The organism is Pseudomonas sp. P2S-1 (assembly GCF_057197725.1).
The window spans coordinates 5,360,172-5,417,298 of record NZ_CM170068.1 but is presented as its reverse complement, the minus strand read 5'-3'; the positions used below and the strand labels follow the sequence as shown (position 1 = coordinate 5,417,298).

Genomic DNA, 57,127 nt, shown 5'->3' with positions numbered 1-57,127 from the left:
CGGTGTAGGTGATCATCAGGTGGAACGGCAGCACCAGCACCGCCGTGGCGTTGTGCGCATCCAGCCAGGAGCGCTGGCCCTTGGCCGGGCGGAAGGTGAAGAACTCCTTGAAGAATTTCTTGTGGATGACGATGCCGCTGACCAGCGCCGCGAGCATCGCCATGGCGGCCAGGCCCACCACCCAGATGCCGAAGTTGCGCGGCAGGTTAAGGGTGAAGTGGAAGCGGAAGAAGAAGCTGCCGCCGGCGGTTTCGCGGACGTCCAGCTTCTCGCCGGTGGTCGGGTCGAGGGACACGCCGCCACCGCGACGCTGCTCGCCGGCGGAGACGCTCAGGCCCGGCGAGCGTTCGCTTGGCAGGCCGATATTCCAGGCACTGGCGCCGGGGTGGTTGGCCTGCAGATAATCCAGGGCGCGCTGCAGCGCTTCGGGCTGGCTCAGGTCGTGACGGGGGATTTCCGGGCGCATCCAGCCGTCGATTTCCTTGTCGAACACTGCCAGGGTGCCGGTGAGGAAAATCGCGAAAAGGATCCAGCCGAAGACCAGCCCAGACCAGGTGTGCATCCAGGACAGGGATTGGGTGATGGTTTTCTGTTTCATCCTGACAGGCCTGTGAGTTGCGGCCAGAAACCGATCGCCGCCAGCGGCACGCCCAGCGCCAGCCCGGCCCAGGCGCGGGTGGCGCTGCGGCAGGCGAAGGCCCAGAGGATCGCGCCGGTGTAAAGGGCGAAGGACAGCAGGGTCGCGCTGATCAGGGCGTCGACCTTGTCCAGCGGCAACAGCCGTGCGAGGGCGGCAGTGGCGGCGTAGGTGAAGGCGTAGCCGCCGAGGATGGCGGCGGTGATGCGGGAGAGCATTGTGAACACCTCATCTCTTGAGAACTCCACGCCCCCTGTGGGAGCTGGCTTGCCAGCGATAGCGGCGGTGAATTCACTGCAGCAATCGCTGGCAAGCCAGCTCCCACAGGGTCACCAGCGTTCTCAAGATCTCGGATCAGAAGGTCGTCGTCACCGACGCATAGAACGCCCGGCCCGGCTCGTTGTAGGTGCTGGCCCCCGCCGAGGTCCCCGCCCCTTCACGGTACACGCGCTTGTCGAACAGGTTGCTGATCCCCGCGCCGAACGAGACGTTCCTGTTCAGCTCGTAGGTCCCGCCGACACCCCAGACATGGTACGGATCAAGGGTCTGCAACTCGTTCTGCCCGGTCACCGCCACATCCCGCGTCGGGTTGAATACCCGCGGCTCCTGCTTGCCGTAGTAGGTGCCGGTGAGGCTCAGCGCCAGGGCCTGGGTCACCTGCCAGTCGAGCATGGTGTTGACCGTGTATTCCGGCACCACCGACAGCGGGTTGCCGTCGCTGTCCTCGTTGGAGTCCATGTAGGTGAGGTTGGTGTTCCAGCTGAGGATCTCCCCCGCCTCGCCCAGCAGCGGCACGCCGATATTGCCTTCCCAGCCCTTGACCACCGCGTCCTTGGCGTTGTCCCAGCGCAGGATCGCTTCGTTGGCCGAGGTGCGCCCGGCAAGGTCGTTGGAGGAGACGATCTTGTTCTCGTAGTCGTTGCGGAAGTAGGTCAGGCCGGCGCTCCAGCCATCGCGGGCGAAGCTGATGCCGACTTCCTTGTTGATGCTGATTTCCGGATCGAGGTCGGCGTTGCCCAGCACGTAGCAGCCCGTGGAAGCGAGGCTCGGCGCACAGCCGTTGCCATTGCTGCGGTACAGGTAGTTGGGGTTGGACTGGTACAGGTTCGGTGCCTTGAACGCCCGGGCGATACCGCCCTTGAGGGTGATGTCCTCGGTGAGCTTGTACGAGGTGTTCAGGCTCGGGCTCCAGTTGGCGCCGAACTGATCGTGATGGTCCAGGCGCAGGCCCGGGGTGAGGAACCAGTCGCGGGTCAACTCGATGTTGTCTTCGACATAGACGGCCATGATGGTCGCGTCCATGTCGGTGTCCCGGGCACCTGCCGCGGAGTTTGGCAGGGTGGTGCCGATGGCGCGGTTCATGGTGCTCGGGTCGTCCAGTTCCTGGTAGTTCCACTCGGCGCCGAGGGTCAGGGTCTGCGGCCGCAGGATCTCCAGCGGAATGTCCAGCTGGCCCTGGACCAGGTAGCTGTCATAGGTGCTGGTGGACTTGTCGTTGCCGCTGATATCGCCGTCCACCGAGCCGGTCTGGCCTTCCAGCAGGCGGTTGTTGCGGGTGTTCTCGTACTGCGCCATCAGGCGCGAGGTACCGAACTCCCAGTCGCCGCGATGGGTGACGGAGAAGTTCTGCCGGTACATCGTGTTGGTCTCGCGACCCAGCCATTGGTTGACCGTGCTGTTCGGGGTCAGCGAGTCGGTGGCGCCCGTGCCGACATCGCCGGCGTAGATGTTGCCCTGGCGGCTGAAGCCACCTTCGAAGTCGAGGGTCTGCTGGTTGTCCAGGGCCCAGCTGAGCAGCGCATTGACGTCCTTGTTGCGCACGCCCTCGCGGCCAGCGGCCAGGGAGCCACCTGCCGCGGTATGGTCGGCGTTGATGTCGGCGTCGTCGGCATCGGTCTTGTTCAGGTTGCCGTAGACACGGAAGGTCAGCGCGTCGGTCAACGGCCCGGAGAGGCTGAAAGTGGTGCGCTTGGTCATGCCTTCGGCATCGTCCTCGGGCAGGTTGGTGAAGGCACTGATGCTGCCGCTGACTTCCTGGGTCGGGCGCTTGGTGATGATGTTCACCACCCCGCCCATGGAGCCGGAGCCATAGCGCGCCGCCGCCGGACCGCGCAGGACTTCGATGCTCTCGACTTCATTGGCCGGCACCCAGTTGCTGTCGCCACGGGTATCGCGCTCGCCGGAGCGGGTGTAGCGCACCGAGTTGCGCGAAGTGACCGGCTTGCCGTCGATCAGGATCAGGGTGTTTTCCGGCCCCATGCCGCGCAGGTCGATCTGCCGGTTGTTGCCACGGGTGCCACTGGCGCTGTTGCCGGTCAGGTTGACCCCGGGCATCTTGCGGATGATTTCGGAAAGGTCGTTCACCGGCGGACGCTTCTTGATGTCCTCCTCGGTGATCAGGGACACGCCGGGCGCCTGCTTCAGTTCTTCGGCAGCGGTGGCCACCACGTGGGTCTCGGCCAGTTCCAGGTCCTCGCGCACCTCGGTGGCAGCCAGCAAGGACGACGGGGAAATGGCCAGCAGGGCCAGGCAAAGAGGGCTGAGCTTGAAACGGGGCTGCATCGACGACGCTCCTTTCGCAATGACGGGCGTCAGGCAGGGAGCGTGGGACATCATCATCCGGCTCGCCCCAGACCTGACCGGGACGAGCGCGAATGCTACTTCCTCTCAAATGAGAGTAAATCTTTTTTACATTTCATACACTTCTCACCCGCAGGTTGACCCGCAGCCCGGGCGAGCGGTTCTGCGCCCACACCTCGCCGCCCTGCAACTGCACCACGCTGCGGGCGATCGACAGGCCGAGGCCGAAGCCATCACCGCCGGGGCGTGCGGCATTGAGACGGGTAAAGGGCAGGAAGATGCTTTCCAGCTTGAGTGGATCGACGCCGGGGCCCTGGTCTTCGATCCACAGGTGCCAGTCCTCGCCGTCCCGTCGCCCGCCCAATCGTACGAGCCCGTCCGGGGGTGAATGACGCACCGCATTACGCAGGATGTTCTCCATGGCCTGGGCGAGGCTGTTGAGATTGCCCACTACCAGGCAGGCGCCCGGCAGGTCGTTGTGCAACTGCTCGACGGACCACTCGCTTTCGTAGCAGACGTCCTCGCACAGCACATCCCACAGGCGTCCGATATCCACGGTTTCCACGGGCAGTTGCGGGCGCTCGGTGTCGAGCCAGACCAGCTCCAGGGTGTCGTTGATCAGGCGCTCCATGCCCTGCACTTCGCGCTCCAGGCGCTGGCGCAGGGCAGTGGTGTCCTGCTCGCGTTCACCGGTGACGCGCAGTCGGCTCAGGGGCGTGCGCAGTTCGTGGGAGAGGTCGCGCAGCAACTGGCGCTGGAACTCCACGGTGTTCTCCAGGCGCCCGGCCATATGGTCGAAGGCCCGGCCCAAATCGCCCAGTTCGTCGCGACGGCGGGTCAGTTGCGGACCGACCCGGGCGGACAGGTTGCCGGTACTCAGGGCATTGGCCTGGCGGCGCAGGATCACCATCGGCGCGATCAGCGTGCGGTACAGCAGCACGCCAAGTCCCAAGGCCAGGCAGGCCGGCACGATGCGCTCCAGCAGCAAGCGCCAGAGATGGTTGTACTTGCGCGGGTCGAGACGGGCCGGCAAATCCATCACCAGCCGCGCCTCGCTGTCGCTGAATGGCACGTAGAAAGTCGGCGTGCCGCCGGGACGCCCCACGGACCAGTCCAGGGTGCGCATGAAATGCAGCTTCTTGCGCTCGCGCCCGTGCAACGGTTGAGACGACAACGACTGGTCATACTGCCCTACCACTGCAGCCCACACACCTTCGCGCTCGCGCAGGCTGCGCAGGAAATCGTCCACGCCCGGGGTGCCGCGGGCATTCCAGGCGCTTTCGGCCTCGGCGGCGTAGTCGGCGAGGATCTTCTGCGTCGGCGCGGGCAGCTTGGCCGTGGCGGTCTCCAGGCGCTGGCTGATATCCACGTGCAGGCTGATGATCAGCAGGCTCAGCAGGGCGATGCCGCCCACCAGTTTCCACAGCAGCGAATGGCGGTCGGGCAGGTTCATGGGCTGACGCGCTTGAGCACATAACCGGCCCCGCGCACCGTCTCCACCCGACCGGCGCTATAGCCGATGCCCTGGAGTTTGCGGCGGATATGGCTGACGTGCATGTCGAGGCTGCGGTCGTGGATCGAATAGGCGCGGTGCAGGGCCTGCTGGTAAAGGAAGGTCTTGCTCAGCACCTCGTTGGGCGAATGCAGCAAGGTTTCGAGGATGCGGTACTCGGTGCTGGTCAGGTCGGCCCAGGTGCCGTTGCTGCACACGTCGCTGCGCAGCGGATCGAAGGTCAGGCCCAGGGCCTGACCCAATTCGTCATGGCCCTGGCGTTCTTCGCGCTCGTAGGCCACGCGACGCAGGATCGCATCGATGCGCACATCCATCTCGACCATGCTGAAAGGCTTGGGCAGGTAATCGTCGGCGCCCTGGCTGAAACCGACGATGCGGTCCTGCTCGGCACCCAGGGCCGACATCAGGATCACCGGCACGCGCTGGCGGCGGCGCAGTTCGGCGAGGGTCTCCAGTCCGTTGCTGTCGGGCAGGAGGATATCCAGCAGGACCAGGTCGAAGTCGCCTTCGCGCAACAGGTCCACCACGTCCTTCGCGTCGTTCCGCAGGGTCACGGCAAAGCCGCGCTGGCCCAGGTGGCTGTCGATATGGGCGGCCAGGAGCGGGTCGTCCTCGATGGCCAGGATGCGCACCGGGGCACGGGGGGATAAGGCGGGCTGCATGGGGCACCTTGCGAATGAGAATGGTTCTTTGTCGTGCATTCTGACGAAAGATCGCGAAGATGCCCATCGTTGTTTGCAGGGCTTGCGGGCCTCATCGCTGGCAACGCCAGCTCCCACAGGGTCCGCATGTACCGCGAAACCTGTGGGAGCCGGCGTTGCCGGCGATGAGGCCATCAGCAACACCACACTTCAAAAATTCCCTACACATCCCTCGGAAACGTCTGATGTTTTTCCCAGCATCAAGACCTCAGGGTTACAGGCTTCCACCCCACGAGCACCGCCGCTTTTTCATTCCGGAAAAACAGGCGGTGCCGATGAGCAAGGAGCCGTGCCATGCAATCCACTACCCGGCGTTTCAACAATCAACACCTCTGCCTGGCGATCCGCGAATGCCGCTCGATCGATGTGCACCACGATTGGCATCGGCGCAGGTGCGTGGGGAGGCACTGAACTCGGTGGCTGGGGCGGCGAGAAGACTGGAACTCTAATCTACGAAGGTGACTTCATATGAACATCACCCACATTGATTCGTGGCCTTACCCTATCGCCCTCACCTTTGTATGCGGCGGATTCCTTCTTACCTTCACTTACATAGGGGCATCAATCTACATAAGCAAAAAATATCTGCCCAACCTGTTAGAAGCTTTACCGAATAGCTCATACGCCCAATCACTATCTCGAAACATCAGTCAAAAAAGCCTCACATCACGAGCGCTGACTTTCAGCTTGATTGCGGGACTGATTCTATTCAAAAAATCATTCGTACGCATCGGAGATCTTTGCCAGAGCGATATCGGAAAATTCCCCAGGAAGCTTGAGAGAATCATAAAAATCGAATTCTCTCTCGCTATAACGGCACTGACCTGGATGATTTTGATCGGTTTGCTTTTCAAAATCCAGGAAGGAAATTCCGCGTAAAACCACTACAACAAGCGTCTAGTCTTGATGAATAGGCGCTTTAAAAAGGCCAGAAAACATATGCTAGAAATGGAAACATGGTCAGAAGGCATGTGGCTCTGCATCATCGGCTTTGGCTTTCTGATGCTTATTGCTGCCTCGAGACTCACGAACAAACTCGAAGCGCTACATCATCGAAAACTTTTCAAGACCATGCAGAACAGCAGCTACATGTTGTTGGCCGATCAATTACTTGAAGGAGCAAGCAAGCGTGAAAGAAAGCGCCTTCGGAAGGCCTTGAACCATGTACTGACGTTCCCCGATCCATTCTTCGAGGATGGGCGCATCTGCGAAGAAGACATGAAAAACGCACAACCGCTTATAGAAGAATGGACGAAAACAAACCGACTAATCCTCGCATTCCCCATCGCCTGGATCATCGCATTCACCATCGCCAGGGAAATATACGTGGACTGAGACTTCAGCCCCCTCGCTTCACGAGGGGGCCACCGCCCTCAAAACTCCCACTTACTCGTCACCATGAAATTCCGCGGTTCCCCATAACTCCCGCTATAGAAATTCTCATCCAGCGAACTCACATACTTCTCATCGAACAGGTTGTTAACCGTCGCCGTCGCCGACCACTGCGGCGTCAGCTGATACCGCGCCATCAACCCCACCGTCGCATAGTCATCCTGCTTGTAGGTCGAGGCCGATGGCAGCATCCAGCTTTCCGAGGTGAAGTGGATGCTGCTCTGCCAGTTGACCCCGCCACCAATGGTCAGGCGCTCCAGCGCACCCGGCATGCGGTAAGTGGTCCAGAGTTTGAAGATGTCCAGCGGGACAATGCTCTTGATTCGCTCGCCATCGCTGTCCTCGACCCGGGAATGGCTGTAGCTGGCGTCGATATTCCAGCCCGGCAGCACCTCGCCACTGATCTCCAGGTCGATCCCCCGGGTCGTGGTTTTCTTCGCCACGTAGGCGGTGTCGTAGTCGGTGCCGATGATGATGCCGTCAGCGACGTTGTCGTTCTCCAGCTTGACCTCGAACAGGGCGATGGCGGTGTTCAAGCGGCCATCGAAGTATTCGCCCTTGAGCCCGATCTCGTAGTTGTCGCCTTCACGGGGATCCAGCAGCTTGCCGTTGCGGTCCTTGTAGGTCTGCGGCTTGAAGATGCTGGTGTAGCTGGCGTAGACCGAGTGGTTGTCGTCGAGATCGTAGACCACGCCGGCATAGGGCGTGACTTCTCCGCTGACCCGCACCGCGTCGTCGGTATCGAGATAGACCATGGCCGGGACGTTGTAGTGGTAGCTGGCGCGGTACTTGTAGTTGCTGACCCGCGCACCGAGGATCACCGAGAGATCATCGGTGGGCTTGAGCCGGCTGGCGAGGTACGCGCCGTTCTGGCTTTGCTCGAGGTTGTCGTCTTCTCGGTTGAGGGTGTAGGTCGGCCGCGGGCCGTAGTTGTCCCAGGTCCAGATATTCACCGGCTTGCCGCTGACCAGGTTGTCGCTGCCACCCGAGGCGGTGAGGTTGCCGAACCCGTTGCGACGGTTCTCGTATTCCTGGTAGTTGAAGCCCATCACCAGCTCATGCTCGCGACCGAAGGCCTGGAACGGGCCGGAGAGCATCAGGTCGAGGCCCTTCTGGCGCTGCCAGTTCTCGCCCTTGGTGGCGGTGTATTTCAGGCCGCTTCCGGTGGCCGGGTCGACGAAGCCGGTGGAGGTGCCGGCGATCACCGAGTCGTAGTCGCGGGTGCCGTAGAGGTAGCTGGTGGACAGCTTCAGGCTCCAGTCATTGGCGAACTTCTGTTCGAGGGAGGCGAAGCTGTTGGCGATCTGCTGGCGGTTGGTACTGTCACGGCTGGCCGGGTTGTCCGAGCGCGAGGTGTGCAGCTTGTTGCCGTAGCGGTCGAGCACTGGCAAGCCAGTGGTGGAGAAGCCGCGCGGGTCGTTGTTCAGGTAGTCGAAGCCGACGGTGAGCAGCGTGCTGTCGCTCAGGTCGAATTCGCTGATGCCGTAGACCACGGTCTTTTCCTGCTGCAGGTGGTCGGTGAAGCTGTTGCCCTGCTGGTACACCGCCACCGCCCTGCCCCGCACATTACCGGTCTCGGTCAGCGGACCGGAGACATCCACCTCGCCACGATACAGGTCCCACGAACCCAGGCCGCCACTGACGTAGCCCTTGAAGGTATCGGTGGGACGCTTGCGCACCAGGTTGACGGTGCCGGACGGATCTCCCGCGCCGCTGAGCAGACCGGTAGCACCGCGCACCACTTCGACCCGGTCGTAGATCGCCATGTCCGCCAGGGCGTGGGGCAATGCCTGGCTGAAGGCGAAGGACGTGGTGGGCATGCCGTCGAACTGGTAGTTGTCGATGGCCAGGCCACGGGAGAACACATAGAGGCGGTCGCTGCCGGGGCTTTGCACGTTGATGCCCGGCGCCTGTTCCAGGACCTGGCCGATGCTGCGCAGGTTTTGGTCGTCGATGCGCTGGCGGGTGAGGACGCTGACCGATTGCGGGGTTTCCCGCAGGCTCAGGTTCAGTTTGGTCGCGGTGTTGGTCGCTCCAGTGGTGTAGGAACCCGTGCCCTCGGTGGTGCTCCCCAGCCCCGTTCCGGTGATGCTCGTGGCGCCCAGTTCCAGGGTGTCGCCGGACTGCGGCACGGCGATCAGCACGTAGCCATCCGGGCTGGACTGCGCTTGCAGCCCCTGGCCGTGGAGCAACGCGGCGAAGCCTTCCAGCACGCCGAAACTGCCCTGCAAACCGGCGCTGCGCTTGTGCGCGACCTGCTCGGCATTGAAGGAGATCGCCACCCCGGCCTCGCGGGCATAGCGGCTGAGCACGTCGCCCAGCGCGCCGGCGGGGATGTCGTAGCGTTGCTGTTGCTGCTGGGCTTGAGCAGGCAGCGCGACAAGCAGTGGCGCGCCGACGACAGCGACATGAATGGCCAGCGCCAGGGCGCTGCCGGCGGTGCGGGGGCGTAGCGAAACAGACATCTTCCATGGTCCTCGTTGGGTGTTGGCTAGTACAAGGACGCACGGCTGCCGGGAAGTGGAAAAAGAATTACTGCTGCGGACGAATACGGGTGACCCACGGCGTGTAGTGCACCACCTCGATCGGCAGGCTGCGCGCCAGCAAGCGCAAGGCCCGCTCGCTGTCGTCGGCAGGCAGCACCGCCGAGACCTTGAGCCCGGCCAGGGCCTTGGCGTCATAGCTGAGATAGCCGCGATGATGCCGCGCCAGACGCTCCAGCACTTCGTTCAGCGGCTGCTCGCGGATCAACAGTTGATGCTGGGTCCACGCCTGCTCCAGCCCGACACCATCCACCGGTTGCGGTGGCTGGATACCCCGAGCATCGAACTGCACCTGCTGACCCGCACCGACATTGACGCGGTCACCGCCACTGCTCACCTGGGTAGTGGATTCGATCATCGCCAGCCGCGTCGAATCCCCCAGCCGCTCAACCACGAAACGCGTACCGAGGGCACGCACGCTGCCGTGCTCGGTGACGACGATGAAGGGCCGAGCGGGATCCTTGGCCACATCCACCAGGATCTCGCCGCCGAGCAGGCGCAGGGTGCGGGTCCCGGTATCGAACTGCAGGTCCACCGCCGAACGCCCGTCCAGCTGGATGCGGCTGCCATCCGGCAATTGCTGGCTGCTCCATTCACCGACACCGGTATGAATATCCGCCAGCAGATAGCCCGGCGGAAACTGCTGCAAGGCCAGCCCCGCCGGCAGCGCCAGCACCACCGCGACAGCCAGCGCCTTGAGCCCGCGTCGCCCTGACGAACGCGCCGTCACACTGCCCAGCGCCGCCCGCACGGGCGCTCTCGGCAACTCGCGCAACGGTGCCAGGCTGCCCTGCAACGCCTGCACTGCCTGGACATGGGCAGGATCACTATTGAGCCAGGCACGAAAGGCCTCCTGCTCCGCCGCGTCCGGCTCATCATCCATGCGCACCAACCATTGCGCCGCCTGGTGCAGCACTGCCGAGGACACGTTCACAGACCGCCTCCCGCCGCATGACATTGCAACAGAGCCTGGACCAGATCGTTCTGCACGGTCTTGGTGGAGACATTCAGTTGCGCGGCGATCTCGGCATGGCTCAAACCATCGAAATGGCGCAGGACAAACACCTGGCGCATACGCGGTGCCATGACAGCCAGCGCCCGGGCGATATGTTCCAGGGCCTGCACCGCGGCCATCACCTGCTCGGCGGAAGGCGCCTGCTCAAGGTACTCGGCATGTCGCGCCAGCTCCTCGCGGTAGGCCTGCTCGAGCTTCTGCCGCCGCCCGCGATCCATCAGCAGACGCCGTGCGACCGTGGCGAGAAAGGCGCGGGGTTCGTTCGGGGCGACGTAGGAGCCGGTGCTGAGCAGGCGAATGAAAGTGTCTTGGGCCATGTCCGCGGCGTTATGCGGACAGTCCAGGCGTCGTCGCAGCCAGACCAGCAACCAACCGTGATAGCCCTTGTACAACGCATCGAGACTGTCAGCTGGTGGAGTGGCTTTCATGGCGGCAACTACAAATGAGAATTGTTCTATCTTATGTTCTCGACACAGAAGGTTGCAATCCACTCACTTCACACTGGCGAACAGCACCGTCACACCCAGCCCCAGCAACGCCATGCCAATCACCTGATCCACCAAGCGCTGGCGATCGATCATCACCCGCCGCAACGGCGCACTGGAAAAGCACAGCGCCACCAGGCTGAACCACACCCAGTGAGCCACCGACATGAACAGCCCGTACGCGAACTGCCGGGCCAGCGAGCTGTCCGGGCCGACCACCTGGGTGTAGGCGCTGACCACGAACAGCAGGGTCTTGGGGTTGAGGGCATTGGTGAGGAAACCCGAGAGGAACGTGCCCCTCGCCTTGTTCCCGCTCTGCCCTTCCAGCGACAGCCGGCTGGTGTTGGTCAGCGAGCTGTAGCCGAGGTAGATCAGGTAGCCGGCGCCCAGCACCTTCATCACCAGGAACAGCGTCGGCGAGTGCTGCACCAGCAGGGAAACCCCGAGCACGGTATAGAGCACATGCACCTGCACACCGCAGGCGATGCCCAGGGCCGCAGACAGTCCGCTACGCCGGCCGAAGGCGTAACTGGCCCGGGTGACCATGGCGAAATCCGGACCGGGGCTGATGACGGCCAGCACGGTGAAAAGGGCGACGGCGATGAGTTCGTTCACACGGGCTTTCCTTGTTTTCGATAAGCGATGAAATAACGCAGATGGGTTACATGCTTGCCATTATCGAAAGCCTTACGGCTTCGAAAAAAGCGATTTATAGTGCGACAAATCCGCTAGTTTTCCTCACCGATATGAAACTGCCCGCCCTCACCGCCTTCCGCTATTTCGACATGGCCGCCCGCACCGAAAGCTTCGTCCGTGCCGCTGAACTGCTGCACGTCACCCATGGCGCCGTCAGCCGCCAGGTGCGCTTGCTGGAAGCCTCGCTTGGGGTGGAGCTGTTCGAGCGGCGTAACCGCGCGATCTTTCTGACGGCTGCCGGACGCACGTTGCTGGGCACCACCCAGTCGATCTTCGAACAACTGGAAGGCACGGTGTCGCGGCTGCAGCAGCACACCCGGGAAAACGTCCTGGTGCTGTCCTGCGAACCGACCCTGGCGATGAAATGGCTGATCCCGCGGCTGGCGGATTTTCAGGCACGACATGGGGATATCCAGGTGCATCTGATGACGGCAGGGGGACCGGTGGATTTCGTGCGCAACGGGGTCGATCTGGCGCTGCGGCGGGATGATTTTCAGTGGGAGGACGGGCTGCATGTGCAGAAGATCTGTGATGAGTGGGTCGGGCCGGTGGCGAGTCCCAACCTGCAGTTGCCGAGCAGAGGTTTCGCCGGCCAGCGCCTGCTGCACAGTGCCACCCGGCCGGAGGCCTGGACGACCTGGCTGCGCTTGAACAGGAAGACGGCCCGGGGTGTCGAGCGGGCGGATTACGAGCATTTCTATCTCTGTCTCCAGGCAGCGGTGGCGGGGCTCGGGGTGGCGATGGCGTCGCGGTTGATGGTGGGCGATGAACTGGCCAGCGGGCAGTTGGTGGCGCCTCATGGGTTTGTGCGGGATGGGTCGGCTTATGTGCTGTTGTGTCCGCAGGTGCTGGCGGAGACGGAGAAGGTTCAGCGCTTTACGGAGTGGGTGATGGAGCAGGTCGAACCTCGCTAGCAAGATCAACACATAACCCTGTGGGAGCTGGCTTGCCAGCGATTGGGCCAGGCCTGACAACATCATTGCTCAAGCCGGCCTCATCGCTGGCAAGCCAGCTCCCACAGGGTTCTGCGCAGTTACTCACAGCCGGATTCCATTCCCCAGGTGCGGTAGCCCGCGGTGTCGATATGGATCCTGCCAGTCGGATAGCGCCCCAACCCCATGTTCCAGACCTTGCCGTAGTGCTGCCAGAAATGGCACAACGCCTGCGCATCACCTCTGTCCGCCAGCAGCATATCCACCGCAAACGCCCGCATATGCGCACTGCCCGCCGCCCCACCGGCACAACGATTGAGCAGCGGATCCCGATAAGCGGACACCACCTCGAAAGCCCCGATAACCCGCTCATCCCGCAGCAGATCGAGCAACCTCAAGGTACTCCGCACATCGCCCCACTGCGCCACCGGCGGTACGGCAAACGGCTGCGCCCGACACTGCCGCCAGTCACTCGCCGACCTGAGCAACTGATGGATCGGCACCACCCCATACACGCGTGCATCCACCAGCATCTCGCGGAACCCCCGGGTGTCATGCGCGCCGGCCCACTGGGCGAACATCCACACATCCCGTTCGTCGGCCTGCGCCGCGCCAACGTGCAGTAACACAAACAGCGCCACTGCCCCTCTTCCCACACCCATGGAAAGTCCTCCAGACTGGCGGGCGCCCCATCACAGGGAGCCATCTGACAAGGAGTTAAGCATGCACAAGATTGCACCGATCGCCCTGGGCCTGATCGCGCTCGGAATTGCCGGCCAGGCAGCCGCCGACACCCGGGTCGAACTGGGCGACGAGGCCCGCGTAACGCGGCTGTTCGCCTACCCGAACAACTGCAGCGTGATCTGCTTTCGCAACTGGACGCTGGAACAGACCGTCGAGCATTACCTGAACCAGAGCGTGCAGCGCGACGGCTACCCGGCCGCGACGGTCAAGGTGCAACGCGACCACGACAAGTACTACGCCGATATCACCGGCGTCCCCGCCGACTACCACAAGCCCCTGAGCGCCCTGCTCGATGCCGGCGAACTGGCCTACAACGGTGCGAAAAAACTCAATGCCGACGGCAAGTGGGCCTATGACTGGTACCTGTTCCTGCCCCTGGGCATGGCCCTGGAAAACCGCCGCAGCATCGAACTGCTGCACTTCCCGCCGGACTATTCGCTGACCCAGGCCCAGGACTACCTGCGCTCCAATACCACCGACCGCTGGGCCAGCCTGCTGACCTACAACGGCATCCCCGCCGAACAGACCCCGGCCTACCAGACCATCGTCGATATCGCCCCGATCGCCGCACCGGCCAGCGCCGGCTCGACCCTGGAAGGCACCTACGGCTACTTCCAGGATTACCAGGTGCGCATGGTCAAGGACGTGACCCTGACGGCGAAGGGTGAGTCACTGCCGATGGTGGCCTTCGGTGCGCCGGTGCGCAGCTGGATCAAGCAGCAATATGGTGCGGACCTGAAGGTGCTGGGGCTGGGGATCATCAGCCCGAGTGCCGGGCAGAACGTGCCGGTGCTGGGCTCCAACCACCCGAGCGCGATCTGGTACGCGGCTGACAAGGCAAACAACGGCGGTGACCAGGACAAGGCCGATGCGGCCGGCCTGAAGATGATGGGCCAGGACCTCAGCGCGGCGTGCTGGCAGGCGGGAATGGGGCGCAATCCGGGGGCGGATCCGCAGTTGACGCTGAATGCCTGCACGCAGAAGTGGCAGGTGACGGCGAAGAAGCAGACCTGCGAGTTGTTCTATCGGACGATTCGGGAAATGACGCCGGAGCAGGCGAGTGCCAAGTGCAATACCGGGGCGATGACGCGGGAGCTGCGAGAGTTGCAGAAACCTGCCGACCCCCTCTGAAACAACACAAAACCCTGTGGGAGCTGCGGTTCGGCGCCCCGACTTGCCAGCGATGAGGCCGGCCCTGACAAAGATGTTGTCTGGCCGGGCCCTATCGCTGGCAAGCCAGCTCCCACAGGGGTTAGCGGTGTCGCTGAATAATGTTTATTCCTGCGGCCGCAACCGATACTGCGGCGGCAACTGATCCAGCCCGCTGATGGTCACATCCAGGCTCTTCCAGCGGCCATCCTGGATGCCATAGATGCAGCCATGCACCGACAGCTCCTGACCACGATGCCAGGCGTTCTGGACGATGGTGGTATGCCCCACGTTCGCCACCTGCTGGATCACGTTCAGCTCGCACAGGCGATCGACCCGCTCATCCTCGGTCGGCAGCTTGGCCAGATCGGCGCGGTGCTCGTAGTACAGGTCGCGGATCGAGCGCAGCCAGCCGTCGATCAGGCCGAACTGGCGGTCCTGCATCGAAGCGCGCACACCGCCGCAGCCATAGTGCCCGGTGACCAGGATATGGCGGACCTTGAGCACATCCACCGCGTACTGGATCACCGACAGGCAGTTCAGGTCGGTGTGCAGCACCACGTTGGCGACGTTGCGGTGGACGAACAGGTCGCCCGGCAGCATGCCGACGATCTCGTTGGCCGGAACCCTTGCATCCGAGCAGCCGATCCAGAGGAATTCAGGGGTCTGCTGGCGGGCCAGCTTTTCGAAGAAGTCCGGGTCCTTCTGCTTGATGCCGTCGGCCCAGCGCGCGTTGTTGTCGATCAGTTCTTGCAGGTCGTGCATGGTCAAGGCCTCATGAATTGATGCGCTGTTATGACAGGCAGCGACCCGCGCAGGTCACGCTGCCGTGTTTATTCGATCAGGGTGCAGGCCATCACCAGGGCGTCTTCGCGGCCGCCCGGGGCCGGGTAGTAATCACGACGGCGGCCGACTTCATTGAAGCCGTAGCGCTCGTACAGGCGATAGGCCGATTCGTTGCTGGCCCGCACCTCGAGGAAACATTCGCGGCCGTTCATTTCATAGGCGCGCTTCATCAGCTGCTCCAGCAGGCGCAGGCCCAGGCCACGGCCCTGGCTTTCCGGCTTGACGGTGATATTGAGCAGGTGGGCTTCGTCGATGATCACGTTGATCACCCCGTGCCCGACCTGCTGCTCGCCTTCGAACATCAGCCAGATTTCGTAGCTTTTCAGGCCGTCGAGGAAAATCCCCCGGGTCCAGGGGTGGCTGAAGGCGGCATATTCGATCTTCAGTACGGCATCCAGATCCGCCTCGGTCATCCGGCGAAAGCTGAGGGTGTCACTCATTGCTTGGCTTCCAGCGCGCCATCAGCCGGCGCATGGCTTTCCAGACGTCCGCCTTGCGTTGCGGCTCGTCCATCAACACTTCAAGACCGGGCAGCGCCCAGGCAGTGCCCAGGCCCTCGACCGGGAATTCCTGGTAATACGCGGCTTCGTCACGCTCGCCGGCATGGCGGATGGCCGGCAGGCCGACCAGCCACAGGCAGGCCGCAGGCTCGCGCTCCAGTTGCACCTGGGTGAAACCGTGGACGAAGTCGCGGGCGGCATCCGGGCCCTGGTCGAGGCTGCCACGGGCCAGCAGCGGCCAGCGGATCGGCTCGCCGAGAATCTGCGGGCTGTCCGGCAAGCCGGCAGCACGGAGCATGTCCTTGAGCAACAGATAGGAGGGATCGCGGCTCTGGAACGGCTGCCCGGTGGCCAGCTCCACCAGCAGCAGGCAACTGCCGGCGCGCAGCAGTTGCAGGGAGAAACGCGGCGGCGGCGGTGCGACCAGCTTGACCGGGGCGGGCTTCTCTTCCTCGCTTTCCACCGCCTTGCTGACGGCCTTGGCCGTGGCGCCCGGACGCGGGATCTCGATCTTCGGCCGTTCCGCCGGTTTGACCGCCGGTTGCGCGGCAGCCGGCTTGGCCTGGCTTGGCAGCAGCACCGGCAACTCGTCCAGCACCGGCTCCAGCGGCAACAGCAGCTCCGGGCGCGACGGCGCGGCGAACGGCAGTTCGGTACGCGGCAGCCAGTGCACCACTTGCATGGCGTTCAGGTAGGCGCGGCGGCGGGACTCGGTCAGCAAGGAGGTTCGGCCATCTGTGGATAAGTCAGGGCGCACATTCTAACGCCGTTGCGTTTATCGCGCCGCAGTCGATCGCACAAATCCGCCGGACAACCGCTGAATCGATCAAGGGTGAAACCATTCCTGTTCAATGCAGTACAATCCGGCGTTTTATTTGGCAGCGAGTCGACCCGCCAATGATCGAACCGAAACGCGTCCTGCGCGCCCTGGCCGAACACTGGAACCTGCTGGAACCTTTGTCAGAGCGTTTTGACGGCGGCACCCTGAGCCTGGGCGAACTGCGCCAGCAACTGGCCGCCCAGCAGCTGGAGAGCACGCCGCAGGACATCACCGCCCTGCTCGACGTGTGGATCCGCCTGGATATCCTGGTCCCGGTGGCAAAAAGCCCGAACCGCTTCGAGCTGAACGCGCAGATCCACGATTTCCTCGCCTACCTGCGCCGCGAGCACCGCCTCGGCCTGTGCCTGGAGATCGAGGCCTACCTGCGCCACCTGGAGCGCCTGGCCGGGCATATCCAGGACGCCTTCGACATTCGCGACGGCCACGACCTCGCCCGCCAGCTGCGCTTGCTCGACATGCGCGTGCGCGACGTGCTGAAGAAGCTCGACAACGACGAACAGGCCCTGGTCGGCGTGGCCGAGCGGGCCAAGACCAGCGACCGGCAGATCCCCCTGCGCCAGCGCTATGCCGAGGTCCTCGCGACCTGGGACGAATACGTCGAGCCGATGATCCAGCTGGTCAACGCCGACGGCGCCTTCGAACAGGGCGTGCGCAAGGTCGAGACCGTACTGCTGCGCCTGCTCAGCGAACAGGCGCGGCTCGGCCAACTGGTCGACGACGACATGCTCCTGCGCACCCACGCGCGCATCCTTGAAATGCAGACCAGCGCCCAGCTGACCCTGCGCCACGCCCGCGAACTGCTGCTGCCGCTGCGTGAAGAAGCGCGGCGGCACAACGCCGTGACCCGCGGCGCAGCCCTGGCCCTGTCAGTGATCCGCCGCAAGGGCATCGACGCCGTGCCGCAGGCGGCCATGCCGCTGTTCACCCGGCCGCAGAGCACCTTCCTCGGCAGCGCCAGCCAGGTCGAGGCCTATGTCTACGCCCTGGCCCGCTTCGAACCGAAGCCGGCGCAGTTCCCCAAGGCGCACAAGACCCACAAGGGCGAGCCGACCCGCGCCCCGCGCACGGTCAAGGAAATGCTCGAGCGCTGCGAGGACGCCCTGCCCCTGCCGGACCTGATGGTCTGGTTGCTGGAGCAGGAGCCGGAAGGCGCCACCGACGAATTGCTCTATTGGTTCTCGCGACTCTCGCGGGAAAAACGCTTCTCCCGCGAACGCCTCGACCGCCGCGAGTATTCCACTCGCGAACACCTGGTCAGCCTGCGCTCCTTCGCCCTGACATCCAGCCGCGAAACGTCGCCCGGACCTTCGCCCGAACCTGCTGCGAGCCCTGCCCATGCATCTTGATCTTTCCGAACTGTCCCAGCTCGCGCCGATCTTCCGCGAGCTGTTCAAGGGCTTTCATATCAGCCGGCGCGACCCGGAGCTGTACGCCCAACTGTCGAACTTCCAGGACCAGTACCGCGGCCTGTTCAAGGCCCTCGGCTACGAACTGGTCTGCGATACCCGCGGCTTCTACTACTTCGTGCCCGAGCAGGCTGCCGCCCAGGTCAACAAGACCGCGCAGCGCCTGGCGCTGTTCACCTTCATCCTGGTCGAGCACCTGGCCGACCAGGGCCGCGACCCGATGTCGGTACTGGACGGTGGCAGCCTCGGCCGTGACGAACTGCCGTCGATGCTCGACAAGTACCGCGACCTGTTCCTCCAGGCCGAAGTGCAGACCCCGGACGAGCTGGAAGAGAAGATCATGCGCCGCATGACCCAGCTCGGCTTCGCCCACGAAGAGAACGGTATCTACCGCTTCCTGCCGCCGATGCACCGCTTCCTCGATGTCTGCCTGTCGGTCCAGCAGGACCGCGACCTGGCCGCCAGCCTGCACAGCAACCTGCCGCTGCCGACCCCGGTGCTGGTGGTCGAGGAAACCCCGGAAGAACTCAACCGTACCGACGATCCGCTGGACCTGGCGCCGTTCGCAGAAGAAAGCGAAGAAGAGGCCCTGGCCCGGGCCATCGCCGAAGAGCAACAGGAGATTGACGCATGAGCCAGGAACGCTACGGCATCCGCCGTTTCGCATTGCTCAACACCGCCGGCTACAGCCTCGGCCTGTTCCCCCTGGAACACCCGCTGTCGGTCTACGGTGCCAACAACCTGGGCAAGAGTGCCTCGATCAACGCCCTGCAGTTCCCGATCCTGGCGCGCATGTCGGACATGAGCTTCGGCAAGTACAGCCTGGAGCAGTCGCGGCGCTTCTACTTCGCCAGCGACACCAGCTACATCCTCTGCGAGGTCAACCTGCCCCACGGCCCGCACGTGATCGGCGTGGTCGGGCGTGGCCCGGGTGGCGGCTTCGGCCACCAGTTCTTCGCCTACGCCGGCGAGCTGGACCTGGCCCACTACCAGAAGAACGACACCTGCCTGCGCCAGAAAGAGCTGTTCAGCAACCTCGAGCGCAACGGCCTGAAAGCCTACGAACTCAAGCCTGACGAACTGCGCCGACTGCTGGTCGGCGGGCACACCTCGATCCCGCTGGACCTGACCCTGATCCCGCTGCGCTCCACCAGCGAGCAGAGCCTGAAGACCTTCCGCGCCCTGTTCATCAACCTGCTGCACATGCGCGAGATCACCGCGGCCAAGCTCAAGCAGCTGTTCCTCGATGCCTTCGAGCACAGCCTGCGCTCCGGCAGCGTCGACTACATCGCCGCCTGCGACGAAGCCTTCCGCGACGTGCGCCGCATGGAGCAGGACTACAACTCGCTGGTCGCCGCCGGGCCGCTGGTCGAGGCGCTGGCCAACGGCGTGGCCCAGCGCGACATCCTGCGCGGCAAGCTGCATCGCCTGTCTCCGCTGCTCGACTCGCTGCTGGGCACCTGGCAGGACTACTCCAGCGCACGCAAGGACGAGCTGGTCATCCAGGCCGAGCACTACAAGGGCGAGCAGGACTCGCTGCAGAACGACCAGCGCAACGGCACCCAGGAGCTGATGCGCCTGGAGCGGGAAATCAGCGGCATCCAGCGCTGGCTGGGTGAGCTGTCGGTGCTGAAGAACCGCTTCGCCCTGGTCGACGATGTCAAGGTCCTGGAACAGCAACTGCTGGCCGCCAAGGATGCCCACGACGAGCTGGCCGGTGCCCTGGCCCAGTCTCGCCAGTTCAGTGCCGAAGACCTGGAAGAGCGCCTGCGCGACCTGGAAAAACGCCTGAAGTCGGTGAAGCAGCAGCTCGATCACGCCGACAACAACAGCTACGCGCGCCTGCGCGAAGAGTTCTCGCAGCAGGACGTCGAGCGCCTGATGCGCCTGTTCAACGGCGCGCTGTTCAGCCTGCCGCTGGGCGAGCGCGGCATCGAGCTGGACGAGAGCGATGTCTGGATCAAGACCCTCGAAGCCCTGCTGGACGGCTTCAAGGGCGAGCGCTTCGAAGTGCCGGGGATCTCCGTCGACCTCTCGCATATCGAACCGCCGGCCCTGCAGGCCCTGGCCGACCGTGCTGCCCTGCGCGACCAGAAGGAGCGTCTGGAGAAGGAGCTCAAGCAGCTCAAGACCCAGCAATCCGTGGCCGCCGACCGCGCCGCCAGCAAGACCCAGACCGAAGCCCTGTACCAGCAGGTGCTGGACGCGCAGAAGGCCCTCGAGGACTTCCGCCGCAGCCAGACCCTGAGCGCCGAGGAAGGCGACAAGCTGGAGCAACTGGCGCAGCTCGAAGCCGCCCAGGACGAACTCAAGCGCTCCAGCGACGCCTTCACCGAGCGCGTCCAGCAACTCTCCGCCAAGCTGCAACTGGTGGGCCGGCAGATCGCCGATATGGAAGCCAAGCAGCGCACCCTCGACGACGCCCTGCGCCGCCGTCAGTTGCTGCCGTCGGACCTGCCGTTCGGTACGCCGTTCATGGAGCCGGTGGACGACTCCATGGACAACCTGCTGCCGCTGCTCAACGACTACCAGGACAGCTGGCAGGGCCTGCTGCGGGTCGACAATCAGATCGAGGCGCTGTACGCCCAGGTGCGCCTCAAGGGCGTGGCCAAGTTCGACAGCGAAGACGACATGGAGCGCCGCCTGCAACTGCTGATCAACGCCTACGCGCACCGCACCGACGAAGCCCTGACCCTGGGCAAGGCGCGGCGTGCGGCGGTCACCGACATCGCCCGGACCCTGCGCAACATCCGTAGCGACTACGACAGCCTCGAACACCAGTTGGCCCTGTTCAACCGTGAGATCAACCGGCGCCAGGTGTCCAACCTGGAGAGCTTCCGCATTGTCCTTGCACCGAACAAGGAAGCGCTCAAGCACATCGACCAGATCATCCACAGCGCCGGCCAGTACGAGGAAGGCGAGACCCTGTCGGTATTCGACCTGAGCCAGAGTGCCGAGCAGGACAACAAGAACGAGGAAGCCAAGGAATACCTGGCCCGCCTCGTTGCCGCGAACCACAACCAGCTGGGCCTCAAGGACCTGTTCGAACTGGCCTTCGAGATCACCAAGGTGCATGGCCAGCCGGTGATTCACACCGACATCGACGGTGCGGCGTCCAACGGCACCACCATGACCATCAAGGCGCTGACCAACATGTACTTGTTGCTGCACTTGATGGACCGCGACCTGGCCGGCCGTGTGCGCCTGCCGTACTACCTCGACGAAGCCGCGGACATCGACGAACGCAACCAGGCCGCACTGCTGGAAACCAGCCTGCAACTGGGCTTCGTACCGATTCTGGCGAGCGTGAAGCCGCAGGTGTCGGCGCGGGTGGCGATCGACCTGGAAGGCGGCAGTGGTCCGAACGGGATCTACATCGACGAGGCGGACTGGAAGTACATCAGCCGTAGGGATGTGGAGAAGGCGGTGGTGCGGGAGGAGGCTGAAGAGACTTCAGCCTGAATGTGTGCCGGGGTCCTCCGGGGCCCCAACGCGCAGGCGCTAATTTAGCGTTTTGACAGGAAAGACCGATTAATTATCAATTTACCAACTCGATTAGCATTTTAGCACAAACTCCACCATTATCGTTTTAGGATCAGACCTCTAGAAAATTAATGCTTTTGCACGACCATTAAAGGATTTCCATCATGCAAGTCGGTTTCAAGGCGCTTGCCGCCCGTTACGGCATTGCACTCGTGCAACCCCTGCGCGTTGAATCCATGATCGGAGCGAGTCGCCTTAGCCGAGATACTGGCGAGTTGGTCGAGAATCGCTATCCGCCAAGGTACCGTCCGACGGACGATTTCAACGGCCACTTCGAGTTCGGCCTCAAATATGAAGACATCCATCTGGAATTCTTCGCCCGACTGTTCGCCACTGTCGGCCCTCAGCCGCTGGAGGCCTGGTGCCGTGATGAACCCTTTGGTCAATACGCCCGCCGTGCAGGCTTTTTCTATGAGTGGCTGACCCAACAGCGATTGGACGTGCCCGACATTAGCAACGGTGGCTACATCGATGCGATTTCGGCAGATCGCTACCTTGCCAGCACAACGCCTCCGGTTCGTGTGCGCCGCTGGCGCATTAACGACAACCTGCCGGGAACCGAGGGATTCTGCCCCATCGTTCGCCGCACGGCAGCCGTTCAAGAGGCGTTGCAATTCGATCTGAGCGCCGAACTCAGCGAGCTGGACCGAGCCTACGGCGCCGACATCCTCCTGAGAACCGCCAGCTGGCTGACCTTCAAGGAGTCGCGCGCCAGCTTCCTGATCGAGAAAGAAGCGGATCAGGCAGACCGCATCCAACGTTTTGCCCATGTCATTGCACAGCATTGCGGACATATCCAGGAGCCTCTGAGCGACCAAAGTCTGCGGGCACTGCAAGGCGCGATCCTGGGACAGGATGCATTCGGACTGGGCCTGCGCCGCTCTCCTGTATTTGTTGGACAAGCCACGATGCGCGAAAACATCGTGCACTACATCGCTCCGCATTTCGACGACGTGCCATCGATGCTGGAAGGCTTGAAGGCATTCGAACGCATGACCAGAGGTGCCGAGCCCCTGGCCCGGGCCGCAGTGCTCGCATTCGGGTTCGTCTACATTCACCCGATGAAGGATGGCAACGGGCGAATCCACCGTTTCTTGATCAACGACACCCTCGTTCGGGACAAGGCTGTGCCTGAGGGCGTGATCTTGCCTGTTTCGGCCACGATCACTAGCTCAGCTGAATTCCGCGCGGGTTATGACCGTACGCTGGAAGTGCTTTCGCGGCCGCTGATGCGGCGCTACGCGACAGCCTATCGCTTTGGCGAATTGGAAAAGTACGATGACGGCACACTCAGCAACTTCATCTTTGATGAGTATGACGACGCACGATTTGCATGGCGGTATCCAGATCTGACCGAGCACGTGCTGTACACCACTCGCGTCGTCACCCATACGATCCGCACAGAAATGGCCGAAGAAGCCAAGACGCTGATGGTCTTCCAGCTTGCTCTTGAACGCCTCAAGGATGTCGTCGAATTACCGGACCAGGACGCTACACGGATCATTCGGTCAGTCAGGGAAAATGGCTGGAGGATTTCCGGAAAACTCAGGAAGCAGTATCCCCAACTGGAAGAAGAGCCTCGGGCGTCGCGCATGCTGGAGGCTATCCAGTCGGCATTCGAAGGCAGGGATATCGCCTCTCCCAGCGAGTGAGACTTTGAGCTCCATGGACTTCCCGGCGATGAGCGGATCAGCTCCGGGAAGTCCATGAAGAGGCTATTTGGCCCAAGGCAGAATCGGGATCGCCGTCACCGCGTTCTGCGGGCTGCCCTCGATCACCCGGTCGCTGTACACCAGATACACCAGGGTATTGCGCTTCTTGTCGAAGAAACGCACAACCTGCATGGTCTTGAACACCAGCGACGTGCGCTCCTTGAACACTTCATCGCCGTCCTTCAGGTCACCCTTGAAGTTGATCGGTCCGACCTGGCGGCAGGCAATCGACGCCTCCGCCCGATCCTCGGCCAGCCCCAGTCCACCCTTCACGCCGCCAGTCTTGGCCCGCGACAGATAGCAGGTCACACCCTCGACCTTCGGATCATCGAACGCCTCGACGACGATCTTGTCGTTCGGCCCGAGCACCTTGAACACGGTGGATACCTCACCCACCACTTCCGCCGAAGCCAGCACCGGCAGCGCCAGCAGGGCGGCAGCAAACAGTCCCTTGAACAAATTCATATCCCTCACACCAGAATCAGGTTGTCGCGGTGCACCAGCTCCGGCTCGGCGCTGTAGCCCAGCAGGGCCTCGATGGCGTCCGACGGCTGACCGATGATCTTCTGCGCTTCCAGGGCGCTGTAGTTGGCCAGGCCACGGGCGACTTCGACGCCGTCCGGCCCGACGCAGACCACCATCTCACCACGGCGGAAGCTGCCCTGCACGGTCTTCACCCCGACCGGCAGCAGGCTCTTGTTGGCCTGGCGCAAGGCCTGCACGGCACCGGCGTCCAGCACCAGGGTGCCGCGGGTCTGCAGGTGGCCGGCCAGCCATTGCTTGCGCGCCGCCAGCATGCCGCGCTCCGGCGACAGCAGGGTGCCGATGCGCTCACCGGCCTTGAGGCGGTCCAGCACGCGCTCGATGCGCCCGCCGATAATGATGGTGTGGGCACCGGAACGGGCCGCCAGGCGCGCCGCACGCAACTTGGTCTGCATGCCGCCACGGCCGAGGGCGCCCCCGGTGCCGCCGGCCACGGCGTCCAGCGCCGGATCGTCGGCACGGGCTTCGTAGATCAGCTGGGCTTCGGGGTTGTTGCGCGGATCGGCGTCGAACATGCCGTCACGGTCGGTGAGGATCACCAGCAGGTCGGCTTCGACCAGGTTGGCCACCAGCGCCGCCAGGGTGTCGTTGTCGCCGAAGCGGATCTCGTCGGTGACCACGGTGTCGTTCTCGTTGATCACCGGCACCACACCCAGTTCCACCAGGGTGCGCAGGGTGCTGCGGGCGTTGAGGTAACGCTTGCGGTCGGAGAGGTCGTCGTGGGTCAGGAGAATCTGCGCGGTGTGCTTGCCGTGCTCGGCAAAGCTGGATTCCCAGGCCTGCACCAGGCCCATCTGGCCGATGGAGGCCGCGGCCTGCAGCTCGTTCATCGCACTCGGTCGCTTGGTCCAGCCCAGACGGCTCATGCCGGCAGCCACGGCCCCCGAGGAGACCAGCACCAACTCGACGCCCGCTTCGCGCAGGGCCACCATCTGCTCAACCCAGACACCCATCGCCGCGCGATCCAGGCCCTTGCCATCCGCCGTCAGCAGGGCACTGCCAATCTTCACGACCCAGCGCTGGGCACCTGTCACCTTGCTCCGCATCTTCTTCCAACCTATCGATCTGTGTGGATTCTGTAGATTCTGTAGATAACAAAACGCCGCTTGAAAAAGCGGCGTTCAGTGTACTGCAACGGATCAGTCGCGCACGTAAATGATTTCCGGACCGTCTTCGTCGTCCTCGTCGTCCCAGAAGTCATCGTCGTCGCTGGTATCGTCGACGCTCTTGACGCCGGTACGGCGCAGGGTGCGCGCATCGTCCAGGGCCTGCAGCTGGGCGCGGGCCTCGTCTTCGATACGCTGGTCGAGGTCGGCCAGCTCGGCGGCGTAGGCCGGGTCGGCGGCCAGACGGTCGGCGCGGTCTTCGATGTAGCGCATCAGGTCATGGCTGATCTGCTCGGTGCCCTGGCGGGAGATGGCCGAGATCAGGTAGACCGGGCCTTCCCATTGCAGGCGATCGACCACTTCCTTGACCCGGGCTTCACGCTCGTCTTCCGGGATCATGTCCGACTTGTTCAGCACCAGCCAGCGCTCGCGCTCGCACAGCGACGGGCTGAAGCGCTCCAGTTCGTTGACGATCACCTCGGCGGCATCGGCCGGGCTGCTTTCGTCCAGCGGCGCCAGGTCCACCAGGTGCAGCAGCACACGGGTACGGGCCAGGTGCTTGAGGAAGCGGATACCCAGGCCGGCACCGTCTGAAGCGCCTTCGATCAGGCCGGGAATGTCGGCGATGACGAAGCTTTTCCAGCGATCGACGCTGACCACGCCAAGGTTCGGCACCAGGGTGGTGAACGGGTAGTCGGCAACCTTCGGCTTGGCGGCCGAAACGGCGCGGATGAAGGTGCTCTTGCCGGCGTTCGGCAGGCCCAGCAGGCCGACGTCGGCCAGGACCTTCATTTCCAGCTTGAGGTCACGCTGCTCGCCCGGCTTGCCCGGGGTGGTCTGGCGTGGCGCACGGTTGGTACTGGATTTGAAACGGGTGTTGCCCAGGCCGTGCCAGCCGCCCTGCACCACCATCAGTTTCTGCCCTGGCTTGACCAGGTCGCCGATGATTTCCTGGGTGCTGGCGTCGATCACGGTGGTGCCCACCGGAACCCGCAGGACCAGGTCGTCGCCCTTCTTGCCGGTGCAGTCGGTGCTGCCGCCGTTGGAGCCGCGCTGGGCTTCGAAGTGACGGGTGTAACGGTAGTCGACCAGGGTGTTGAGGTTTTCGTCGGCAATCATGAACACCGAACCGCCGTCGCCACCGTCACCGCCGTTGGGGCCGCCGTTCTCGATGAACTTTTCGCGGCGGAAGCTCATGCAACCGTTCCCGCCATCACCGGCTTTGACCCGGATCGATACTTCGTCAACAAACTTCATAAAAACCGCCTCTCGTCAGACCGACGAGCTGAGTGACCAGATACGTAAGGCTCTTGCAAAAATGAGCGCGGCTAACCCGTCAAGCGAATACAGCGCCGGCAGCCCATGCGGACAGCTTTGCAAGAGACTCACTCCATAAACGAAAAAGCCCCGTCGCAAGACAGGGCTTTCCCAGCGGTTGCACGATTACTCGGCAACAACGCTCACGTAACGACGACCGAAGGCGCCTTTTACTTCGAACTTGATCTTGCCAGCGATCTTGGCGAACAAGGTGTGATCCTTGCCCATGCCAACGCCGTAGCCAGCGTGGAACTGGGTGCCGCGCTGACGGACGATGATGTTGCCTGGAACGATAGCCTGGCCGCCATACATCTTCACGCCAAGGCGTTTGGCTTCTGAGTCGCGACCGTTACGGGTACTACCACCAGCTTTTTTGTGTGCCATGAGTTCAATTCTCCTGAAGGGGGATTAGGCTGGGAATTAAGCCTGAATACCGGTGATTTTGATCTCGGTGAACCACTGGCGGTGGCCCATACGCTTCATGTGGTGCTTACGGCGGCGGAACTTGATGATGCGCACTTTGTCGTGACGACCTTGGGAGATCACTTCAGCAACAACTTTTGCACCAGCAACGACTGGAGCGCCGATGTTCACGTCGTCGCCATTGGCAACCAGCAGGACGCGGTCGAAAGTAACGGATTCGCCGGTAGCGACTTCCAGTTTTTCGATCTTCAGGTATTCACCTTCGGCGACTTTGTACTGCTTGCCACCGGTAACAATTACTGCGTAAGACATGGTATTTCTCCGATAATCCTGCTCACCCAGCGCTTTATAGGAAGAGTATTGGCTGGCATGGCTGCACGAGGCTGGAACGGCCCGGTGCAATTGCGTAAGGCAGGTGCTGCCCAGGAAGTAGGGTGCGCGATTGTACGCAAGCCCGCCGGGCCTTGCAAGTGGCGCCCCGGGCCGCCCGGCCGGGCGCCTTGACAGGCTGGAACCCGCAACCTAGCATGCCGCGCAACCTATATGGAGCACCTGTGGCCGATGCAACCCCAAGCTTTCTACCGCGCGGTAGCGGACGATTTCAGCGCCGTTGACGAGATCATCAAGAAACAGCTGACTTCGCGCGTCCCGCTGGTATCGAAAATCGGCGACTACATTACCTCGGCCGGCGGCAAGCGCCTGCGTCCGCTGCTGGTGCTGCTCTGCGGCAAGGCCCTGGGCCGCGAAGGCGACGACCTGCGCCTGCTCGCCGCCACCATCGAATTCCTGCACACCGCCACCCTGCTGCATGACGACGTGGTCGACATGTCCGGCATGCGCCGTGGCCGCTCCACCGCCAACGCCCTGTGGGGCAACGCGCCGAGCGTGCTGGTGGGCGACTTCCTTTATTCCCGCTCGTTCGAAATGATGGTCGAGCTGGGTTCGATGCCGGTCATGCAGATTCTCTCCAAAGCCACCCGGGTCATCGCCGAGGGTGAAGTGCTGCAGCTGTCGCGGGTTCGCGATGCCAGCACCACCGAAGAGATCTACATGGACGTCATCCGCGGCAAGACCGCGATGCTGTTCGAAGCCTCGACCCACAGCGCCGCCGCCCTGGCCAATGCCAGCGAAGAACAGCGCGAAGCGCTGCGCACCTTCGGCGACCACCTGGGCGTGGCCTTCCAACTGGTCGACGACCTGCTGGACTACAAGGGCGACGCGCAGACCCTGGGCAAGAACGTCGGCGACGACCTCGCCGAAGGCAAGCCGACCCTGCCGCTGATCTACACCATGCGCGAAGGCACCCCGGAGCAGGCCGCACTGGTTCGCCAGGCGATCCAGAAAGGTGGCATCGAGGATCTGGAACGCATCCGCGAAGCCGTGGAAGCCTCCGGTTCGCTGGACTACACCGCAAAAATGGCCCGCGACTACGTCGCCCGCGCCATCGCCTGCCTCGAAGTGCTGCCGGCCAGCGAATACCGCGATGCGCTGGTCGAACTCAGCGAATTCGCCGTCGCCCGCACGCACTGATCCCGCCCCGGCCCGTCGCCTGACGGGCCCGCTTTTCCTCTGTAGGCCAAAACCCTATACAATGTGGGCTTTCTGCACGCATGACCCGAGGAAACGTAGTGAGCACCTTGCCACCCTGCCCCAAATGCAACTCCGAATACACCTATGAAGACGGCGCTCAACTGATCTGCCCCGAGTGCGCCCACGAGTGGTCGGCCAGCGGCGATGCCGAGGCGGCCAACGATGACGTGGTGAAGAAAGACGCGGTCGGCAACGTCCTGCAGGACGGCGACACCATCACCGTGATCAAGGACCTCAAGGTCAAGGGCACCTCCCTGGTGGTCAAGGTCGGCACCAAGGTCAAGAACATCCGCCTGTGCGACGGCGACCACGATATCGACTGCAAGATCGACGGCATCGGCCCGATGAAGCTGAAGTCGGAATTCGTCCGCAAGGTCTGATCCCCCGCCTGAATCCAGGTGCGCGCTGCGACACGGGCGCGCACCTCGGCAGAAAATGCAAATTATTCCCAATTGTCACTTGCTATTCTGATAATAAGAATTATTCTCACTGAACGCTTTCAAGGAGAATAGCCATGACTTATCTGATCGACGCCTGGCTTGACCGCCCCCACCCTTACCTGCGCATCCTCCACCGCGAGACGGGCGAAGTCTGCGCCGTGCTCGAAGAAGCGGCACTGGACGAACTGCGCGACCAGGGCGACCTGGACCTGAATGGTTTGAATTCGAGTGAGCCGATCGTACTCAAGGAACTGGTGAGGAACCTGTTCCTGTTCTGTTATGCCCGGGCGTTGCGCCCGAACACGCCGCATGCGGGGTTCTAGCTGATCTCTGTGTTGTTCTTCAGGGCCTCATCGCTGGCAAGCCAGCTCCCACAGGTATCGCGTGCACCGCTGAACCTGTGGGAGCTGGCTTGCCAGCGATAGGGCCCGAAAGGACAAGGAAGACCTTGCCCCCGGGCACAAGCCTTACAGAACGTCCAGCAGCTCGACGTCGAACACCAGCACGCTGTGGGGCGGGATGCTGCCAACGCCTTGCGCGCCGTAGGCCAGCTCGCTCGGCACGTACAGGCGCCATTTGCTGCCGGCGTTCATCAGTTGCAGGGCTTCGGTCCAGCCGGCGATCACGCCGCCAACCGGGAATTCGGCCGGCTGGCCACGATCGTAGGAGCTGTCGAAGACAGTACCGTCGATCAGGGTGCCGTGGTAGTGGGTACGCACGCTGTCTTCGCGAGTCGGCTTGGCGCCGTCGCCAGCGGTCAGTACTTCGTACTGCAGGCCGGAAGCCAGGCTGGTGATGCCTTCGCGCTTGGCGTTCTCGGCCAGGAATTCCTTGCCGGCAGCCGCCGCAGCTTCAGCCTTGGCAGCCTGCTCGGCCTGCATGACTTCACGGATAACCTTGAAGCTGGCCGACAGGTCTTCTTCGCTGACGCGGCTCTCGGCGCCGTTGAAGGCGTCGGTCAGGCCGGCCAGGATGGCGTTCAGGCTGACGCCCGGTGGCGGGTTGTCACGCAGTTGACCGCCCAGTTGACGGCCGATGCCGTAGCTGACGCGGGATTCGTCGGTGGACAGGTTGAGTTCGGACATTGGCTTGCTCCGCAGCAGGGCGCATGAAGACCGCGCCCTTTATGAAAAGGGCTCGCAGCCTAGCACACTGCGGCGAAGCGAATCAGCTAGCGAGCGCCACGGCTGGACACCGGCAGCTTGAGGTCTTCCTCGACCACGCTGGCCATCCCGCACATTTCGTCCTGCACCGACCAGTGCACCAGGTGCAGCGGCACCTCCGGCAAGCCGACCAGCAGGTTGTGCGCCTCCTCCACCGAATGCACTTTCAGGCGCCCGCCACGGCTGTCCGTGAGGGCGTGGGCATGTCCGTGGGAGCGTGCTTCAAGAAGAAAATCGCCGCCTTCGATGGCGATCAGGTTGAGTTCGTCGATCCGGCCCGCGCGGGCCTGGCTGTTCAGTTCGTGCAGGTTCATGGGAATACCTCGCAACGGTGACTGCTCATTTTTCGTACAGCCGGTTACAAAGCACAAGGCACAAACGCAACCGCCCGTCCGTTTTGCAACGGACGGGCGGTGAGTGAAGCGGGCGCAGCCGGATCAGTGCTTGGTGACTTTATCCAGGTAACCCATGGCAAAGGCCGAAACGACGAAGGTCATGTGGATGATCACGTACCACATCAGGTAGTTGGACGCGATGTTCTGCGCATCCATGAACACCCGCAGCAGGTGGATCGAGGAAATCGCCACGATCGATGCCGCGACCTTCATCTTCAGCGAGGAGGAGTCCATCTTGCCCAGCCAGCTGAGCTTTTCCTTGTCCTCGTCGATGTCCAGTTGCGAGACGAAGTTCTCGTAGCCGGAGATCATCACCATCACCAGCAGGCCACCGACCAGGGCCATGTCGATCAGCGACAGCAGGACCAGGATCAGGTCGGCCTCGGCCAGGGCGAAGACGTTGGGCAGGACGTGGAAGATTTCCTGGAAGAACTTCAGCGCCAGCGCCAGCAAGCCCAGCGACAATCCAAAGTAGATCGGTGCGAGCAGCCAGCGCGAGGCGTACATCGCATTTTCGATAAAGCGTTCCATTGAGCTAGTCACCTGAAGGCGGGGGAAAATCGGGCAGGAGTATATCAGCCGAACGTGTAGGAAAAAGCCCGCGACGCGCTGCCGCAGGCTCGCTTCAGTGATGAACGTGGCCGTTGACCCGGCGCAACTGGGCCTGCAGATGCACGCTCCAGATCTGCGGATCATCGGCCAACTGGTAACCGTGCAGGGTCAGGCTGTCGACGATGGCATTGAGCACCGACTCGGCCACGAAAGGTCCATGGAACGGCCCCTGGGCCTTGATGGCGGAAGGTTGTTCGCCTGCCATGCCGGCGGCGAAGAGGAGCGTCCACATGCCGTTGTCACCGGACAGGGGACGAATGCTGCACTCGATGCGGGTCACCAGACCCAGGCATTGACGGGTAAGGCTGAGGCTGCGCGGCATGGCGACGACCCTCGGTAGAACCTCGTTCAGCCTTCGACAAGGCTGTTTCCATCCTGTACCGACGACTATCCATGCTGTGAAGAATAGAAGAAAACCGGCCAGCACAAGGCAGCGAAGGAGAACGGGCGCCGAATGGTCATGCCACCCCGGCGCCCGCGTTCAACCGGTCAGGCCGGCTTCACCTCGGCAAGCGCCTGTTCCGCCTGCTCTTTTTCCGCCTCCTTGAACTCTTCCTCGCTGATCATCTCGGCGATCACCCGCAGGCGCTCCACCACCCGGGCGTTGACGCTGCCCTCGGGGAACTGGCCATCGGCATCCGGCGCACCGGCCGGCTCGCCGACCAGCAGGCTCAGCGCCTCATCGGCCTGGCTGACCGCATACACATGGAATTGCCCGGCACGCACGGCCTGCAGCACCCGCTCGTCGAGCATCAGGGTCGAGACGTTGGCTTTCGGGATGATCGCGCCCTGCTCCCCGGTCAGCCCGCGGGCCTCGCAGAGACGGAAGAAGCCCTCGATCTTCTCGTTGACCCCGCCCACCGCCTGCACTTCACCGAACTGGTTGATCGAACCGGTTATAGCGAAACACTGCTTGAGCGGTGTCTTCGACAGGGCCGAGATCAGCGTGCAGGCCTCGCCCAGGGAGGCGCTGTCGCCGTCGACATAGCCGTAGGACTGCTCCAGGGCGATGCTCGCGGAAATCGCCAGGGGGAATTCCTGGGCGTAGCGGCTGCCGAGGTAGCCGGTGAGGATCATCACGCCCTTGGAGTGGATCGGCTGGCCGAGATTGACCTCGCGCTCGATATCGACGATGCCGCTGCCACCCGGATACACCGTGGCGGAAATCCGCGCCGGCACGCCGAAGGCCGAGTCGCCCACTTCCAGCACGGTCAGGCCGTTGCACTTGCCGACCGCAGCGCCTTCGGTGTCGATCAGGATGATCCCGGCGAGCATGTCGTCAAGAATCCGCGCCGAGACCCGTCCGGTGCGCGTGGCCTTGGCCTTGAGCGCCCGTTCGATATGGCCGACATCGGTCATTTCGTCGTTGGCCAGGTGGCGGATGAAATCCGCCTCGCTGACCAACTGGAACAGGTCACCGATGCGTGCCGACAGACGCTTCTGGTTTTCCGCCAGGCGCGCGCTGTAGGTCGCCAGGCGCGCCACCGCATCGGCGGTCAGCGGCGCCATGCCTTCCTCGCTGGTGCGGGTTTTCAGCAACTGGGCGAACTGCTCCAGGCTCTCGTCATGCATCGGGATCTCTTCATCGAAATCCACCAGTACGCGGAACATCTCCTGGAAGTCCGGATCATGGTCCTGCAGCGCGTAGTAGAGCTGACGCGCACCGATGATGATGACCTTGACCTGCAACGGGATCATCTGCGGGGTCAGGGTCACGGTGGCGATGCGGCCGAGCTCGCCCAGCGGCGATTCCATCTTCAGCTTGCGCGATTGCAGGGCGCGCTTGAGCGCATCCCAGACGAACGGCTCGCCGAGCATCTTCTCCGCTTCGAGGATCAGGAAACCGCCGTTGGCACGGTGCAGCGCCCCCGGACGCAACTGCCGGTAGTTGGTGTACAGGGCGCCCTGGTCGGTGCTGTATTCGATACGGCCGAACAGGTTGTCGTAGGTCGGGTGCGGTTCGAACACCACCGGCGCACCGCCGTTGGCCGCATGACCGACCACCAGGCTCGGCGACAGCTGCTCTTCGAGCATCTTGCGCGCTACGGCGTCGATCTTGCTGTCATCCACCAGTTGCTCGACCACAGTACGCAGCAGGTGCACCTGCACGGCTTGCAGGTAGGCGCAGACCTCGGCGTTCTCCGAATATTTCTCGGACAGCGGGCCAAGCAGCGGTTGCAGGGCCAGGGTGATGGTTTCTTCGTTGAGCTGGCGCAACTGATTGTTCGACTCGCGCTTCCACTGCGGCAGGCTGGCGAGCTCTTCGTTGAGGCGCTCCTCCAGTTCCGCGATATCGGTATGGAAACGCTCGCGCTCGGCTTCCGGCAGCTGAGCGAACTCGGCTTCATCCAGCGCCTTGCCATCGCTCATCGGGGTAAAGGCGACGTTGCTGCTGTCGCGATACAGCGCCACGTCCTTCTCCAGCGAGGCGCGCTCGATCACATCGAGGGCGCGGTCGTAGCGCTGGTTGAAGGCGCGGTCGATGGCGCTCTTCTTTTGCTGGTAGGAGGGGTGTTCGAACACCGCCGGGAAGGTCACCACGAGGTTGTCGATCAGGCTGCCGATATCGGCGATGAAGGTACTCGCGCTGCCGGCAGCCAGCTCCACCGCCCGCGGCTCGCGGGGCTCGTCGAAATTGTTGACGTAGACCCAGTCTGACGGGGTCTGCAGGCGCTTGCCTTCGGCTTTCAGGTAGCGTTTGACGAACGAGAAGCGGCCGGTCCCCGGCTCGCCCATGACGAACACGTTGTAGCCCGGACGTGGCATGGCGACGCCGAACTGCAAGGCTTCGACGGCACGTTCCTGGCCTAGTACACCGCGAAAGGGCTCCAGATCATTGGTTGTGGAAAAAGCGAACTGTTCAGCGGAAAACGGCCGGGTCAGGGCTTCGGGCGCAAGACGCAGGCTCGCAGCGACAGGATCGGGCATCGGGCTTCCTTACTTCGGCGGGGCAGATGACGGCATTCTGGCGCCGCCTGCGCCCGGCTTGCAAGGCTCTCTGCGCAATTGCCTACAGGGTGGAAAAACGTGACGGATCGCCTATGTGAAAGCAATATTTCGCAATTAATCACGGAACCGTTGAATCGTGCCTAAGCTCTACACTGCGCGGCCCGGTAGATAACCGGACCTGGTCCGGCAGTCCGTGGGGCCTGTCGGATAACCCTGACCTTTGGTTTGCACATCAAAAAGAGAATAAGGCTATGAAACGGATTCTTCTGGGTACTCTGTTCACCGCGGTTTCGATCAACGCCATGGCCCAGGCGCCGGGCGGTCCGGACTGCGGTTGGGGCAACATGCTGTTCGAAGGGCAACGCGGCACGCCTGCCCACTTCCTCGCTTCCACCACCAACGGCACCTCGGGCAACGCCACCTTCGGCATGACCTCGGGCACCAACGGTTGCTCGACCAACGCGGCACTGACCTACGGCGGCAAGTCGTGGATCGCCATGAACGGCATGATGAACGAGCTCTCCGAAGACATGGCCAAGGGCCAGGGCGAAGCCCTGACCACCTACGCCGTGGTGCTCGGTGTGGCCCCTGAAGACCGCGCGCACTTCGCCGCCGTCACCCATCAGCACTTCCAGGACATCTTCAAGACTGCGGACGCTACCGCCGAAGACGTTCACGCCAACACCCTCGCCGTCCTCAAGTCGGACGCTCGCCTGGCCAAGTACGCTACCCCGGCCTGAGCCTGACTTTGCGTCACCCCGCCCCGGCAACGGGGCGGGTTGTCCATCCCATCGGCTTCATTCGAGAAGTAGTCGCCCGATATGCTCAAACGCCTCGCCTACCTGGCGCTCTGTGCCTGTGCCCCGTTGCACGCCGCACCCCTCATGGACGAATCGCGCCTGCAGGCCCTGGCCGCCGATCCCTACTGGATCGCCCTCGGTCACTACGAGACGGGCAAGCTGGGCGGCTGGCGCAGCTATGTCGATGACGATCGCTTCTTTCTCGCCGAAGATGGCGCGCATCACCCCGAGCGTGAGCTGGCCGCGACGGTAAAAGCGCTCTACGCCCCCGCCAGCACAGGTGACCAGCATGCCCAATGCGTATACCCGGCGCGCACCCGCTGGCTGCGCGAGCAACTGCAACTCACTGACCTGCCGACCCCGGACTGCACCGAGTACAAGCGCTGGTTCGAGGATGTATCGCCGCACAGCGCGGTACTGATTTTCCCCGCCGCCTACCTCAACAGCCCGTCGTCGATGTTCGGCCACACGTTGCTGCGCATCGACCAGGCCGACGTGCAAAGCAACCAGACTGCCCTGCTCAGCTACGCGGTCAATTTCGGTGCCTATATCGAAGGCAACGACAACAGCATTCTCTACGCCTGGAAGGGCCTGATGGGCGGTTATCCCGGCCTGTTCGCCTTCGTTCCCTACCAGGAAAAACTCTCCGAATACCGCAGCCTGGAAAACCGCGACCTGTGGGAATACCGGCTGAACCTCACGCCCGAGGAAACCGGGCGCATGGTCGAGCACATCTGGGAGCTCAAGCAGATTCGCTTCGACTACTTCTTCTTCGATGAAAACTGCTCGTACCGCTTGCTGGAATTGCTCCAGGTGGCCCGACCGAACCTGGACCTGACTTCGCAATTCCCGCTGACCGCGATCCCGACCGATACGGTGAAGGCGGTGAAGAAGGCCGGGCTGGTGGAGCGGGTGGATTACCGCCCGTCGCGGGAACGCGAATTGCTCGCCCGTGCCGAACCGCTGGACAAGGCCGAGCAGCAACAGGTGCTGGAGGTGGCGGCCGATACCGGCAAGCTGCAAAGCCCGGAATTCACCGGTTTGCCCAAGGAGCGCCAGGCCCTGGTGCAAGATGCTGCCTATCGGCTCGAACGCTATCGCGCCACCGGTCAGGAGCGTGATCCGGAGCAGGCCAAACGCAGCTTCGAACTGCTGCGGGCGATCAACCGCAACCCGCCGCCGCCGCTTGAAGTGGAGCGCCCCGGATTGCCGGAGAACGGCCATGAATCGCGAACCTGGCAGCTCGGCGTCGGCACCCGGGAAGACCGGGCGTTCGCCGAGTATGGCCTGCGCATGGCTTATCACGACCTCAACGACAACGCCTATGGCTTCCCCCTCGGCGCGCAGATCGAGATCCTCCAGCTCAAACTACGCCAGTACGAGGGCAATGACTGGCAGGTGCAGCGCCTGGACCTGGCGACCATTCGCTCGCTGACGCCGCGCAACGACCTGCTGAAGCCCTGGTCCTGGCAGGTTGCCGGCGGACTGGAGCGGGTGCCGGGCAAGCACGACGACGAGGTGCTGGTCAGCCATGTGAATGGTGGGGCTGGCGGGACCTGGAAACTGGGTGACGACATGCTCGGCTTTGCCCTCGGCACGGTGCGGGTCGAGCACCACAACGACTTCGCCCAGTTCATCGCCCCGGCGGCCGGGTTCAATACCGGGGTGCTGTGGCGCAACGGGCTGGGCAACCTGAGTGTCGAGGCCAAGGGGGATTACTTCGTCAATGGCGAAGTGCGCCGCAGCCTGAGCCTGAACCAGCAGTGGGAGTTGAGTGACAGCCTTGGCTTGCGATTGAGCGCCAAGCGCGAGTTCAGCCAGTTGGCGACGGCGCAGAACGAGGTGATGCTGGAATTGAAGTGGTACAACTACTGAGTTTGATGTCGCTCTCAGGGGCCTCATCGCTGGCTTGCCAGCTCCCACAGGGTCCGAGTCGCAGCGGACATTGTGGGAGCTGGCTTGCCAGCGATGGGGCCCTTCCAGTCAGCGAGAGTTTCACGGCCTTTTGACAGCACACTGACATTCCCCCACCTAGACTTTCCCCATCATGCGGAGAGTGTTGCGATGCGGCGGTATTGGATAGTTGCAGTGTTGTTGTTGGCCGGTTGCCAGTCGACCCACCAGCAGTTGCTCGACCAGGGTTACCCACCGGCCTATGCCGATGGTTTCCAGGACGGTTGCGGCAGTGGCCGCCAGGCCGCCGGGGTGATGGCCGGTGAGTTCCGCAAGAACGTCCCCCGCTACCTCCACGAGCGCCAGTACGAAACCGGTTGGGACGACGGCTTCCGCCAGTGCCAGGCGATGCGCGAGAACCAGGACCAGCAGAACTATTACAACCGCCACTGGGACGAGCGCGAGGAACGCTGGCAACAGGAAAAGGACAATGACGCCGCCAAGGCCTATCGGCGCTGAACAGGTCGCAATCGGACATCCACTGCAACCCCACCGGTGTCAGCATGGTCTTCTGGCAAAGGAGACTTTCATGAGCCGAGCATTCGTCAACGAAGACCAGGCGGCCAACCAGGCCAGCCAACCGGTCGAACGCAGCATCAGTGATCAACCCAATCATGTCACCGCCCGCGGGCTGGCCCTGCTGCAGGAACGGGTGGCGCAGCTCAATCGCCTGCGCAGCGAACTGCTGGCCCAGGGTGAACGCGGCGACAAGCAGCGCCTGGCGGACACCGAACGCGACCTGCGCTACTTCAGCGCACGGCAACAGAGTGCCCAGGTGGTGCCAGCGGCGACTTCAACGGAAAAGGTACAGATCGGCAGCCGCGTGACCTACGTCGACGAGCAGGAGCGCGAACATAGCGTGCAACTGGTGGGGGAAGACCAGGCCGACATCGCGGCCGGCCTGGTCAACTGGGGTTCCCCGCTGGGCCGGGCGCTGCTGGGAGCGGCGCCCGGTGACGAGGTGGTGTGGCGACGACCGGCGGGCGATCGGACGATCGAGATCGTCGCCATCGAGCCCGAGGCTTAGACCACGCCCTGGGCCAGCATGGCATCGGCGACTTTCACGAAGCCGGCGATGTTGGCGCCCTTGACGTAGTTGATGCGACCGTTCTCTTCACCGTAGTGAACACAGGCGTGGTGGATCGACTGCATGATGTTGTGCAGCTTGCTGTCCACTTCACCGGCGGTCCACAGCAGGCGCATGGCGTTCTGCGACATTTCCAGGCCGCTGACCGCAACGCCACCGGCGTTGGAGGCCTTGCCCGGAGCGAACAGGATGCCCGCTTCGATGAACAGGTCGACCGCTTCCAGGGTAGTCGGCATGTTCGCGCCTTCGGCCACGCAGATGCAGCCGTTGGCCAGCAAGGCACGGGCGTCTTCCAGGTCCAGCTCGTTCTGGGTCGCGCATGGCAGGGCGATGTCGCACGGCAGGCTCCATGGGCGCTGGCCGGCACGGAATTCCAGGCCGAACTGGCTCGCCAGCTCGCTCAGGCGGCCGCGCTTGACGTTCTTCAACTCCATCAGCGCGTCCCACTGGGCGTCGGTCAGGCCGGCCTCAGCGAACAGGGTGCCTTCGGAGTCGGACAGCGAGATCACCTTGCCGCCCAGGTCCATGACCTTGCGCGCGGCGTACTGGGCAACGTTGCCCGAGCCGGAGATGGCTACGCGGCGACCGTCGATGCGCTTGTCTTCGCGCTTGAGCATTTCTTCTGCGAAGTACACGCAGCCGTAGCCGGTGGCTTCAGGACGGATCAGGCTGCCGCCGTAGTTCATGCCCTTGCCGGTCAGCACGGACGTGAACTGGTTGGCCAGACGCTTGTACTGGCCGAACATGAAGCCGATTTCCCGCGCGCCGACGCCGATATCACCGGCCGGTACGTCGAGGTCAGCGCCGATGTGGCGGTACAGCTCGCTCATGAAGGCCTGGCAGAAGCGCATGACTTCGGCGTCGCTCTTGCCCTTCGGATCGAAGTCGGAGCCGCCCTTGCCACCGCCCATGGGCAGGGAGGTCAGGGAGTTCTTGAACACCTGCTCGAAGGCCAGGAACTTCAGTACGCCGATGTTCACCGACGGGTGGAAACGCAGGCCGCCCTTGTACGGGCCGATGGCGCTGCTCATCTGGATGCGGTAGCCGCGGTTGACCTGGACCTTGCCCGCGTCGTCGACCCAGGACACACGGAACAGCACCGCGCGCTCAGGCTCGACCATGCGCTCGAGGATGCCGGCTTCGAGGTAGTGCGGGTTGGCTTCAAGGAACGGCCACAGGCTGCGCAGGACTTCTTCGACAGCCTGGTGGAATTCGGGTTGAGCAGGATCGCGCTGTTTCAGACGCGCGAGGAAGTGATCGACAGATTCAGTCATGAGTAGACATCTCACCCAGGGAGTTGGACTTTTTTGGTTTTTTCGGGACTTTACCAAGAAGCAATCGCACTGGAACAGGGCAAGATGTCGTTTTTCTGAATTTTTTTGGTGCATTTCTGTAAATGTATACAGAATTTGAGGGCCTCATCGCTGGCAAGCCAGCTCCCACAGGTCCGGTGCACGCAGTCCCTGTGGGAGCTGGCTTGCCAGCGATGGGGCCACCACCGACTGAACTCCAGGCACAAAAATGGGGCCACTGAGGGCCCCATTCCTGTGCATCAATCTACCAGCCTTATCAGGCCAGCTTCTTGTGCCGTACCCGGTGCGGCTGGGCAGCAGCGTCACCCAGACGCTTCTTGCGGTCCGCTTCGTACTCGGTGTAGTTACCCTCGAAGAACACCGCCTGCGAGTCATCCTCGTAAGCCAGGATGTGGGTCGCGACGCGGTCCAGGAACCAGCGATCGTGGGAAATCACGATGGCGGCGCCCGGGAAGTCCAGCAGGGCTTCCTCCAGCGAACGCAGGGTTTCGACGTCGAGGTCGTTGGACGGTTCGTCGAGCAGGAGGACGTTGGCACCCTCTTTCAGGGTCAGGGCCAGGTGCAGACGGCCACGCTCACCACCGGAGAGGTCCTTGACGAACTTCTGCTGGTCGCCGCCCTTGAAGTTGAAGCGACCGACGTAGGTACGCGACGGGATCTCGTAGTTGCCGATGCGGATCTGGTCGGAACCGTCGGAGATCTGCTGGAACACGGTCTTGTTGCCGTCCAGATCCTCGCGGCTCTGGTCGACGCAGGCCAGTTGCACGGTGTCGCCGATCTCGATGCTGCCGGAGTCCGGTTGTTCCTTGCCCATCAGCATGCGGAACAGGGTGGATTTACCCGCACCGTTACCACCGATAACGCCGACGATCGCGCCTTTTGGCATGACGAACGACAGGTTGTCGATCAGCACGCGATCGCCATAGCCCTTGGACACGTTCTTGAATTCGATGACCTTGTCGCCCAGGCGCGGACCGGCCGGGATGTAGATCTCGTTGGTCTCGCTGCGCTTCTGGAATTCCTGCGACTGCATTTCCTCGAAGCGCGCCAGACGGGCCTTGGACTTGGACTGGCGGGCCTTGGCGCCTTTGCGCACCCACTCCAGCTCTTCCTTCATGGCCTTTTCATGGGCCGACTGCTGCTTGGATTCCTGGGCCAGACGGTCGGACTTGGCTTCCAGCCAGCCCGAGTAATTGCCCTCGTAAGGAATGCCGGCGCCGCGGTCGAGTTCGAGGATCCAGCCCGCGACGTTGTCCAGGAAGTAACGGTCGTGGGTGATCGCTACCACGGTGCCCGGGAAGTCGTGGAGGAAGTGTTCCAGCCAGGCGACGGAGTCGGCGTCCAGGTGGTTGGTCGGTTCGTCGAGGAGCAGCATGTCCGGGGCGGACAGCAGCAGGCGGCACAGGGCGACGCGGCGTTTTTCACCACCGGACAGGTGCTCGACCTTGGCTTCCCAGGCCGGCAGGCGCAGCGCGTCGGCGGCGACTTCCAGCTGGCGCTCGAGGTTGTGACCGTCGCTGGCCTGCAGGATGGCTTCCAGCTTGGCCTGCTCGGCAGCCAGCTTGTCGAAGTCGGCATCCGGCTCGGCGTAGGCGGCGTAGACCTCGTCCAGGCGGGCCTGGGCGTCCTTGATCACGCTGACCGCTTCCTCGACAACTTCACGCACGGTCTTGGTCGGATCCAGTTGCGGCTCCTGCGGCAGGTAACCGACGTTCAGTTCCGGCATCGGGCGGGCTTCGCCGTCGAACTCGGTGTCGACGCCAGCCATGATCTTCAGCAGGGTGGATTTACCCGAGCCGTTCAGGCCGAGGACGCCGATCTTGGCGCCCGGGAAGAACGACAGGGAAATGTTCTTGAGGATTTCACGCTTGGGCGGAACAACCTTGCTCAGCCGGTGCATGGTGTAAACGTATTGAGCCAAAATGCGGACCTCGCTCGAATCGTTGGAAAAGCCCCGTCCGCGGGACAGGGCTGGACAAAACCAGGTATCGGGGTGGAACGCCGTGTTCTGTCAGGGCAGGCTCACGGCGGGCACAGGCAGCGGCCTCACCCTCGGTAACGGATAATCGGAACCGCCAAGGTTACCCGAACTGGACGCCGCCGGGCAGGGGCTGAGCACCAGAGCCGGCAGCGAACCGATGAACAGGGCTGGCACTTTGCCACAAGTCAGGGCATGCTAGCCGCCCTTCGGGCGTCCGGCTTATAGTGCGCGCTGCGACGACCAGCCAGCCCTACCGCAGGAACCCCGTTTGACCGATCTCACTCAGCCGTCTTCCTCGCGCAAAGCCACTGCTGCGTCAGGTCAGTCCCTGCGCGGTTCGTTGAAGGGTGCCCTGGCGATCCTGGTCCTGCTGTTGCTGGGCCTGCTGTTCTGGCAGACCTTCGATCAATACCGTCATACCCTTGCCGACCGCCGCCAGCACAGCGTCGATGCCAGCGCCGAACTGGCCGACCGCCTCAACCTGAGCCTGGCCCTGCAAGCCGAAAGCACGCGCAACCTGCTGCCCGCCACCACCACGCCACCGAGCGCCGAGGCCATGCCGGCGCTGTTCGCCCGCCTGCACCGTAGCCTGCCGGCCCTCGACAGCGTCGCCTGGCTGGATACCGACGGCCGCATCCTGCGCGACAGCCTGGACGGTTCTCCCGACCAGACAGCGATGAGCGAACTGCTGCGCCTGAACCACGAGCAGGACCATCACTTCAGCAACGCCGCCGGCAATACCTTCGTCTACCTGCTGCTGCGCCAGGGCAAGGTGGCCGACAGCGGCTACTGGCTGCTGCGCTTCGAACCGGCCTGGTACCAGCAACTGACGGAGCGCCTGGAGCACACCGCCCATCCGCAATGGCAACTGGAAAACGGCCAGACTGCGGAAGTCATCAGCCAGCACCTGGAATCCCATCCGACCTCGCCGACCACCGAGGACGCGCCGCTGCACAGCGTGATGCTGGCCTTCATCGACAACAGCGACTGGCAACTGCGTGGCTTCCACGATGCCGAGCGCAGCCGTCGCGAATTGCTTCCGGCGCTGGTTGGCAAGGCCCTGCTCGGCCTGCTCTGCGCCCTGCTGCCGGTGCTGGCGCTGTACAACATGCGCCGGCGCAACCAGATGCTGCAGGAAGGCCGGCGGCGTTATCAGGACATCTTCGAAAGCACCGGCGTGGCCCTGTGCGTGCTGGACCTTTCGGGCCTCGACCCGATCCTCGACCGCCTGCGCCTGCGCAGCCGCTTCGAGCTGGAGCAACGCCTGGAAGCCGACCCGACCCTGCGCGAGCTGCTGCTGCGCGAACTGAAGGTTACCGAGGTCAACCAGGTCGCCCTGCAACTGCTCGGTGTCGATTGCAGCGACGGCGCCTGGCGCCACCTGATCGCCGGCAATGCCCTGGAAAACGGCGGCGTCGGCGTGCAACTGGTCGCCGCGCTGCTGGATCGCCAGTCACGCCTGGAACTGGAAGTGCGCCTGCCCGGTGAGCATGGCCTGGAACAGCACCTGTGGCTGATGGTGCGCTTCCCCGAGCAACGCCGCGATTACCAGGCGGTGATCCTCAGCATCAGCGATATCACCAGCCGCAAGCGCGTCGAGCTGTCGCTGCTGGAGCGCGAGAGTTTCTGGTCCGACGTGGTCCGCACCGTGCCGGACCAGCTCTATGTGCAGGACGTGCAGAGCCTGCGGATGATCTTCAGCAACCGTCACCTCGGCCAGACCCTCGGCTACGAGCGCCACGAGCTGGCCCGCATGGGCGAGTTCTTCTGGGAGATCCTCCTGCATCCGGAAGACGCCGAGCTGTACCGCGGCCTGCGCCGCCAGCAGCGGGAAAGCGGCTATGTCGAGCAACTGCACTGCCAGTTGCGCTTCCGTCATCATGACCAGCGCTGGCGCCGCTACGACATCCGCGAGCAGGTCCTGACCCGCGATGCCGCCGGCCAGGTCACGCGCATCATCGGCGTGGCCAAGGACGTCACCGACCAGCTCGAGGCCAGCGAATCCCTGCGCGACAGCGAGCAGCGCTACCGCATGCTCGCCGAAAGCATCAGCGACGTGATCTTCTCCACCGACGACCAGCTCCAGCTCAACTACGTCAGCCCTTCGGTGCGTGCCGTGCTGGGTTATGACGTCGACTGGATCTTCAACAACGGCTGGCAGTCGACCATCGCCAACCCGGCGCAGCTCGCCGGGCTCTACACCCTGGTCGAGCGGGTCAACCGCGCCCTTGGCAACCCGGCGCAACTGGCCGCCCTGCGCACCCAGGTGCCGACCCAGCTGTTCCTGTTCGACTGCCTGCGCGCCGATGGCCGCAAGATTCCCATCGAATTGCGCCTGGTACTGGTCTGGGACGAACATGACCAGTTCGGCGGCATTCTCGGCGTCGGCCGCGATATCAGCCAGCAGCGCCGTGCGGAAAAAGACCTGCGCATGGCGGCGACGGTGTTCGAGCACTCCACCTCGGCGATCCTCATCACCGACCCGGCCGGCTATATCGTCCAGGCCAACGAAGCCTTCAGCCGGGTCAGCGGCTATGCCGTGCGCGACGTGCTCGACCAGGTGCCGAGCATGCTTACGGTCGAGGGCCAGGAGGATTCGCACCTGCGCTACGTGCTGAAGCAACTGCACCAGCGCGGCACCTGGGAAGGCGAGGTCTGGCTCAAGCGCCGCGATGGCGAGCATTACCCGGCCTGGGTCGGCATCACCGCGGTGCTTGACGACGAAGGCGACCTGGCCAGCTACGTGTGCTTCTTCACCGATATCAGCGAGCGCAAGGCCAGCGAACAGCGCATCCATCGCCTGGCGTACTACGACGCCCTCACCCACCTGCCCAACCGCACGCTGTTCCAGGACCGCCTGCACACCGCGTTGCAGCAGGCCGAGCGGCACAAGTCGTGGGTGGTGCTGATGTTCCTCGACCTCGACCGGTTCAAGCCGATCAACGACTCCCTCGGCCACGCCGCCGGCGACCGCATGCTCAAGGACATGGCCGAGCGCCTGCTCGACTGCGTCGACGACGACGACACCGTGGCGCGCATGGGCGGCGACGAGTTCACCCTGCTCCTGCAACCGCGGGCGACCCGGGAAATGGCCCTGAACAGGGCCATCCACGTGGCCGAGCAGATTCTCTCCAGCCTGGTGCGACCGTTCGTCCTGGAAAACCGCGAATTCTTCGTCACCGCCAGTATCGGCATCGCCCTCAGCCCGCAGGACGGCAGCGAGCTGAGCCAACTGATGAAGAACGCCGACACCGCGATGTACCACGCCAAGGAGCGCGGCAAGAACAACTTCCAGTTCTACCAGGCGGACATGAACGCCAGCGCCCTGGAGCGCCTGGAACTGGAAAGCGACCTGCGCCATGCCCTGGAGCAGAACGAGTTCATCCTTTATTACCAGCCGCAGTTCAGCGGCGACGGCAAGCGCCTGACCGGCGCCGAGGCGCTGCTGCGCTGGCGCCATCCGCAACGCGGGCTGGTGCCGCCGGGCGAGTTCATTCCGGTGATGGAAGAGCTGGGCCTGGTGGTCGACGTGGGCGACTGGGTCATCGCCGAAGCCTCGCGCCAGCTCAAGGCCTGGCACCAGGCCAAGGTGCGGGTGCCGAAGGTCTCGGTGAACATCTCGGCGCGGCAGTTCTCCGATGGCCAGCTGGGCAACCGCATTGCCGCGATCCTCAAGGACACCGGCCTGCCGCCGGCGTGCCTGGAGCTGGAACTCACCGAAAGTATCCTGATGCGTGAAGTCCACGAGGCCATGCAGATCCTCGACAGCCTGAAAAACCTCGGCCTGAGCATCGCGGTCGACGACTTCGGCACCGGCTACTCGTCGCTCAACTACCTCAAGCAGTTCCCCATCGACGTACTGAAGATCGACCGCACCTTCGTCGACGGCCTGCCCGAGGGCGAACAGGACGCGCAGATCGCCCGGGCGATCATCGCCATGGCCCACAGCCTCAACCTCGCGGTGATCGCCGAGGGCGTGGAAACCCACGAACAGCTGGAGTTCCTCCGCGAACACGGCTGCGACGAAGTGCAGGGTTACCTGTTCGGCCGACCGATGCCGGCCAACCAGTTCGAGGCGCAATTCAGCAACGAAACCCTGTTCATGTTGGAATAGCTGCAAGCTTCAAGCGACAAGCCGCAAGTAAAGGCAAATTGCGGTGGGCTTGTGTCTTCGGTCTGGCTCAGGACTGAAAAGCAACGCTATCTGCTTTTTCTTGCGGCTTGCAGCTTAAAGCTTGCGGCTCATGAGCCCCTTTTGTCCGCTAGATGATCCCCTTTCATATGCCAGACAAAAGTCTATGGGGTAGAATGCCGGCCTATTTCAGCCCGATCCTTGAGGACCGCCATGTTCAGCCGTGATTTGACCATTGCCAAGTACGACGCCGAGCTCTTCGAAGCCATGCAGCAGGAAGCCCAGCGCCAGGAAGAGCACATCGAGCTGATCGCTTCGGAAAACTACACCAGCCCGGCCGTGATGGAGGCCCAGGGCTCGGTCCTGACCAACAAGTACGCCGAAGGCTACCCAGGCAAGCGTTACTACGGTGGTTGCGAGTACGTCGACGTGGTCGAGCAACTGGCCATCGACCGCGCCAAGGAGCTGTTCGGCGCTGACTACGCCAACGTCCAGCCGCACGCCGGTTCGCAAGCCAACGCTGCGGTCTACCTGGCCCTGCTGTCGGCTGGCGACACCATCCTCGGCATGAGCCTGGCCCACGGCGGCCACCTGACCCACGGCGCTGCCGTGAGCTCGTCGGGCAAGCTGTACAACGCCATCCAGTACGGCATCGACGGTAACGGCCTGATCGACTACGACGAAGTCGAGCGCCTGGCGGTCGAGCACAAGCCGAAAATGATCGTTGCCGGTTTCTCGGCCTACTCGCAGGTTCTGGACTTCGCCCGCTTCCGCGAAATCGCCGACAAGGTTGGCGCCTACCTGTTCGTCGACATGGCCCACGTGGCTGGCCTGGTTGCCGCTGGCGTGTACCCGAACCCGGTGCCGTTCGCCGACGTCGTCACCACCACCACCCACAAGACCCTGCGCGGTCCACGTGGCGGCCTGATCCTGGCCCGTGCCAACGCCGACATCGAGAAGAAGCTGAACTCTGCGGTCTTCCCTGGTGCCCAGGGCGGCCCGCTGGAGCACGTGATCGCCGCCAAGGCCATCTGCTTCAAGGAAGCGCTGCAGCCTGAGTTCAAGGCTTACCAGCAGCAGGTCGTGAAAAACGCCCAGGCCATGGCCAGCGTGTTCATCGAGCGTGGTTTCGATGTGGTGTCCGGCGGTACCCAGAACCACCTGTTCCTGCTCTCGCTGATCAAGCAGGAGATCTCCGGTAAAGATGCCGACGCTGCCCTGGGCCGCGCCTACATCACCGTGAACAAGAACTCCGTGCCTAACGACCCACGTTCTCCGTTCGTCACCTCCGGCCTGCGCTTCGGTACTCCGGCCGTCACCACTCGTGGCTTCAAGGAAGCCGAGTGCAAGGAACTGGCTGGCTGGATCTGCGACATCCTGGCTGACCTGAACAACGAAGCGGTGATCGACGCCGTTCGCGAGAAGGTCAAGGCCATCTGCAAGAAGCTGCCTGTCTACGGCAACTGATTCAGGGCTGTACTGAAAAAACCGATGCCGGGTGACTGGCATCGGTTTTTTTTGTGGCTGGAAGATCGCCACCGCCTCTTGTGGGAGCTGGCTTGCCAGCGATGAGGCCGGCCCGGGCAATGATGTTGTCAGATCGGGCCAAATCGCTGGCAAGCCAGCTCCCACAGGGTCCGTAGTGTTCTCTGAATCAGTGCGCCAACGCCTCGAACCCCGCCCGGATCTTTTCCTCCGGCAACTGATCGGCAATGAACACCATCACGCTCTCCCGCGCCTCGCCCTCGGCCCATTCGGTATCCCAGTCGAAGCCATACAGCTTCAGCACGCCCTGGAACACCAGGCGCCGATCTTCCCCGGCGATATTCAGCACGCCCTTGTAGCGCAGCAACTGCTTGCCATGCTCCTCCAGCAGTTCGTTCATGAACCCGCTGAGCCGGTCGATATCCAGCGGCGTTTCAGTGCGCAGCACCAGGCTGGAAATCCGGTCCGGCGTGGTGTTCGCCGACACCGGCCGCAGGCTCATCCCGCCACCGAGGTCGGCATTCAGGTTGAACCCGCGCACATCGAGCAATTCGGCCAGGTCGATCTGCCCATGCTCCACCACCCGCACCGGCGCGCGACGGTTGATCCGCCCCAGCCGCGCCGTCAGCGCCTCGACCGTGGCGTCATCCACCAGGTCGGTCTTGCTCAGCAGCAGGCGGTCGGCAAACCCCACCTGCGCCTGGGCAATCGCCTGGGTCAGGTGCAGGTCGGCATGGGCGGCGTCGACCAACGTGATGATGCCGTCGAGGATATAGCGATCGCGCAGTTCCTCGTCGATGAAGAAGGTCTGCGCCACCGGCGCCGGGTCGGCCAGGCCGGTGCATTCGATCACCAGGCGGTCGAAGGCGATCTCGCCGCTGTCCAGACGCTCCATCAGCAGGAACAGGGCCTTGGTCAGGTCGGTGTGGATGCTGCAGCAGACGCAGCCGTTGGCCAGGGTCATGACCTCGACCGGCGCATCGCCGAGCAGTTGGCTGTCGATGCCGGCATCGCTGAATTCGTTTTCGATGACGGCGATCTTCAGGCCGTGCTCGGCCTTGAGGATATGGCGCAGCAAGGTGGTCTTGCCGGCGCCGAGGAAACCGCTGAGCACGGTCACGGGAATGGGGGAATGCACACGAATTCTCCTGACACTGAAAATGACTGTGGGAGCCCGGCGCACCGGGCTCCCACAGGTTTGTCGCTAGCGGCCGAAGCTCAACAGCACTTCGGCCCACCCTTGCCACCGTAACGGGCTTCCTGGCGCTCGCGGAAGAACGCCTCGTAGCTCATCACCGGTTTGTCCGGGTGCTTCTTCTGCATGTGCTCGACGTAGTTGTCGTAGTCGGGCATGCCGACCATCAGGCGGGCTGCCTGCCCCAGGTACTTACCCAGTCGACCCAGATCGTTGAACATCACTGCATTCCTCTATCAAGCGTCCGGCTGGGCCTGGAACGGGGTCTCTTTGTCGGTGCGCTCTTTCTTGCCGAGGGCGGCGTAGCCGACCTTGAGGGCGAAGAACAGAATGCTGAAGACCACGACCAGGAACAGCACGGTCAGGGTGGCGTTGGTGTACGCGTTGAAAATCACGTGCTGCATCTGCCCGATGTCCTTGGCCGGAGCCAGGACCTGACCAGCGTCCAGCGCGGTGCTGTACTTGTTGGCCAGGGCCAGGAAGCCGACTGCCGGGTTCGGGTCGAACAGCTTGATCAGGCCCGCGGTGGTGGTGCAGATCAGCAGCCACACCGCAGGGACCAGGGTGACCCAGATGTACTGCTGGCGCTTCATCTTGATCAGGACCACGGTGCCCAGCATCAGGGCGATACCCGCGAGCATCTGGTTGGAGATGCCGAACAGCGGCCACAGCGTGTTGATGCCCCCCAGCGGATCGATCACGCCCTGGTACAGCAGGTAGCCCCAGAGCGCCACGCAACCGGCGGTGGCGAGCAGGTTGGCGCCCCACGATTCGGTACGTTTCAGCGCCGGGACGAAACTGCCCAGCAGGTCCTGGAGCATGAAGCGCCCGGCACGGGTACCGGCGTCCACCGCAGTGAGGATGAACAGCGCCTCAAAGAGGATCGCGAAGTGGTACCAGAAGGCCATGGTGTTTTCACCCGGCAGCACCTGGTGGAGGATCTGCGCGATACCCACCGCCAGGGTCGGCGCACCACCGGCACGGGCCAGGATGGTGTGCTCGCCGATGTCGCGGGCGGTCGCTTCCAGTTGTTCCGGGGTGATGGTGAAGCCCCAGCTGCTGACCGTCTGCGCTACCGAGACCACGTCGGCACCGACCACGGCGGCCGGGCTGTTCATGGCGAAGTAGACGCCCGGCTCGATCACCGAAGCAGCGACCATGGCCATGATGGCGACGAAGGACTCCATCAGCATGCCGCCGTAGCCGATGTAACGGGCGTTGACCTCGTTATCCAGCAGCTTCGGCGTGGTCCCCGAGGAGATCAGCGCGTGGAAGCCGGACACCGCGCCACAGGCGATGGTGATGAACAGGAACGGGAACAGGGTGCCTTTCCAGACCGGACCGGTGCCGTCGGTGAACTGGGTCAGCGCCGGCATTTTCAGCTCGGGGGCGATGATCAGGATGCCGATGGCCAGACCGACGATGGTGCCGATCTTGAGGAAGGTGGAGAGGTAGTCACGCGGTGCCAGCACCAGCCAGACCGGCAGGACGGCGGCAACGAAACCGTAGCCCACCAGCATCCAGGTGATCTGCACGCCAGTGAAGGTGAACGCCGGGCCCCACACCGGATCTGCAGCCACCTGGCCCCCCAGCCAGATCGACAGCAGCAGCAGGACCACGCCGATGATCGAAATCTCACCGATATGGCCCGGGCGGATGTAGCGCATATAGATGCCCATGAACATCGCGATCGGGATGGTCGCCATCACGGTGAACATACCCCACGGGCTCTCGGCCAGGGCTTTCACCACGATCAGCGCCAGCACCGCGAGGATGATGATCATGATCAGGAAGCAGCCGAACAGGGCGATGGTCCCCGGGATGCGGCCCATCTCCTCGCGCACCATGTCGCCCAGGGAGCGGCCGTTGCGGCGGGTGGAGAGGAACAGGATCATGAAGTCCTGTACCGCACCGGCCAGGACCACACCGGCGATCAGCCAGAGCGTACCCGGCAGGTAGCCCATCTGCGCGGCGAGTACCGGGCCCACCAGCGGGCCGGCGCCGGCAATGGCAGCGAAGTGGTGACCGAAGAGGATGTGCTTGTTGGTCGGGACATAGTCCAGGCCATCGTTGTTGAGCACCGCCGGGGTGGCCCGACGGGGATCGAGTTGCATCACCTTGGTGGCGATGAACAGGCTGTAGTAACGGTACGCAACCAGATAGATCGCCACCGAGGCGACGACGATCCACAAGGCATTGATGGCTTCACCACGCCGCAGGGCAACCACCCCGAGCGCACAGGCCCCTAGTACTGCCAGCACCAGCCAGGGGATATGGCGGGCCAGGCTATTATTGTTGTTCATGGTTCGCTTCCATAATGGTTTGAAAGGTAGCGCTTCGAGTCTAGCGACACTGGCCGGAAAGGCCAGCCCCAACGTTGGTCTAGAGCCTCCAGAGCCCATGGCCACTAGCCGAGATTGCGCGCCTTGGACGGTGCTGGCAAGCACTACACTATAGTTGTCGGGGCACACCCCCGGAGAGCCGAGCATGAGTGAGCAGAACGAACGCAGACGCTTCAAGCGCATCAACTTCGATGCCCCTACCGAACTGATCCAAGGCGAGCGTCGCTGGCAGGTCGAACTGATCGATATCTCCCTCAAGGGCCTGCTGATCGAATCCCCCGTCAACTGGGATGCCGACGCCGAGCAACCCTTCGCGGCGGTCATCACCCTCAGCCCGGACGCGAAGGTGCACATGCAGGTGCAATTGCGTCATATAGAAGAAGCTCACCTGGGCTTTCTTTGCGTCGCCATCGACCTGCCGTCGATGGAACATCTGCGCCGCCTTGTGGAGCTCAACCTGGCCGACCGCACCGAACTGGAGCGCGAATTCGACCAATTGATCAGGTTTTAAGATCTTTTAGCTTCCTACCCTTTTCACCCTGCCGAGTTTTCCTGTCCACCTGGACAGCTTATTTCGCGCTGTACACGGTTTTTCCTACGCCGTGGTACAGCGCTTTCGCCTTTCTGGAACGATTACTGCAACCGTGATCTGGCCAAATCAATGGCCTTACTGTTTCTGCGCCAATCGATAAATTGTATACAATTCTCCTAGCAATACTTGGCAACAGATGTCTACAGTAGCGGCACAACAATAAATACCGAGATCCTGCTCCCATGAATACGTCCTCACCAAGCACGTCTTCCACCGCGCCTCGTCCGGAAGACGAAAACCTCGGCCTGGGTGCCAACGTCGCTTATGGTCTGCAACACGTTCTGACGATGTATGGCGGTATCGTTGCGGTGCCGCTGATTCTTGGCCAGGCTGCCGGCCTGGGCCCTGCCGAGATCGGTCTGCTGATTGCCGCATCGCTGTTCGCCGGTGGCCTGGCCACCCTCCTGCAAACCCTCGGCCTGCCGTTCTTCGGTTGCCAGTTGCCGCTGGTCCAGGGCGTATCGTTCGCCGGCGTGGCGACCATGGGCGCGATCCTCTCCACCGAAGGCGGCGGCGGTCTGCCGGGCGTGCTCGGTGCGGTAATGGCGGCCTCGTTCCTCGGCTTCCTGATCACCCCGATCTTCTCGCGCATCACCAAGTACTTCCCGCCGCTGGTGACCGGCATCGTCATCACCACCATCGGCCTGACCCTGATGCCGGTCGCGGCGCGCTGGGTGATGGGCGGCAACAGCAAGTCGCCGGAATTCGGCAGCATGGAGAACATCGGCCTGGCGGCCCTGACCTTCACCTTCGTGCTGGCCCTGAGCAAGCTCGGCAGCGCCTCGATCTCGCGCCTGTCGATCCTCCTGGCGATGGTCATCGGCACCCTGATCGCCTGGTCGCTGGGCATGGCCGACTTCAGCAAGGTGCTGGACGGTCCGCTGGTAGCCATGCCGTCGCCGTTCCATTTCGGCATGCCGACCTTCCACATCGCCGCGATCCTGTCGATGTGCATCGTGATCATCGTGACCCTGGTGGAAACCTCGGCGGACATCCTTGCCGTCGGTGAAATCATCGAGACCAAGGTCGACTCCCGCCGCCTCGGCGACGGCCTGCGGGCCGACATGGCGTCGAGCATCCTGGCGCCGATCTTCGGCTCCTTCACCCAGAGCGCCTTCGCCCAGAACGTCGGCCTGGTCGCCGTCACCGGCGTCAAGAGCCGCTACGTGGTCGCCACCGGTGGCGTGATCCTGGTGATCCTCGGCCTGCTGCCGATCATGGGTCGGGTGATTGCCGCGGTACCGACCTCGGTACTGGGCGGCGCGGGCATCGTGCTCTTTGGCACCGTGGCGGCGAGCGGTATCCGCACCCTGTCCAAGGTCGAGTACAAGAACAACATGAACCTGATCATCGTCGCCGCCTCCCTGGGCTTCGGCATGATCCCGATCGCGGCACCGAACTTCTACGATCACTTCCCGAACTGGTTCGAAACCATCTTCCACTCCGGCATCAGCTCGGCAGCGATCATGGCGATTTCCCTGAACCTGCTGTTCAACCACTTCAAGGTCGGCAACTCCGATCAGCAATCGGTGTTCGCTGCCGGCTACGAGCGCACCGTCGTCTACTCCGATATCTCTGCCCTGCGTGACGGCGACTACTTCAAGGACGGCAAGCTGTTCGATGCCGAAGGGAAGGAAATCCCGATGGTGGCCGAAGATGAACATGCCGGAACGGCGCCGCGACGAAAGGCTGTCGCCGAGCACTGATGACACGGCAGTAACCGGGGGCCGGTGCGCAAGCACCGGTCCCTTTTTTGCCTGTGTGGAATGAGGTTGTCTGGACCGGCCTCATCGCTGCATAGGTATATACACATCTCTCGCTCAGGGCTCGGATGGCGGGTCAACGCAGAATCTGTAGGAGCGTGGCTTGCCCGCGAAGGGCCGCAAAGCGGCCCCAAAACCTGCCACGCCGAGTATCTGGATGCACTGAGGCCAAGCAGGCGCTGAATCCAGAAAACCATTCACTAGCCAGCTCGTGCTGGATGGTTTTGGGGCCGCTTTGCGGCCCTTCGCGGGCAAGCCACGCTCCTACCTGAACCGCGTCGGCCATCAGCCCGAGATGTGTAGATACCTATGCTCATCGTTGGCAAGCCACACAAGGTCCTGCGGCGCACGCGGCCCCCGTGGGAGCTGGCTTGCCAGCGATAGGGCCATCAGCAACGACACCAGTCTTCCTGCCTCACCGACTGGCGAAATACCGATCCAGCCGCTGCAAATCACTGGCTTCCAGGGTCCCCGCCAGATAGTGCACCTGCAACCACGCCCGCAAGTAGTCATGCCGCGCCTGGGCCAGGTCCCGCCGCGCGCCATACAGCTGCTGCTCGGCATTCAGCACATCGAGATTGACCCGCTCCCCGCCCGCCACGCTCTTGCGTGTCGCTTCGATCAGGCGATCCGCCGACTCCACCGCCAATTCATAGGCCCGGATCTTCGCCACGCTGCTGGCGCACAGGTTGAACTGCTTGCGCAGCTCGTTAAGGGTTTCGCTGAGCAGGCCGTCCAGCTGGTACTGCACCTGGTCGCGCTGCGCGGCAGCCTGCCGGGTCGCCGCCGAGACACCCCCACCAGCGAACAACGGCACACTGAGCTGGATGCCGATGCTGTCGGTGTCATAACGCTGGTTGTAGGTGCTCTCCGAACTGGAACTGGAGCGCCCGGTACTGGCATAGGCACTGAGGCTCGGCAGGTGCCCGGCGCGATTGCGCTCGACGCCCTGGTCCGCCGCTTCGACGGCATGCCGCTGGGCGATCAGCTGGGCGTTGTTGCTTACCGCCAGGTTGCGCCAGTGCTCGAAGTTGCCCGGCGCCAGCGGGTCCACCTTGAAGCCGGCCGCCAGGGGCGCGAGGTCTTCCACCTCCAGCGGTTCGCCAACGATGGCCTGCAAGGTGCGCAGCGCGGCATCGAGAGTGTCCGTCGCCTCGATCTCCTGGGCCTTGGCCAGCTCGTAGCGGGCACGGGTTTCCAGGACGTCGGTGCGAGTGCCCTCGCCGCCTATCAACAGCCGCTCGTTGAGGGTCAGTTGCTCGGCATAGGCCCGGCGCTGGGCCTGGGCCAGGGCGATCTGCTCGTTGGCAAACAGCGCCTCGCTGTAGGCCTGGAACAGCCGCACCACCAGCTCCTGCCCGCGCCCGCGAAACTGCGCATCGGCCAGCAACGCCTTGGCCACGCCCTGGCGATACTCGGCCCAGGCGCCGTAGTCGAACAGCGGCTGCTGCAGGGTCAGGGTCGAGGAATAACTGCGGTAGTCACGCTGCTGGGTGATATTCCCGACCGTGGTCGATTGGGTCACCTCGGAGTCGTTGCGCGCATTGCTGTAGCGGTACGACAGGTTGGGCAACAGCCTGGCCCGGCCAATGGCGCGGTACTCCAGCCCGGCATCGCGCTCGGCAATGGCGGCGTGGAAGGTTGGGTCGTTGCGCAGGGCCAGGGCGAAGGCATCGCTCAGGTCGAGCGCCGCCGCCGGCAGGCTCAGGCCCAGCAGGACCACACAGGACAACAGGCGCATCATTCCTCCGCCAGGGCGACATGGGCCCGGTCGGTCAACGGCTTGAACAAGTAGTTGAGCATCGAGCGTTCACCCGTCCGCACGAAGGCTTCCACCGGCATGCCCGGGCGGATGTCCTGGCCGGCCAGTTGCTGCTGCCCTTCTGCGCCGACGCGCACACGCACCTGGTAATAAGGCTGGCCATTTTTCTCGTCCAGCAGGCGGTCGGCTGACACCAGGGTCACCTCGCCCTCGACCCGCGGCGTGGTGCTCTGGTTGAAGGCCACGAACAACAACTCCACTGGCAGCCCCGGGTGCAGGCGGTCCACCAGCTCCACCGAAGCCCGGGCATCCACCAGCAGCGGAACATCGCTGGGGACGATCTCCATCAGCGACTGCCCGCGGGCGATCACCCCACCATTGGTGAACACGCTGGACCCTACCACCGTGCCGCTGGCCGGAGCCTTGATCTCGGTGCTGGCCAGATCGAAGGCGGCGCTGCGCAGGCGGTTGTCGAGATCGGCGGCATTGGACTGCGCCTCGGTGAGCTGCTGGCTGACCTCGCGCTGGTATTCCTGCTGACGCTGGCCGATGCGCAGTTTCAACTCCTGCAACTGGCGGCGGGTGCGGCCGATATTACCCAGGTCCTCTGAAATCGAGCCGTTGACCTGGGAGAACAGGCGCTCGCTTTCCAGCAGGCGATTGCGCGGGATGTAACCGTCCCGGGCCAGCTCGCGCAGGCCCTGCAACTGTTCCTGCAGGGCGCTGCGCTGGTCCTGCTTCGCCACCATCGAGCCTTGCAGGCCGTCGAGGCTGGCCTGGGAGCCGGCGATGCTTTCACGCATGCCGCCGAGTTCCATTTCCAGGGCCTGGCGACGACTGCCCAGCAGTTGCCGCTGGGTTTCCAGGATCGCCGCCAGCCAGGGCTCGCCGGCGTCCTTCAGCAACTCCGGCGAGTACTGCACCGCGCTTTGTCCATCCCGCTCGGCGACCAGGCGGGCCTGCATGGCCCGGGCGGTGAGCAACTGCACCCGCAGCGATTCGTACTGGGCCCGGGCCTGGGTCGGGTCCAGACGCAACAGCACCTGGCCGGCCGTGACCTGGTCACCATCGCGCACCAGCAGTTGTTCGATCACCCCGCCGGTGGGGTGCTGCACCGCCTGGCGGCTGCCGGCGACCACGACGTTGCCGGACAACGGCACGCCCTTGTCCAGCGGGGCCAGCGCGGCCCAGAGCATGAAGCCGCCAAAGCCGGCGATGACCATCCAGCGCCCGATACGCGCAGGGCGGCGCTCATCCATGGCGAGGACATTGTTGGGAAGAGGAGCGGTTGCAGTCATCGATCAGGCTCTCGGTGTGCCGTAGCTCATGCTGACGCTGGCAGGGCTGCGCAGCGCGGTGGGGCCTGGGACAGCGGCAGGACGGGCGGCTTTTTGCAGGTCCTGGAGCACCCGCACGGTGGGCCCGAAGGCCTGCAACTGGCCGTTCTGCAGGACCAGCAGTTTCTCCAGGCCGGACAGCAATGCCGGCTTATGGGTGATCAGGATCAGCGTGCGGCGCGCCTCGCGGACCTTGGCCACCGCAGCGAGCAAGGCCTGTTCGCCGGCTTCGTCGAGGTTGGAATTGGGCTCGTCGAGGACGATCAACGCCGGTAGCCGGTACAACGCCCGGGCCAGGCCGATGCGCTGGCGCTGGCCACCGGAAAGACCGCTGCCGCCCTCGCCCAGCACGGTGTCATAGCCCGCCGGGAACTTGAGGATCATGTCGTGCACCCCGGCCAGTTGCGCGGCAGCGACCACCGCATCGGCGTCCACCTCGCCAAGCCGGGCGATGTTCTCGGCGATGCTGCCAGCGAACAGTTGCACGTCCTGGGGCAGGTAGCCGATATGCTGGCCGAGCAGGCTTTTGTCCCAGCGTTGTAGGTCGGCGCCGTCCAGGCGCACCTTGCCGTCGAAGGGATTCGCAGCGCCCACCAGCAAGCGGGCCAGGGTGGATTTTCCGGAGCCGGAGGCACCGATGATGCCCAAGGAATCACCGGATTCGAGGGCGAAGGCGAGATTGCTCAGGCAGGGTTTGCGCGTGCCCGGCAGCAACGCGGTGACCTGCTCGACGGACAGGCGGCCGGTGGGCGCCGGCAGCGGCATGCCCTCGGGACGCGGCGGTTGCGCCTGCAACAGTTCGTTGAGGCGGACATAGGCCTGGCGTGCCGAACCCCACTGGCGCCAGACCGCGATCAACTGGTCGATGGGCGCCAGCACCCGGCCCATCAGGATCGAGCCGGCGACCATCATGCCCGGGCTGACCTGCTTCTCCAGCGCCAGCCAGGCACCGAGGCCGAGGACCAGGGATTGCAGGGTCAGGCGCAGGGTCTTGGATACGGCGGTCACCGCCGCGGCGCGCTCGCTGCCATGGTTCTGCAGGCCGAGAAAGCCGTGGTGCAGCGCGGTCCAGCGCTGGCGGACCACGCCGAGCATGCCCATGGCTTCCATCGCCTCGGCATTGCGCAGGTTGCCGCTGGCCTGTAAACCGGCCTGCTGGGACAGTTGCCCGGCTTCGGCGAAGGGCTTTTGCGTCAGGCGCTCGTTGAGCCAGGCCAGGACCGTCAGCAGCACCGCACCGACCAACGCCATCAGCCCCAGCCAGGGGCTGAACAGGAACATCACCGCGAGGTACACCGGGAACCACGGCGCATCGAAGAAGGCGAACAGCGCCTGGCCAGTGGCGAACTGGCGCAGGCTGGTCAGGTCCGCCAGCACCTGGCCGGCGGCGCCCTTGCTACCGGCCAGGCTGGCTTCATAGGCGGCCTGGAATACCCGGGGGTTGAGGCGCAGGTCCATCTGCGTGCCGAGGCGGATCACCACCAGGCTGCGCACCCACTCCAGCAGGCCCATGAAGGCGAACAGGCCGACCACCATCAGGCTGAGCATCAGCAGGGTCATCTCGTTGCCCGAGGACAGCACCCGGTCGTAGACCTGCAGCATGTACAGGGCC

General features: G+C 63.6%; 50 protein-coding genes (2 of these 50 only partly in view). 19 read left to right on the top strand and 31 right to left on the bottom strand.

The window, feature by feature from the left end; translation table 11 throughout:
* The 5 genes from AC2CQI_RS24235 to AC2CQI_RS24215 all read right to left on the bottom strand — a co-directional run.
* Positions 1–598, bottom strand: the start of a protein-coding gene (locus tag AC2CQI_RS24235) for a PepSY-associated TM helix domain-containing protein (RefSeq protein ID WP_484578113.1). 935 nt of this gene lie to the left of the window's left edge; only the first 598 of its 1,533 coding nucleotides appear in the window; its start codon is at positions 596–598; its stop codon lies off the left edge, out of view.
* Positions 595–855: a DUF3649 domain-containing protein gene (locus AC2CQI_RS24230; RefSeq protein ID WP_075801477.1), complete on the bottom strand. Its 261-nt coding sequence runs from the start codon at positions 853–855 to the stop codon at positions 595–597. Before AC2CQI_RS24230 ends, AC2CQI_RS24235 begins: the two co-directional genes overlap by 4 nt.
* Positions 856–991: 136 nt before the next feature.
* Positions 992–3,199, bottom strand: coding sequence for a FepA family TonB-dependent siderophore receptor (locus tag AC2CQI_RS24225; protein ID WP_484578112.1), 2,208 nt, complete (start codon positions 3,197–3,199; stop codon positions 992–994).
* A gap of 133 nt (positions 3,200–3,332) precedes the next feature.
* Positions 3,333–4,670, bottom strand: a complete 1,338-nt coding sequence (locus AC2CQI_RS24220) for a sensor histidine kinase (RefSeq protein ID WP_484578111.1) — start codon at positions 4,668–4,670, stop codon at positions 3,333–3,335.
* Entirely contained in the window at positions 4,667–5,392 is a 726-nt protein-coding gene (locus AC2CQI_RS24215; protein ID WP_075801479.1) for a response regulator transcription factor, read from the bottom strand. Before AC2CQI_RS24215 ends, AC2CQI_RS24220 begins: the two co-directional genes overlap by 4 nt.
* Before the next feature lie 507 nt (positions 5,393–5,899).
* Here AC2CQI_RS24215 and AC2CQI_RS24210 point away from each other — a divergent pair.
* Together AC2CQI_RS24210 and AC2CQI_RS24205 are read left to right on the top strand one after the other, a co-directional pair.
* Positions 5,900–6,310 carry a hypothetical protein gene (locus tag AC2CQI_RS24210; protein WP_484578110.1) on the top strand — a complete coding sequence of 137 codons (411 nt, stop codon included), beginning with the start codon at positions 5,900–5,902 and terminating at the stop codon, positions 6,308–6,310.
* Between the two features lie 60 nt (positions 6,311–6,370).
* Positions 6,371–6,766 carry a hypothetical protein gene (locus AC2CQI_RS24205; RefSeq protein WP_484578109.1) on the top strand — a complete coding sequence of 132 codons (396 nt, stop codon included), beginning with the start codon at positions 6,371–6,373 and terminating at the stop codon, positions 6,764–6,766.
* Positions 6,767–6,804: 38 nt separating this feature from the next.
* Here the strand turns inward: AC2CQI_RS24205 and AC2CQI_RS24200 are convergent, their stop codons facing one another.
* From AC2CQI_RS24200 to AC2CQI_RS24185, 4 genes are all read right to left on the bottom strand, one after another.
* Positions 6,805–9,288: a TonB-dependent siderophore receptor gene (locus tag AC2CQI_RS24200; protein WP_484578108.1), complete on the bottom strand. Its 2,484-nt coding sequence runs from the start codon at positions 9,286–9,288 to the stop codon at positions 6,805–6,807.
* A gap of 67 nt (positions 9,289–9,355) precedes the next feature.
* Positions 9,356–10,300, bottom strand: coding sequence for a FecR family protein (locus tag AC2CQI_RS24195; RefSeq protein WP_484578107.1), 945 nt, complete (start codon positions 10,298–10,300; stop codon positions 9,356–9,358).
* On the bottom strand, positions 10,297–10,809 hold the full coding sequence (locus AC2CQI_RS24190; RefSeq protein ID WP_484578106.1) for a sigma-70 family RNA polymerase sigma factor: 513 nt from the start codon (positions 10,807–10,809) through the stop codon (positions 10,297–10,299). The genes AC2CQI_RS24195 and AC2CQI_RS24190 overlap by 4 nt, the downstream gene beginning before the upstream one ends.
* 63 nt (positions 10,810–10,872) lie before the next feature.
* Positions 10,873–11,481, bottom strand: a complete 609-nt coding sequence (locus AC2CQI_RS24185; RefSeq protein WP_484578105.1) for a LysE family translocator — start codon at positions 11,479–11,481, stop codon at positions 10,873–10,875.
* Positions 11,482–11,612: 131 nt separating this feature from the next.
* Between AC2CQI_RS24185 and AC2CQI_RS24180 the strand changes: the two genes are divergently transcribed.
* Positions 11,613–12,476: a LysR substrate-binding domain-containing protein gene (locus tag AC2CQI_RS24180; protein ID WP_484580661.1), complete on the top strand. Its 864-nt coding sequence runs from the start codon at positions 11,613–11,615 to the stop codon at positions 12,474–12,476.
* A gap of 119 nt (positions 12,477–12,595) precedes the next feature.
* Here the strand turns inward: AC2CQI_RS24180 and AC2CQI_RS24175 are convergent, their stop codons facing one another.
* Positions 12,596–13,123 carry a D-Ala-D-Ala carboxypeptidase family metallohydrolase gene (locus tag AC2CQI_RS24175; RefSeq protein WP_444851697.1) on the bottom strand — a complete coding sequence of 176 codons (528 nt, stop codon included), beginning with the start codon at positions 13,121–13,123 and terminating at the stop codon, positions 12,596–12,598.
* A 94-nt stretch (positions 13,124–13,217) separates the two neighbouring features.
* On the opposite strand from AC2CQI_RS24175, the gene AC2CQI_RS24170 reads away from it, so the two are divergent.
* The gene (locus AC2CQI_RS24170) at positions 13,218–14,369 is read left to right on the top strand and encodes a hypothetical protein (RefSeq protein WP_484578104.1); all 1,152 of its coding nucleotides are present in this window, start codon (positions 13,218–13,220) and stop codon (positions 14,367–14,369) included.
* Between the two features lie 144 nt (positions 14,370–14,513).
* Here the strand turns inward: AC2CQI_RS24170 and can are convergent, their stop codons facing one another.
* The 3 genes from can to AC2CQI_RS24155 all read right to left on the bottom strand — a co-directional run bounded on the left by can (position 14,514) and on the right by AC2CQI_RS24155 (position 16,454).
* Positions 14,514–15,152 (bottom strand): carbonate dehydratase, encoded by a 639-nt coding sequence (gene can / locus AC2CQI_RS24165; RefSeq protein WP_075801489.1) that lies wholly within the window; start codon positions 15,150–15,152, stop codon positions 14,514–14,516.
* Between the two features lie 68 nt (positions 15,153–15,220).
* Positions 15,221–15,673, bottom strand: a complete 453-nt coding sequence (gene rimI, locus AC2CQI_RS24160) for a ribosomal protein S18-alanine N-acetyltransferase (protein WP_075801490.1) — start codon at positions 15,671–15,673, stop codon at positions 15,221–15,223.
* Positions 15,666–16,454, bottom strand: coding sequence for an energy transducer TonB (locus tag AC2CQI_RS24155; protein WP_484578103.1), 789 nt, complete (start codon positions 16,452–16,454; stop codon positions 15,666–15,668). The genes rimI and AC2CQI_RS24155 overlap by 8 nt, the downstream gene beginning before the upstream one ends.
* A gap of 176 nt (positions 16,455–16,630) precedes the next feature.
* Here AC2CQI_RS24155 and mksB point away from each other — a divergent pair, with 176 nt between their 5' ends.
* The 4 genes from mksB to AC2CQI_RS24135 all read left to right on the top strand — a co-directional run bounded on the left by mksB (position 16,631) and on the right by AC2CQI_RS24135 (position 23,175).
* On the top strand, positions 16,631–17,920 hold the full coding sequence (mksB, locus tag AC2CQI_RS24150; RefSeq protein WP_075801492.1) for an Mks condensin complex protein MksB: 1,290 nt from the start codon (positions 16,631–16,633) through the stop codon (positions 17,918–17,920).
* Positions 17,910–18,614 carry an Mks condensin complex protein MksE gene (gene mksE / locus AC2CQI_RS24145; protein WP_075801493.1) on the top strand — a complete coding sequence of 235 codons (705 nt, stop codon included), beginning with the start codon at positions 17,910–17,912 and terminating at the stop codon, positions 18,612–18,614. Before mksB ends, mksE begins: the two co-directional genes overlap by 11 nt.
* Complete coding sequence (gene mksF / locus AC2CQI_RS24140; protein WP_075801494.1) at positions 18,611–21,442, top strand: Mks condensin complex protein MksF; 2,832 nt, start codon at positions 18,611–18,613, stop codon at positions 21,440–21,442. The genes mksE and mksF overlap by 4 nt, the downstream gene beginning before the upstream one ends.
* A gap of 185 nt (positions 21,443–21,627) precedes the next feature.
* A complete protein-coding gene (locus AC2CQI_RS24135) occupies positions 21,628–23,175 on the top strand; it encodes a Fic family protein (protein ID WP_484578102.1) in 1,548 nt (515 codons plus the stop codon).
* Positions 23,176–23,238: 63 nt separating this feature from the next.
* On the opposite strand, the gene AC2CQI_RS24130 is transcribed toward AC2CQI_RS24135, so the two are convergent.
* The 5 genes from AC2CQI_RS24130 to rplU form a co-directional block, all read right to left on the bottom strand.
* Complete coding sequence (locus AC2CQI_RS24130) at positions 23,239–23,700, bottom strand: CreA family protein (protein WP_484578101.1); 462 nt, start codon at positions 23,698–23,700, stop codon at positions 23,239–23,241.
* Between the two features lie 5 nt (positions 23,701–23,705).
* A complete protein-coding gene (proB, locus tag AC2CQI_RS24125) occupies positions 23,706–24,824 on the bottom strand; it encodes a glutamate 5-kinase (protein ID WP_484578100.1) in 1,119 nt (372 codons plus the stop codon).
* Positions 24,825–24,917: 93 nt separating this feature from the next.
* On the bottom strand, positions 24,918–26,141 hold the full coding sequence (cgtA, locus tag AC2CQI_RS24120; RefSeq protein ID WP_484578099.1) for an Obg family GTPase CgtA: 1,224 nt from the start codon (positions 26,139–26,141) through the stop codon (positions 24,918–24,920).
* Positions 26,142–26,327: 186 nt separating this feature from the next.
* Positions 26,328–26,585: a 50S ribosomal protein L27 gene (rpmA, locus tag AC2CQI_RS24115; RefSeq protein WP_009398991.1), complete on the bottom strand. Its 258-nt coding sequence runs from the start codon at positions 26,583–26,585 to the stop codon at positions 26,328–26,330.
* A gap of 36 nt (positions 26,586–26,621) precedes the next feature.
* On the bottom strand, positions 26,622–26,936 hold the full coding sequence (gene rplU, locus AC2CQI_RS24110) for a 50S ribosomal protein L21 (protein WP_009398990.1): 315 nt from the start codon (positions 26,934–26,936) through the stop codon (positions 26,622–26,624).
* Between the two features lie 249 nt (positions 26,937–27,185).
* On the opposite strand from rplU, the gene AC2CQI_RS24105 reads away from it, so the two are divergent.
* The 3 genes from AC2CQI_RS24105 (at position 27,186) to AC2CQI_RS24095 (ending at position 28,977) form a co-directional block, all read left to right on the top strand.
* On the top strand, positions 27,186–28,154 hold the full coding sequence (locus AC2CQI_RS24105; RefSeq protein ID WP_075801499.1) for a polyprenyl synthetase family protein: 969 nt from the start codon (positions 27,186–27,188) through the stop codon (positions 28,152–28,154).
* Between the two features lie 98 nt (positions 28,155–28,252).
* Positions 28,253–28,594, top strand: a complete 342-nt coding sequence (locus AC2CQI_RS24100) for a zinc ribbon domain-containing protein YjdM (RefSeq protein WP_075801500.1) — start codon at positions 28,253–28,255, stop codon at positions 28,592–28,594.
* A gap of 134 nt (positions 28,595–28,728) precedes the next feature.
* Positions 28,729–28,977, top strand: coding sequence for a PA4570 family protein (locus tag AC2CQI_RS24095; protein WP_075801501.1), 249 nt, complete (start codon positions 28,729–28,731; stop codon positions 28,975–28,977).
* A 144-nt stretch (positions 28,978–29,121) separates the two neighbouring features.
* Here the strand turns inward: AC2CQI_RS24095 and bamJ are convergent, their stop codons facing one another.
* From bamJ to AC2CQI_RS24070, 5 genes are all read right to left on the bottom strand, one after another.
* Positions 29,122–29,739, bottom strand: a complete 618-nt coding sequence (gene bamJ / locus AC2CQI_RS24090) for a BamJ family beta-barrel-assembly machinery protein (RefSeq protein WP_075801502.1) — start codon at positions 29,737–29,739, stop codon at positions 29,122–29,124.
* A gap of 86 nt (positions 29,740–29,825) precedes the next feature.
* Entirely contained in the window at positions 29,826–30,131 is a 306-nt protein-coding gene (locus AC2CQI_RS24085) for a DUF6482 family protein (RefSeq protein ID WP_484578098.1), read from the bottom strand.
* Between the two features lie 123 nt (positions 30,132–30,254).
* Positions 30,255–30,743 carry a TIGR00645 family protein gene (locus AC2CQI_RS24080; RefSeq protein ID WP_075801504.1) on the bottom strand — a complete coding sequence of 163 codons (489 nt, stop codon included), beginning with the start codon at positions 30,741–30,743 and terminating at the stop codon, positions 30,255–30,257.
* A 94-nt stretch (positions 30,744–30,837) separates the two neighbouring features.
* Complete coding sequence (locus tag AC2CQI_RS24075) at positions 30,838–31,146, bottom strand: PA4575 family protein (protein ID WP_075801505.1); 309 nt, start codon at positions 31,144–31,146, stop codon at positions 30,838–30,840.
* A 167-nt stretch (positions 31,147–31,313) separates the two neighbouring features.
* Positions 31,314–33,752, bottom strand: coding sequence for a Lon protease family protein (locus tag AC2CQI_RS24070; protein WP_484578097.1), 2,439 nt, complete (start codon positions 33,750–33,752; stop codon positions 31,314–31,316).
* Between the two features lie 272 nt (positions 33,753–34,024).
* On the opposite strand from AC2CQI_RS24070, the gene AC2CQI_RS24065 reads away from it, so the two are divergent.
* The 4 genes from AC2CQI_RS24065 to AC2CQI_RS24050 all read left to right on the top strand — a co-directional run bounded on the left by AC2CQI_RS24065 (position 34,025) and on the right by AC2CQI_RS24050 (position 37,553).
* Positions 34,025–34,513: a DUF3015 domain-containing protein gene (locus AC2CQI_RS24065; RefSeq protein ID WP_075801507.1), complete on the top strand. Its 489-nt coding sequence runs from the start codon at positions 34,025–34,027 to the stop codon at positions 34,511–34,513.
* Between the two features lie 81 nt (positions 34,514–34,594).
* Positions 34,595–36,448 (top strand): Lnb N-terminal periplasmic domain-containing protein, encoded by a 1,854-nt coding sequence (locus tag AC2CQI_RS24060; protein ID WP_484578096.1) that lies wholly within the window; start codon positions 34,595–34,597, stop codon positions 36,446–36,448.
* 189 nt (positions 36,449–36,637) lie between these two features.
* Positions 36,638–36,985 carry a hypothetical protein gene (locus AC2CQI_RS24055; RefSeq protein ID WP_484578095.1) on the top strand — a complete coding sequence of 116 codons (348 nt, stop codon included), beginning with the start codon at positions 36,638–36,640 and terminating at the stop codon, positions 36,983–36,985.
* 70 nt (positions 36,986–37,055) lie between these two features.
* A complete protein-coding gene (locus AC2CQI_RS24050) occupies positions 37,056–37,553 on the top strand; it encodes a GreA/GreB family elongation factor (RefSeq protein WP_484578094.1) in 498 nt (165 codons plus the stop codon).
* On the opposite strand, the gene gdhA is transcribed toward AC2CQI_RS24050, so the two are convergent.
* Both gdhA and ettA read right to left on the bottom strand, forming a co-directional pair.
* Positions 37,550–38,887 carry an NADP-specific glutamate dehydrogenase gene (gene gdhA / locus AC2CQI_RS24045; protein WP_075801511.1) on the bottom strand — a complete coding sequence of 446 codons (1,338 nt, stop codon included), beginning with the start codon at positions 38,885–38,887 and terminating at the stop codon, positions 37,550–37,552. The two genes, AC2CQI_RS24050 and gdhA, sit on opposite strands and share 4 nt — an antisense overlap.
* 295 nt (positions 38,888–39,182) lie before the next feature.
* Positions 39,183–40,847, bottom strand: coding sequence for an energy-dependent translational throttle protein EttA (gene ettA / locus AC2CQI_RS24040; RefSeq protein ID WP_484578093.1), 1,665 nt, complete (start codon positions 40,845–40,847; stop codon positions 39,183–39,185).
* A 328-nt stretch (positions 40,848–41,175) separates the two neighbouring features.
* Here ettA and AC2CQI_RS24035 point away from each other — a divergent pair, with 328 nt between their 5' ends.
* Together AC2CQI_RS24035 and glyA are read left to right on the top strand one after the other, a co-directional pair.
* Positions 41,176–45,021: a bifunctional diguanylate cyclase/phosphodiesterase gene (locus AC2CQI_RS24035; RefSeq protein WP_075801513.1), complete on the top strand. Its 3,846-nt coding sequence runs from the start codon at positions 41,176–41,178 to the stop codon at positions 45,019–45,021.
* A gap of 231 nt (positions 45,022–45,252) precedes the next feature.
* Positions 45,253–46,506 (top strand): serine hydroxymethyltransferase, encoded by a 1,254-nt coding sequence (gene glyA, locus AC2CQI_RS24030; RefSeq protein ID WP_075801514.1) that lies wholly within the window; start codon positions 45,253–45,255, stop codon positions 46,504–46,506.
* 187 nt (positions 46,507–46,693) lie between these two features.
* Here the strand turns inward: glyA and yjiA are convergent, their stop codons facing one another.
* The 3 genes from yjiA to AC2CQI_RS24015 all read right to left on the bottom strand — a co-directional run bounded on the left by yjiA (position 46,694) and on the right by AC2CQI_RS24015 (position 50,022).
* A complete protein-coding gene (yjiA, locus tag AC2CQI_RS24025) occupies positions 46,694–47,662 on the bottom strand; it encodes a GTPase (protein WP_075801515.1) in 969 nt (322 codons plus the stop codon).
* 80 nt (positions 47,663–47,742) lie between these two features.
* Positions 47,743–47,940 carry a YbdD/YjiX family protein gene (locus AC2CQI_RS24020; protein ID WP_075801516.1) on the bottom strand — a complete coding sequence of 66 codons (198 nt, stop codon included), beginning with the start codon at positions 47,938–47,940 and terminating at the stop codon, positions 47,743–47,745.
* A gap of 15 nt (positions 47,941–47,955) precedes the next feature.
* Positions 47,956–50,022: a carbon starvation CstA family protein gene (locus tag AC2CQI_RS24015; protein WP_075801517.1), complete on the bottom strand. Its 2,067-nt coding sequence runs from the start codon at positions 50,020–50,022 to the stop codon at positions 47,956–47,958.
* 184 nt (positions 50,023–50,206) lie between these two features.
* Between AC2CQI_RS24015 and AC2CQI_RS24010 the strand changes: the two genes are divergently transcribed.
* Positions 50,207–50,572: a PilZ domain-containing protein gene (locus AC2CQI_RS24010; protein ID WP_484578092.1), complete on the top strand. Its 366-nt coding sequence runs from the start codon at positions 50,207–50,209 to the stop codon at positions 50,570–50,572.
* A 263-nt stretch (positions 50,573–50,835) separates the two neighbouring features.
* Positions 50,836–52,359 (top strand): nucleobase:cation symporter-2 family protein, encoded by a 1,524-nt coding sequence (locus AC2CQI_RS24005; RefSeq protein ID WP_075801519.1) that lies wholly within the window; start codon positions 50,836–50,838, stop codon positions 52,357–52,359.
* Between the two features lie 472 nt (positions 52,360–52,831).
* Here AC2CQI_RS24005 and AC2CQI_RS24000 read toward each other — a convergent pair whose 3' ends face one another.
* The 3 genes in view from AC2CQI_RS24000 to AC2CQI_RS23990 are tightly spaced (at most 3 nt apart) and all read right to left on the bottom strand, a layout consistent with a single transcriptional unit that may run on beyond the window.
* Positions 52,832–54,157: a TolC family outer membrane protein gene (locus AC2CQI_RS24000; protein WP_484578091.1), complete on the bottom strand. Its 1,326-nt coding sequence runs from the start codon at positions 54,155–54,157 to the stop codon at positions 52,832–52,834.
* Positions 54,157–55,476: an HlyD family type I secretion periplasmic adaptor subunit gene (locus AC2CQI_RS23995; RefSeq protein WP_484578090.1), complete on the bottom strand. Its 1,320-nt coding sequence runs from the start codon at positions 55,474–55,476 to the stop codon at positions 54,157–54,159. Before AC2CQI_RS23995 ends, AC2CQI_RS24000 begins: the two co-directional genes overlap by 1 nt.
* A gap of 3 nt (positions 55,477–55,479) precedes the next feature.
* Positions 55,480–57,127, bottom strand: partial view of a type I secretion system permease/ATPase gene (locus AC2CQI_RS23990; RefSeq protein ID WP_484578089.1) — the 3' portion only. 116 nt of this gene lie beyond the right edge of the window; the window shows 1,648 of its 1,764 coding nt (coding positions 117–1,764); the start codon falls outside the window, past its right edge; it ends in the stop codon at positions 55,480–55,482.

Bases quoted from the DNA above. Each gene is read 5' to 3' on its own strand.
- AC2CQI_RS24230 (WP_075801477.1), bottom strand. From the start codon at position 855: ATGCTCTCCCGCATCACCGCCGCCATCCTCGGCGGCTACGCCTTCACC.
- AC2CQI_RS24225 (WP_484578112.1), bottom strand. From the start codon at position 3,199: ATGCAGCCCCGTTTCAAGCTCAGCCCTCTTTGCCTGGCCCTGCTGGCC.
- AC2CQI_RS24220 (WP_484578111.1), bottom strand. From the start codon at position 4,670: ATGAACCTGCCCGACCGCCATTCGCTGCTGTGGAAACTGGTGGGCGGC.
- AC2CQI_RS24215 (WP_075801479.1), bottom strand. From the start codon at position 5,392: ATGCAGCCCGCCTTATCCCCCCGTGCCCCGGTGCGCATCCTGGCCATC.
- AC2CQI_RS24210 (WP_484578110.1), top strand. From the start codon at position 5,900: ATGAACATCACCCACATTGATTCGTGGCCTTACCCTATCGCCCTCACC.
- AC2CQI_RS24205 (WP_484578109.1), top strand. From the start codon at position 6,371: ATGCTAGAAATGGAAACATGGTCAGAAGGCATGTGGCTCTGCATCATC.
- AC2CQI_RS24200 (WP_484578108.1), bottom strand. From the start codon at position 9,288: ATGTCTGTTTCGCTACGCCCCCGCACCGCCGGCAGCGCCCTGGCGCTG.
- AC2CQI_RS24190 (WP_484578106.1), bottom strand. From the start codon at position 10,809: ATGAAAGCCACTCCACCAGCTGACAGTCTCGATGCGTTGTACAAGGGC.
- AC2CQI_RS24180 (WP_484580661.1), top strand. From the start codon at position 11,613: ATGAAACTGCCCGCCCTCACCGCCTTCCGCTATTTCGACATGGCCGCC.
- AC2CQI_RS24170 (WP_484578104.1), top strand. From the start codon at position 13,218: ATGCACAAGATTGCACCGATCGCCCTGGGCCTGATCGCGCTCGGAATT.
- can (WP_075801489.1), bottom strand. From the start codon at position 15,152: ATGCACGACCTGCAAGAACTGATCGACAACAACGCGCGCTGGGCCGAC.
- rimI (WP_075801490.1), bottom strand. From the start codon at position 15,673: ATGAGTGACACCCTCAGCTTTCGCCGGATGACCGAGGCGGATCTGGAT.
- mksB (WP_075801492.1), top strand. From the start codon at position 16,631: ATGATCGAACCGAAACGCGTCCTGCGCGCCCTGGCCGAACACTGGAAC.
- mksE (WP_075801493.1), top strand. From the start codon at position 17,910: ATGCATCTTGATCTTTCCGAACTGTCCCAGCTCGCGCCGATCTTCCGC.
- mksF (WP_075801494.1), top strand. From the start codon at position 18,611: ATGAGCCAGGAACGCTACGGCATCCGCCGTTTCGCATTGCTCAACACC.
- AC2CQI_RS24135 (WP_484578102.1), top strand. From the start codon at position 21,628: ATGCAAGTCGGTTTCAAGGCGCTTGCCGCCCGTTACGGCATTGCACTC.
- AC2CQI_RS24130 (WP_484578101.1), bottom strand. From the start codon at position 23,700: ATGAATTTGTTCAAGGGACTGTTTGCTGCCGCCCTGCTGGCGCTGCCG.
- proB (WP_484578100.1), bottom strand. From the start codon at position 24,824: ATGCGGAGCAAGGTGACAGGTGCCCAGCGCTGGGTCGTGAAGATTGGC.
- cgtA (WP_484578099.1), bottom strand. From the start codon at position 26,141: ATGAAGTTTGTTGACGAAGTATCGATCCGGGTCAAAGCCGGTGATGGC.
- rpmA (WP_009398991.1), bottom strand. From the start codon at position 26,585: ATGGCACACAAAAAAGCTGGTGGTAGTACCCGTAACGGTCGCGACTCA.
- rplU (WP_009398990.1), bottom strand. From the start codon at position 26,936: ATGTCTTACGCAGTAATTGTTACCGGTGGCAAGCAGTACAAAGTCGCC.
- AC2CQI_RS24105 (WP_075801499.1), top strand. From the start codon at position 27,186: ATGCAACCCCAAGCTTTCTACCGCGCGGTAGCGGACGATTTCAGCGCC.
- AC2CQI_RS24095 (WP_075801501.1), top strand. From the start codon at position 28,729: ATGACTTATCTGATCGACGCCTGGCTTGACCGCCCCCACCCTTACCTG.
- bamJ (WP_075801502.1), bottom strand. From the start codon at position 29,739: ATGTCCGAACTCAACCTGTCCACCGACGAATCCCGCGTCAGCTACGGC.
- AC2CQI_RS24085 (WP_484578098.1), bottom strand. From the start codon at position 30,131: ATGAACCTGCACGAACTGAACAGCCAGGCCCGCGCGGGCCGGATCGAC.
- AC2CQI_RS24080 (WP_075801504.1), bottom strand. From the start codon at position 30,743: ATGGAACGCTTTATCGAAAATGCGATGTACGCCTCGCGCTGGCTGCTC.
- AC2CQI_RS24075 (WP_075801505.1), bottom strand. From the start codon at position 31,146: ATGCCGCGCAGCCTCAGCCTTACCCGTCAATGCCTGGGTCTGGTGACC.
- AC2CQI_RS24070 (WP_484578097.1), bottom strand. From the start codon at position 33,752: ATGCCCGATCCTGTCGCTGCGAGCCTGCGTCTTGCGCCCGAAGCCCTG.
- AC2CQI_RS24065 (WP_075801507.1), top strand. From the start codon at position 34,025: ATGAAACGGATTCTTCTGGGTACTCTGTTCACCGCGGTTTCGATCAAC.
- AC2CQI_RS24060 (WP_484578096.1), top strand. From the start codon at position 34,595: ATGCTCAAACGCCTCGCCTACCTGGCGCTCTGTGCCTGTGCCCCGTTG.
- AC2CQI_RS24055 (WP_484578095.1), top strand. From the start codon at position 36,638: ATGCGGCGGTATTGGATAGTTGCAGTGTTGTTGTTGGCCGGTTGCCAG.
- AC2CQI_RS24050 (WP_484578094.1), top strand. From the start codon at position 37,056: ATGAGCCGAGCATTCGTCAACGAAGACCAGGCGGCCAACCAGGCCAGC.
- gdhA (WP_075801511.1), bottom strand. From the start codon at position 38,887: ATGACTGAATCTGTCGATCACTTCCTCGCGCGTCTGAAACAGCGCGAT.
- glyA (WP_075801514.1), top strand. From the start codon at position 45,253: ATGTTCAGCCGTGATTTGACCATTGCCAAGTACGACGCCGAGCTCTTC.
- AC2CQI_RS24020 (WP_075801516.1), bottom strand. From the start codon at position 47,940: ATGTTCAACGATCTGGGTCGACTGGGTAAGTACCTGGGGCAGGCAGCC.
- AC2CQI_RS24015 (WP_075801517.1), bottom strand. From the start codon at position 50,022: ATGAACAACAATAATAGCCTGGCCCGCCATATCCCCTGGCTGGTGCTG.
- AC2CQI_RS24010 (WP_484578092.1), top strand. From the start codon at position 50,207: ATGAGTGAGCAGAACGAACGCAGACGCTTCAAGCGCATCAACTTCGAT.
- AC2CQI_RS24005 (WP_075801519.1), top strand. From the start codon at position 50,836: ATGAATACGTCCTCACCAAGCACGTCTTCCACCGCGCCTCGTCCGGAA.
- AC2CQI_RS24000 (WP_484578091.1), bottom strand. From the start codon at position 54,157: ATGCGCCTGTTGTCCTGTGTGGTCCTGCTGGGCCTGAGCCTGCCGGCG.
- AC2CQI_RS23995 (WP_484578090.1), bottom strand. From the start codon at position 55,476: ATGACTGCAACCGCTCCTCTTCCCAACAATGTCCTCGCCATGGATGAG.